The organism is Streptomyces chisholmiae, from assembly GCF_031845445.1.
GTDB lineage: Bacteria > Actinomycetota > Actinomycetes > Streptomycetales > Streptomycetaceae > Streptomyces > Streptomyces chisholmiae.
This window is the reverse complement of the sequence record NZ_JAVREO010000029.1, coordinates 1-51,306: the sequence shown is the minus strand read 5'-3', so window position 1 is coordinate 51,306 and position 51,306 is coordinate 1. Positions and strand designations below refer to the sequence as shown.

The 51,306-nt window shown below is 72.0% G+C and carries 83 protein-coding genes and 1 pseudogene (1 of these 84 only partly in view); 32 read left to right on the top strand and 52 right to left on the bottom strand.

Features of this window, described 5'->3' with window-relative positions:
* The 24 genes from RM844_RS30550 to RM844_RS30435 form a co-directional block, all read left to right on the top strand.
* Positions 1-50 carry the 3' portion of a hypothetical protein gene (locus tag RM844_RS30550; protein ID WP_311670687.1) on the top strand. Its footprint begins 121 nt before the window's first position, so 50 of the gene's 171 nt are visible here — the last part of the coding sequence; the start codon falls outside the window, past its left edge; the stop codon is at positions 48-50.
* Complete coding sequence (locus RM844_RS30545) at positions 47-415, top strand: hypothetical protein (RefSeq protein WP_311670686.1); 369 nt, start codon at positions 47-49, stop codon at positions 413-415. The genes RM844_RS30550 and RM844_RS30545 overlap by 4 nt, the downstream gene beginning before the upstream one ends.
* Positions 412-993, top strand: a complete 582-nt coding sequence (locus RM844_RS30540; RefSeq protein ID WP_311670685.1) for a hypothetical protein — start codon at positions 412-414, stop codon at positions 991-993. The genes RM844_RS30545 and RM844_RS30540 overlap by 4 nt, the downstream gene beginning before the upstream one ends.
* Before the next feature lie 106 nt (positions 994-1,099).
* A complete protein-coding gene (gene bet / locus RM844_RS30535; RefSeq protein ID WP_311670684.1) occupies positions 1,100-2,185 on the top strand; it encodes a phage recombination protein Bet in 1,086 nt (361 codons plus the stop codon).
* Between the two features lie 10 nt (positions 2,186-2,195).
* A complete protein-coding gene (locus RM844_RS30530; protein WP_311670683.1) occupies positions 2,196-2,729 on the top strand; it encodes a hypothetical protein in 534 nt (177 codons plus the stop codon).
* The gene (locus RM844_RS30525; protein WP_311670682.1) at positions 2,726-2,953 is read left to right on the top strand and encodes a hypothetical protein; all 228 of its coding nucleotides are present in this window, start codon (positions 2,726-2,728) and stop codon (positions 2,951-2,953) included. Before RM844_RS30530 ends, RM844_RS30525 begins: the two co-directional genes overlap by 4 nt.
* A gap of 70 nt (positions 2,954-3,023) precedes the next feature.
* The gene (locus RM844_RS30520; RefSeq protein WP_311670681.1) at positions 3,024-3,296 is read left to right on the top strand and encodes a hypothetical protein; all 273 of its coding nucleotides are present in this window, start codon (positions 3,024-3,026) and stop codon (positions 3,294-3,296) included.
* Between the two features lie 160 nt (positions 3,297-3,456).
* Positions 3,457-3,870, top strand: coding sequence for a hypothetical protein (locus RM844_RS30515; protein ID WP_311670680.1), 414 nt, complete (start codon positions 3,457-3,459; stop codon positions 3,868-3,870).
* Positions 3,867-4,238 (top strand): hypothetical protein, encoded by a 372-nt coding sequence (locus RM844_RS30510; RefSeq protein WP_311670679.1) that lies wholly within the window; start codon positions 3,867-3,869, stop codon positions 4,236-4,238. Before RM844_RS30515 ends, RM844_RS30510 begins: the two co-directional genes overlap by 4 nt.
* Entirely contained in the window at positions 4,235-5,032 is a 798-nt protein-coding gene (locus RM844_RS30505) for a helix-turn-helix domain-containing protein (RefSeq protein ID WP_311670678.1), read from the top strand. The genes RM844_RS30510 and RM844_RS30505 overlap by 4 nt, the downstream gene beginning before the upstream one ends.
* Positions 5,029-5,343 (top strand): WhiB family transcriptional regulator, encoded by a 315-nt coding sequence (locus tag RM844_RS30500; RefSeq protein WP_311670677.1) that lies wholly within the window; start codon positions 5,029-5,031, stop codon positions 5,341-5,343. The genes RM844_RS30505 and RM844_RS30500 overlap by 4 nt, the downstream gene beginning before the upstream one ends.
* Before the next feature lie 19 nt (positions 5,344-5,362).
* On the top strand, positions 5,363-6,274 hold the full coding sequence (locus RM844_RS30495) for a hypothetical protein (RefSeq protein ID WP_311670676.1): 912 nt from the start codon (positions 5,363-5,365) through the stop codon (positions 6,272-6,274).
* Positions 6,271-6,816, top strand: a complete 546-nt coding sequence (locus RM844_RS30490; protein ID WP_311670675.1) for a zinc finger domain-containing protein — start codon at positions 6,271-6,273, stop codon at positions 6,814-6,816. Before RM844_RS30495 ends, RM844_RS30490 begins: the two co-directional genes overlap by 4 nt.
* Entirely contained in the window at positions 6,813-7,040 is a 228-nt protein-coding gene (locus tag RM844_RS30485) for a hypothetical protein (protein WP_311670674.1), read from the top strand. Before RM844_RS30490 ends, RM844_RS30485 begins: the two co-directional genes overlap by 4 nt.
* 151 nt (positions 7,041-7,191) lie before the next feature.
* On the top strand, positions 7,192-8,223 hold the full coding sequence (locus tag RM844_RS30480; protein ID WP_311670673.1) for a hypothetical protein: 1,032 nt from the start codon (positions 7,192-7,194) through the stop codon (positions 8,221-8,223).
* Positions 8,224-8,338: 115 nt separating this feature from the next.
* Positions 8,339-8,734 (top strand): hypothetical protein, encoded by a 396-nt coding sequence (locus RM844_RS30475; RefSeq protein WP_311670694.1) that lies wholly within the window; start codon positions 8,339-8,341, stop codon positions 8,732-8,734.
* Entirely contained in the window at positions 8,731-8,934 is a 204-nt protein-coding gene (locus tag RM844_RS30470) for a hypothetical protein (protein WP_311670672.1), read from the top strand. The genes RM844_RS30475 and RM844_RS30470 overlap by 4 nt, the downstream gene beginning before the upstream one ends.
* Entirely contained in the window at positions 8,927-9,127 is a 201-nt protein-coding gene (locus RM844_RS30465) for a hypothetical protein (RefSeq protein WP_311670671.1), read from the top strand. Before RM844_RS30470 ends, RM844_RS30465 begins: the two co-directional genes overlap by 8 nt.
* Entirely contained in the window at positions 9,124-9,465 is a 342-nt protein-coding gene (locus RM844_RS30460; protein ID WP_311670670.1) for a hypothetical protein, read from the top strand. Before RM844_RS30465 ends, RM844_RS30460 begins: the two co-directional genes overlap by 4 nt.
* Positions 9,458-9,721 (top strand): hypothetical protein, encoded by a 264-nt coding sequence (locus tag RM844_RS30455; RefSeq protein ID WP_311670669.1) that lies wholly within the window; start codon positions 9,458-9,460, stop codon positions 9,719-9,721. The genes RM844_RS30460 and RM844_RS30455 overlap by 8 nt, the downstream gene beginning before the upstream one ends.
* Positions 9,722-9,904: 183 nt before the next feature.
* The gene (locus RM844_RS30450) at positions 9,905-10,507 is read left to right on the top strand and encodes a hypothetical protein (protein WP_311670668.1); all 603 of its coding nucleotides are present in this window, start codon (positions 9,905-9,907) and stop codon (positions 10,505-10,507) included.
* A gap of 40 nt (positions 10,508-10,547) precedes the next feature.
* Positions 10,548-10,754 (top strand): hypothetical protein, encoded by a 207-nt coding sequence (locus RM844_RS30445; RefSeq protein WP_311670667.1) that lies wholly within the window; start codon positions 10,548-10,550, stop codon positions 10,752-10,754.
* 28 nt (positions 10,755-10,782) lie between these two features.
* Complete coding sequence (locus RM844_RS30440) at positions 10,783-11,118, top strand: DUF6233 domain-containing protein (RefSeq protein WP_311670666.1); 336 nt, start codon at positions 10,783-10,785, stop codon at positions 11,116-11,118.
* A gap of 13 nt (positions 11,119-11,131) precedes the next feature.
* Positions 11,132-11,317 carry a hypothetical protein gene (locus RM844_RS30435; RefSeq protein ID WP_311670665.1) on the top strand — a complete coding sequence of 62 codons (186 nt, stop codon included), beginning with the start codon at positions 11,132-11,134 and terminating at the stop codon, positions 11,315-11,317.
* Positions 11,318-11,491: 174 nt separating this feature from the next.
* Here RM844_RS30435 and RM844_RS30430 read toward each other — a convergent pair whose 3' ends face one another.
* The 28 genes and pseudogenes from RM844_RS30430 to RM844_RS30295 all read right to left on the bottom strand — a co-directional run bounded on the left by RM844_RS30430 (position 11,492) and on the right by RM844_RS30295 (position 34,886).
* A complete protein-coding gene (locus RM844_RS30430) occupies positions 11,492-11,740 on the bottom strand; it encodes a hypothetical protein (protein WP_311670664.1) in 249 nt (82 codons plus the stop codon).
* Positions 11,741-11,843: 103 nt separating this feature from the next.
* The gene (locus RM844_RS30425; protein WP_311670663.1) at positions 11,844-12,149 is read right to left on the bottom strand and encodes a DUF2188 domain-containing protein; all 306 of its coding nucleotides are present in this window, start codon (positions 12,147-12,149) and stop codon (positions 11,844-11,846) included.
* A 65-nt stretch (positions 12,150-12,214) separates the two neighbouring features.
* Positions 12,215-12,691 carry an endonuclease domain-containing protein gene (locus RM844_RS30420; protein ID WP_311670662.1) on the bottom strand — a complete coding sequence of 159 codons (477 nt, stop codon included), beginning with the start codon at positions 12,689-12,691 and terminating at the stop codon, positions 12,215-12,217.
* Positions 12,688-13,296, bottom strand: a complete 609-nt coding sequence (locus RM844_RS30415) for a recombinase family protein (protein WP_311670661.1) — start codon at positions 13,294-13,296, stop codon at positions 12,688-12,690. The genes RM844_RS30420 and RM844_RS30415 overlap by 4 nt, the downstream gene beginning before the upstream one ends.
* A gap of 201 nt (positions 13,297-13,497) precedes the next feature.
* Positions 13,498-14,262 carry a hypothetical protein gene (locus RM844_RS30410; protein WP_311670660.1) on the bottom strand — a complete coding sequence of 255 codons (765 nt, stop codon included), beginning with the start codon at positions 14,260-14,262 and terminating at the stop codon, positions 13,498-13,500.
* Between the two features lie 195 nt (positions 14,263-14,457).
* The gene (locus tag RM844_RS30405; RefSeq protein WP_311670659.1) at positions 14,458-14,811 is read right to left on the bottom strand and encodes a hypothetical protein; all 354 of its coding nucleotides are present in this window, start codon (positions 14,809-14,811) and stop codon (positions 14,458-14,460) included.
* The gene (locus RM844_RS30400) at positions 14,808-15,065 is read right to left on the bottom strand and encodes a holin (protein ID WP_311670658.1); all 258 of its coding nucleotides are present in this window, start codon (positions 15,063-15,065) and stop codon (positions 14,808-14,810) included. The genes RM844_RS30405 and RM844_RS30400 overlap by 4 nt, the downstream gene beginning before the upstream one ends.
* Positions 15,066-15,615: 550 nt before the next feature.
* Positions 15,616-16,215, bottom strand: a pseudogene (locus tag RM844_RS30395) (N-acetylmuramoyl-L-alanine amidase); the annotation flags it as partial.
* Between the two features lie 56 nt (positions 16,216-16,271).
* Complete coding sequence (locus RM844_RS30390) at positions 16,272-16,742, bottom strand: hypothetical protein (protein ID WP_311670657.1); 471 nt, start codon at positions 16,740-16,742, stop codon at positions 16,272-16,274.
* Between the two features lie 32 nt (positions 16,743-16,774).
* The gene (locus tag RM844_RS30385; protein WP_311670656.1) at positions 16,775-20,221 is read right to left on the bottom strand and encodes a hypothetical protein; all 3,447 of its coding nucleotides are present in this window, start codon (positions 20,219-20,221) and stop codon (positions 16,775-16,777) included.
* Positions 20,218-20,889 (bottom strand): hypothetical protein, encoded by a 672-nt coding sequence (locus tag RM844_RS30380; protein ID WP_311670655.1) that lies wholly within the window; start codon positions 20,887-20,889, stop codon positions 20,218-20,220. The genes RM844_RS30385 and RM844_RS30380 overlap by 4 nt, the downstream gene beginning before the upstream one ends.
* On the bottom strand, positions 20,877-21,560 hold the full coding sequence (locus RM844_RS30375) for a glycosyltransferase family A protein (RefSeq protein ID WP_311670654.1): 684 nt from the start codon (positions 21,558-21,560) through the stop codon (positions 20,877-20,879). Before RM844_RS30375 ends, RM844_RS30380 begins: the two co-directional genes overlap by 13 nt.
* Positions 21,557-22,105 carry a class I SAM-dependent methyltransferase gene (locus tag RM844_RS30370; RefSeq protein ID WP_311670653.1) on the bottom strand — a complete coding sequence of 183 codons (549 nt, stop codon included), beginning with the start codon at positions 22,103-22,105 and terminating at the stop codon, positions 21,557-21,559. The genes RM844_RS30375 and RM844_RS30370 overlap by 4 nt, the downstream gene beginning before the upstream one ends.
* Complete coding sequence (locus tag RM844_RS30365; protein WP_311670652.1) at positions 22,083-22,571, bottom strand: BUD32 family EKC/KEOPS complex subunit; 489 nt, start codon at positions 22,569-22,571, stop codon at positions 22,083-22,085. Before RM844_RS30365 ends, RM844_RS30370 begins: the two co-directional genes overlap by 23 nt.
* Positions 22,568-24,736 carry a phage tail tape measure protein gene (locus RM844_RS30360; protein WP_311670651.1) on the bottom strand — a complete coding sequence of 723 codons (2,169 nt, stop codon included), beginning with the start codon at positions 24,734-24,736 and terminating at the stop codon, positions 22,568-22,570. The genes RM844_RS30365 and RM844_RS30360 overlap by 4 nt, the downstream gene beginning before the upstream one ends.
* Positions 24,737-24,758: 22 nt before the next feature.
* Positions 24,759-24,983, bottom strand: a complete 225-nt coding sequence (locus tag RM844_RS30355) for a hypothetical protein (RefSeq protein WP_311670650.1) — start codon at positions 24,981-24,983, stop codon at positions 24,759-24,761.
* A gap of 164 nt (positions 24,984-25,147) precedes the next feature.
* Positions 25,148-25,477 (bottom strand): hypothetical protein, encoded by a 330-nt coding sequence (locus RM844_RS30350; RefSeq protein WP_311670649.1) that lies wholly within the window; start codon positions 25,475-25,477, stop codon positions 25,148-25,150.
* An 88-nt stretch (positions 25,478-25,565) separates the two neighbouring features.
* Complete coding sequence (locus tag RM844_RS30345) at positions 25,566-26,189, bottom strand: hypothetical protein (protein ID WP_311670648.1); 624 nt, start codon at positions 26,187-26,189, stop codon at positions 25,566-25,568.
* Between the two features lie 14 nt (positions 26,190-26,203).
* Entirely contained in the window at positions 26,204-26,593 is a 390-nt protein-coding gene (locus RM844_RS30340; RefSeq protein WP_311670647.1) for a hypothetical protein, read from the bottom strand.
* Complete coding sequence (locus RM844_RS30335; RefSeq protein ID WP_311670646.1) at positions 26,593-26,871, bottom strand: hypothetical protein; 279 nt, start codon at positions 26,869-26,871, stop codon at positions 26,593-26,595. Before RM844_RS30335 ends, RM844_RS30340 begins: the two co-directional genes overlap by 1 nt.
* Positions 26,872-26,873: 2 nt before the next feature.
* The gene (locus RM844_RS30330) at positions 26,874-27,224 is read right to left on the bottom strand and encodes a hypothetical protein (protein ID WP_311670645.1); all 351 of its coding nucleotides are present in this window, start codon (positions 27,222-27,224) and stop codon (positions 26,874-26,876) included.
* A gap of 9 nt (positions 27,225-27,233) precedes the next feature.
* Complete coding sequence (locus tag RM844_RS30325) at positions 27,234-27,815, bottom strand: hypothetical protein (RefSeq protein WP_311670644.1); 582 nt, start codon at positions 27,813-27,815, stop codon at positions 27,234-27,236.
* A 328-nt stretch (positions 27,816-28,143) separates the two neighbouring features.
* Positions 28,144-29,484 carry a phage major capsid protein gene (locus tag RM844_RS30320; RefSeq protein ID WP_311670643.1) on the bottom strand — a complete coding sequence of 447 codons (1,341 nt, stop codon included), beginning with the start codon at positions 29,482-29,484 and terminating at the stop codon, positions 28,144-28,146.
* A 6-nt stretch (positions 29,485-29,490) separates the two neighbouring features.
* A complete protein-coding gene (locus tag RM844_RS30315) occupies positions 29,491-30,363 on the bottom strand; it encodes an HK97 family phage prohead protease (RefSeq protein WP_311670642.1) in 873 nt (290 codons plus the stop codon).
* Positions 30,364-30,433: 70 nt separating this feature from the next.
* Positions 30,434-32,431 carry a phage portal protein gene (locus RM844_RS30310; protein WP_311670641.1) on the bottom strand — a complete coding sequence of 666 codons (1,998 nt, stop codon included), beginning with the start codon at positions 32,429-32,431 and terminating at the stop codon, positions 30,434-30,436.
* A 4-nt stretch (positions 32,432-32,435) separates the two neighbouring features.
* Positions 32,436-32,714: a hypothetical protein gene (locus RM844_RS30305; protein ID WP_311670640.1), complete on the bottom strand. Its 279-nt coding sequence runs from the start codon at positions 32,712-32,714 to the stop codon at positions 32,436-32,438.
* On the bottom strand, positions 32,711-34,471 hold the full coding sequence (locus RM844_RS30300; RefSeq protein WP_311670639.1) for a terminase large subunit: 1,761 nt from the start codon (positions 34,469-34,471) through the stop codon (positions 32,711-32,713). The genes RM844_RS30305 and RM844_RS30300 overlap by 4 nt, the downstream gene beginning before the upstream one ends.
* On the bottom strand, positions 34,440-34,886 hold the full coding sequence (locus RM844_RS30295; protein ID WP_311670638.1) for a phage terminase small subunit P27 family: 447 nt from the start codon (positions 34,884-34,886) through the stop codon (positions 34,440-34,442). Before RM844_RS30295 ends, RM844_RS30300 begins: the two co-directional genes overlap by 32 nt.
* Positions 34,887-35,062: 176 nt before the next feature.
* On the opposite strand from RM844_RS30295, the gene RM844_RS30290 reads away from it, so the two are divergent.
* The gene (locus RM844_RS30290; RefSeq protein ID WP_311670637.1) at positions 35,063-35,212 is read left to right on the top strand and encodes a hypothetical protein; all 150 of its coding nucleotides are present in this window, start codon (positions 35,063-35,065) and stop codon (positions 35,210-35,212) included.
* A 228-nt stretch (positions 35,213-35,440) separates the two neighbouring features.
* Here the strand turns inward: RM844_RS30290 and RM844_RS30285 are convergent, their stop codons facing one another.
* From RM844_RS30285 to RM844_RS30180, 22 genes are all read right to left on the bottom strand, one after another.
* Entirely contained in the window at positions 35,441-35,788 is a 348-nt protein-coding gene (locus tag RM844_RS30285) for a hypothetical protein (RefSeq protein ID WP_311670636.1), read from the bottom strand.
* A 174-nt stretch (positions 35,789-35,962) separates the two neighbouring features.
* Positions 35,963-36,199: a hypothetical protein gene (locus RM844_RS30280; protein ID WP_311670635.1), complete on the bottom strand. Its 237-nt coding sequence runs from the start codon at positions 36,197-36,199 to the stop codon at positions 35,963-35,965.
* A 112-nt stretch (positions 36,200-36,311) separates the two neighbouring features.
* Positions 36,312-36,599, bottom strand: coding sequence for a hypothetical protein (locus tag RM844_RS30275; RefSeq protein ID WP_311670634.1), 288 nt, complete (start codon positions 36,597-36,599; stop codon positions 36,312-36,314).
* A gap of 27 nt (positions 36,600-36,626) precedes the next feature.
* Positions 36,627-37,049, bottom strand: a complete 423-nt coding sequence (locus RM844_RS30270) for a DUF3307 domain-containing protein (protein ID WP_311670633.1) — start codon at positions 37,047-37,049, stop codon at positions 36,627-36,629.
* The gene (locus RM844_RS30265) at positions 37,049-37,258 is read right to left on the bottom strand and encodes a hypothetical protein (RefSeq protein WP_311670632.1); all 210 of its coding nucleotides are present in this window, start codon (positions 37,256-37,258) and stop codon (positions 37,049-37,051) included. Before RM844_RS30265 ends, RM844_RS30270 begins: the two co-directional genes overlap by 1 nt.
* Positions 37,258-37,647, bottom strand: coding sequence for a hypothetical protein (locus tag RM844_RS30260; protein WP_311670631.1), 390 nt, complete (start codon positions 37,645-37,647; stop codon positions 37,258-37,260). The genes RM844_RS30265 and RM844_RS30260 overlap by 1 nt, the downstream gene beginning before the upstream one ends.
* A gap of 1 nt (position 37,648) precedes the next feature.
* On the bottom strand, positions 37,649-38,167 hold the full coding sequence (locus tag RM844_RS30255) for a DUF6197 family protein (protein ID WP_311670630.1): 519 nt from the start codon (positions 38,165-38,167) through the stop codon (positions 37,649-37,651).
* Between the two features lie 88 nt (positions 38,168-38,255).
* Positions 38,256-38,699 carry a hypothetical protein gene (locus RM844_RS30250; RefSeq protein ID WP_311670629.1) on the bottom strand — a complete coding sequence of 148 codons (444 nt, stop codon included), beginning with the start codon at positions 38,697-38,699 and terminating at the stop codon, positions 38,256-38,258.
* A gap of 31 nt (positions 38,700-38,730) precedes the next feature.
* Positions 38,731-39,096, bottom strand: a complete 366-nt coding sequence (locus tag RM844_RS30245; RefSeq protein WP_311670628.1) for a hypothetical protein — start codon at positions 39,094-39,096, stop codon at positions 38,731-38,733.
* Positions 39,097-39,111: 15 nt separating this feature from the next.
* Positions 39,112-39,432 carry a DUF7739 domain-containing protein gene (locus RM844_RS30240; protein WP_311670627.1) on the bottom strand — a complete coding sequence of 107 codons (321 nt, stop codon included), beginning with the start codon at positions 39,430-39,432 and terminating at the stop codon, positions 39,112-39,114.
* A 218-nt stretch (positions 39,433-39,650) separates the two neighbouring features.
* Positions 39,651-41,897: a hypothetical protein gene (locus RM844_RS30235; RefSeq protein WP_311670626.1), complete on the bottom strand. Its 2,247-nt coding sequence runs from the start codon at positions 41,895-41,897 to the stop codon at positions 39,651-39,653.
* Positions 41,894-43,114 carry an AAA family ATPase gene (locus tag RM844_RS30230; RefSeq protein WP_311670625.1) on the bottom strand — a complete coding sequence of 407 codons (1,221 nt, stop codon included), beginning with the start codon at positions 43,112-43,114 and terminating at the stop codon, positions 41,894-41,896. The genes RM844_RS30235 and RM844_RS30230 overlap by 4 nt, the downstream gene beginning before the upstream one ends.
* Complete coding sequence (locus RM844_RS30225; protein WP_311670624.1) at positions 43,111-43,335, bottom strand: hypothetical protein; 225 nt, start codon at positions 43,333-43,335, stop codon at positions 43,111-43,113. The genes RM844_RS30230 and RM844_RS30225 overlap by 4 nt, the downstream gene beginning before the upstream one ends.
* Positions 43,336-43,364: 29 nt before the next feature.
* A complete protein-coding gene (locus RM844_RS30220; RefSeq protein WP_311670623.1) occupies positions 43,365-43,565 on the bottom strand; it encodes a hypothetical protein in 201 nt (66 codons plus the stop codon).
* Positions 43,565-44,149, bottom strand: a complete 585-nt coding sequence (locus tag RM844_RS30215) for a DUF6919 domain-containing protein (RefSeq protein ID WP_311670622.1) — start codon at positions 44,147-44,149, stop codon at positions 43,565-43,567. The genes RM844_RS30220 and RM844_RS30215 overlap by 1 nt, the downstream gene beginning before the upstream one ends.
* Before the next feature lie 96 nt (positions 44,150-44,245).
* Complete coding sequence (locus tag RM844_RS30210; protein ID WP_311670621.1) at positions 44,246-44,380, bottom strand: hypothetical protein; 135 nt, start codon at positions 44,378-44,380, stop codon at positions 44,246-44,248.
* 21 nt (positions 44,381-44,401) lie between these two features.
* The gene (locus tag RM844_RS30205) at positions 44,402-44,533 is read right to left on the bottom strand and encodes a hypothetical protein (protein ID WP_311670620.1); all 132 of its coding nucleotides are present in this window, start codon (positions 44,531-44,533) and stop codon (positions 44,402-44,404) included.
* Positions 44,530-44,670: a hypothetical protein gene (locus RM844_RS30200; RefSeq protein ID WP_311670619.1), complete on the bottom strand. Its 141-nt coding sequence runs from the start codon at positions 44,668-44,670 to the stop codon at positions 44,530-44,532. The genes RM844_RS30205 and RM844_RS30200 overlap by 4 nt, the downstream gene beginning before the upstream one ends.
* Complete coding sequence (locus tag RM844_RS30195; protein ID WP_311670618.1) at positions 44,667-45,128, bottom strand: hypothetical protein; 462 nt, start codon at positions 45,126-45,128, stop codon at positions 44,667-44,669. The genes RM844_RS30200 and RM844_RS30195 overlap by 4 nt, the downstream gene beginning before the upstream one ends.
* Complete coding sequence (locus RM844_RS30190; RefSeq protein ID WP_311670617.1) at positions 45,125-45,400, bottom strand: hypothetical protein; 276 nt, start codon at positions 45,398-45,400, stop codon at positions 45,125-45,127. Before RM844_RS30190 ends, RM844_RS30195 begins: the two co-directional genes overlap by 4 nt.
* An 85-nt stretch (positions 45,401-45,485) precedes the next feature.
* On the bottom strand, positions 45,486-45,806 hold the full coding sequence (locus RM844_RS30185) for a hypothetical protein (protein ID WP_311670616.1): 321 nt from the start codon (positions 45,804-45,806) through the stop codon (positions 45,486-45,488).
* A gap of 10 nt (positions 45,807-45,816) precedes the next feature.
* Complete coding sequence (locus tag RM844_RS30180; RefSeq protein ID WP_311670615.1) at positions 45,817-46,026, bottom strand: helix-turn-helix domain-containing protein; 210 nt, start codon at positions 46,024-46,026, stop codon at positions 45,817-45,819.
* Between the two features lie 169 nt (positions 46,027-46,195).
* On the opposite strand from RM844_RS30180, the gene RM844_RS30175 reads away from it, so the two are divergent.
* The 4 genes from RM844_RS30175 to RM844_RS30160 all read left to right on the top strand — a co-directional run bounded on the left by RM844_RS30175 (position 46,196) and on the right by RM844_RS30160 (position 49,222).
* On the top strand, positions 46,196-46,720 hold the full coding sequence (locus RM844_RS30175; protein ID WP_311670614.1) for a UTRA domain-containing protein: 525 nt from the start codon (positions 46,196-46,198) through the stop codon (positions 46,718-46,720).
* Positions 46,717-47,487 (top strand): GntR family transcriptional regulator, encoded by a 771-nt coding sequence (locus tag RM844_RS30170; protein ID WP_311670613.1) that lies wholly within the window; start codon positions 46,717-46,719, stop codon positions 47,485-47,487. The genes RM844_RS30175 and RM844_RS30170 overlap by 4 nt, the downstream gene beginning before the upstream one ends.
* Positions 47,488-47,641: 154 nt before the next feature.
* A complete protein-coding gene (locus RM844_RS30165; protein WP_311670612.1) occupies positions 47,642-48,154 on the top strand; it encodes a GntR family transcriptional regulator in 513 nt (170 codons plus the stop codon).
* A 735-nt stretch (positions 48,155-48,889) separates the two neighbouring features.
* Positions 48,890-49,222 carry a DUF6907 domain-containing protein gene (locus RM844_RS30160; RefSeq protein ID WP_394814633.1) on the top strand — a complete coding sequence of 111 codons (333 nt, stop codon included), beginning with the start codon at positions 48,890-48,892 and terminating at the stop codon, positions 49,220-49,222.
* Positions 49,223-49,280: 58 nt separating this feature from the next.
* Here RM844_RS30160 and RM844_RS30155 read toward each other — a convergent pair whose 3' ends face one another.
* Entirely contained in the window at positions 49,281-49,520 is a 240-nt protein-coding gene (locus RM844_RS30155) for a hypothetical protein (protein ID WP_311670610.1), read from the bottom strand.
* 214 nt (positions 49,521-49,734) lie between these two features.
* Positions 49,735-50,133, bottom strand: a complete 399-nt coding sequence (locus RM844_RS30150; protein ID WP_311670609.1) for a hypothetical protein — start codon at positions 50,131-50,133, stop codon at positions 49,735-49,737.
* Between the two features lie 359 nt (positions 50,134-50,492).
* Here RM844_RS30150 and RM844_RS30145 point away from each other — a divergent pair, with 359 nt between their 5' ends.
* From RM844_RS30145 to RM844_RS30135, 3 genes are all read left to right on the top strand, one after another.
* Complete coding sequence (locus RM844_RS30145; RefSeq protein WP_311670608.1) at positions 50,493-50,828, top strand: hypothetical protein; 336 nt, start codon at positions 50,493-50,495, stop codon at positions 50,826-50,828.
* Between the two features lie 47 nt (positions 50,829-50,875).
* The gene (locus RM844_RS30140; RefSeq protein WP_311670693.1) at positions 50,876-51,067 is read left to right on the top strand and encodes a hypothetical protein; all 192 of its coding nucleotides are present in this window, start codon (positions 50,876-50,878) and stop codon (positions 51,065-51,067) included.
* 101 nt (positions 51,068-51,168) lie between these two features.
* Entirely contained in the window at positions 51,169-51,294 is a 126-nt protein-coding gene (locus RM844_RS30135; RefSeq protein ID WP_311670607.1) for an acyl-CoA dehydrogenase family protein, read from the top strand.
* The last annotated feature ends 12 nt before the right edge of the window (positions 51,295-51,306 follow it).

Here is a 51,306-nt window from a genome sequence, read left to right as displayed (position 1 = left end):
CGTTCGCCGCGCTGGCCACGGCCGGGCGCAGCTGGGCGGTGGCGGCATGAGCGAGCCGACGATCCGCCACCTTCACGCCGTGATGGGCGAGCTGCTGAACCTCCTGGCGACCGTGCCCGGCGTCGACGACCCGACGGTCGTCACGTGGGACGTGGGCCGGCAGCCGGGCGGCTACCCGGCGCTGCGCGTCACGTCCGTGGGCAGCCACGGGCCGGAGCTGCTGGAGGCCGTCTCCCGACTGCTGGGCGGGGAGCAGCGGCGCCAGCAGGACGGCGAGGCACTGGAGTCGGCCACCGGCGGCTGGACGCAGATGACGACGCTGCACGCCTCGTTCGGGAGCGTCTCCGTGCAGGTCACGGCGTGGCTGCCGACGGACGAGCCGACCGCCGATCAGGGCGAGGGCGGTGCCCGATGAGCGAGCACACCGAGTTGACGCCGAAGCGGCTGGATCAGATGGCTGAGCGGTTGAACGACGCCCGCCGCGTGTCCGCTCTGGCGAGCTGGCCGCTGGGGCTCTACCGGGACGTTGCACGCCAGCAGGCCGACAGTGCCGCGCTGCTTGCCGAGGTCGCCCGGCTGCGGGCCCAGGTCGCGGACCTGACGCAGCAGCGTGACGCGGCGCGCGCGGTGGTGGCTGAGCAGCAGGAGCAGTTGTCCGCCGCCCCGCCGCGGCCCGCCGGACCGGCGCCGGGCGAGGCGCTGCGGGACGCGGCCGACGAGATCGTGGCGGACTGCCCCGACCACGGCTCGGACGACCGCGACACCGGCTACATGGCCTGCCACTGCGACGCGGCCGACTACCTGCGGCGCCTCGCCGACGACGCGGACGCCGGCCCGACGCCGGGCGAGGCGCTGCGGGACTCCGCGCGACTGTTCCTCACCTTCGCGCTGGAACTCGCCGCAGACCAGATGTCCCTCCGGCCCGACGAGTTCGACGCGGACGACCAAGCCGACCTGGAACGGCTCATGCGGCTGGCCGGGGGTGGGTCGTGATCGTCGCCCTGATGCTGGCCGCTGCCGGCGCCGGACTGGCCGCGCTGAAGCTCGCCGCCGACGGCGACCACCACCCCATCACCACCCTGCGCCGCTGGAGGCATCGATGAGCACCGAAATCACGCAGCACGGCGGCGCCCTCGCCATCCGCTCCGACCAGACCGCATGGACTCCCGAGCAAGCCGCCGTGCTCCAGCAGTCGGGCATCGACAACGAGGTCACCGGCGCCGAGCTGTCCAGCTTCTTGCACCTCTGCCAGCGCACCCAGCTGGACCCGTTCTCCCGGCAGATCTACCTGATCGGCCGGTACGACCGGAGGGCCGGCCGGAAGGTCTTCACTCCGCAGACGAGCATCGACGGGTACCGGGTTACTGCGCACCGCGCCGCCGCGAAGGCCGGACACTCCCTCGGCTACGAGGACACGGTGTGGTGCGACGCGTCGGGCCGGTGGTTCGACGTGTGGTTGTCGAGTGAGCCGCCGGCCGCCGCGAAGGTGGTCGTCGTCCGCGACGGACAACGGTTCCCCGCAGTGGCGAAGTACAGCGAGTACGCGCAGACCAACCGGGACGGCGCGCCGATCGGGCTGTGGACGAAGATGCCCGCGACCATGACGGCGAAGTGCGCCGAGGCGCTCGCCCTCCGGATGGCGTTCCCGCATGACTTGGCCGGGGTGTACACGGCCGAGGAGATGGCGCAGGCCGAGCAGTCGGACGCCCCGGCGCCGGCTTCCGCTCCGGCCCGGCACCTTCGGCGGGTCCCGGCGGGTGAGCCGGACCCGTGGGCGACGCCGGCGCCGGAGCAGCCGCAGACCGCCGCGCAGGGCCGGGACTACCTGCACGAAGCTCACCAGGCGCCGGACGCGGACACGATCCGTCGGATCTACCGGGAGGCCGCTGCCGACGGCGCCCGCCCCGTGTACCTGGAGCAGATCGCCGAGGTTGGGAAGGCCCGCGCCGCCGGCGCCCCGCAGCCGGCCGAGGAGGCGGTGGACGCCGAGATCTTGCCCGACTCGGCCCCGGCCACGGTGAACGAGCACGCCGCCGCCGTCGCCGAACTGCGCGCGTTCGCCGCCGAGATGCAGCTGGACGACATCGAGTCCGACGCCTACTCGGCGCTCGGCGCCCCGCTGGCCGACGTGTCGGCCGCCGCGATCCGTGACCTGCTCGCGCAGCTGCGCGGCACCGCCGCCTGAGGAGGCCCTGATGAAGCTGAGCGACTTGGCCTTGGAAGAGGCCGCGTTGAAGACCCTCGCCGACACGGTCACGGAGCGGCTGAAGGACGTGCGGGCCGCGATGCAGTGCGAGTTGGACGACGTCGGCGTGGGGCAGGTGGAAGCGCGGCTGCCGGACGGCACGAAGGTGGCCACGATCTCCCGCACCTCGCCGAAGCCAGCCGCCGCGGTGACCGACGCGGAGAAGTTCCTCGCGTGGGTACGGGAGACCTACCCGCCCGAGGTCGTCAGCAGGGTCGTCACCGAGGTGCGGACTGCGTTCGCGACGCGGCTGCTGAAGGAGATGACGGCCGCCGGGGTCGCGCAGGTCTGCGACACGGAGACCGGTGAGGTGCACGACGTGCCGGGTGTGGAGATCCGGGCGACGCGCGCGGCGTCGCACTCGGTGCGGCCGGTGGACGGCGGCCGGGAGGCGATCGCCGAGGCGTGGAGGTCGGGGGCGCTGGCGCACCTCGCGATCCCGCAGATCACCGGCCAGCCGGCGGGCGAGGACGGTGCGCGGTGAGCGCCTACGTGCCGCTGATCGCGGTGGCGGCCGGCCTGATCGCCGTGGGTGTGGGGCTGGTGGTGCTGGCGCACCTGCCGGGCCTGACCCGGTCCACGGGCCCCGTGCCGGAGCCGACGCCCGGCGAGGCCGAGCTGGACGCGTGGCGGGCCGCCCTGGCCGCCGAGCTGGCCGCCGACCTCGACGGTGCCCTCCGGCGCCACGGCCTCGCCGACACCCCCTGACCGGTCCCGCCGGCCGGTGACACGGCCCGGCCGGCGGAACCCCCAACACACCTGACCTGAGGAGATCGAGATGACCCAGCAGACGCCGCGTACCGGCCGCTGCCAGCACTGCCAGCAGGTCCGGCCCCTGTTCCAGCACGAAGGCGAGTTGCAGTTCTGGGGCTACACCCCCGGCGACGCCGCGTGGCTGTGCGCCCGCGACTACAGCGCCCGCGAGACCGCCATCGAGAACGGCCTCCCGTTCCACATCGACACCGACCTCGTGGTGTTCCCCGAGGACCAGCTGCCGGCGGTGCGGTTCTACGGCCCCGACGGCGGCGAGCTGACGGCGAGCGCGTCGTGACCGCCGGCGCCTGCCCGAAGTGCAGCGGCGGCATGGAGACCTGCGTCTGCGGACGCCCCAAGACCCTCATCCGCCGCTGACCGGCACCGCCACGGCCGCCGCCCGGCCCGTCCGAACCGGGCCGGGGGCGGCCACCCAAGACGATACCCAGGAGCACACGATGACCGACCGCCCGTACACCGACGCCGACCTCCGCGCCGAAGCGGCCCGACAGCACCACGCGATCACCGAGGACCCCGACTTCGTCGGTATCGGCGAACAGATGGAGTCCACCCCGATCCCCAGCCGGCCCGACGACGACTGGGACGACCTCGACGACGACGCCTACGAGGCCGCTCAGCGCGCGATCGATGACCTGCTGGGCGGCGCCGCCGACGTGTCCCGCTGGGCGATCGACCTCGGCGCCGACGGACTCCAGCCCTCCACCGAGCACGCGTTGACCATGCAGGCCGACGAGCGGCCGATCGTCCGCATCCACTTCGCATTCGACCCCGACATGCCGACCGAGATGCGCAACGCCCTCGTGGAGGGCCTGGGCGACGCGATCGCCGACCACCTGGGCGGTGCGTCGTGACCGGCACCCAGCTCCAGCTCCCCGCCGTGGTCGCGGGCGTCGTGGACCCGGCGGCTGGCCGGGCGGCGCGAGACGCCGGCATGGCCCGCGCCGAGCAGCGCACCGCCCCGTCGTGGGCCGCCGCCTGCCAGGCCGCCATACGGGTCATGGCCGCGCGGGGCGTGCCGTTCCAGGCGGCGGACATGGTCGCCGAGGGCTTGGTGGACGAGCCAGCCGACCACCACCAGTGGGGCCCCCAACTCGCCATCGCCGCCCGCCGAGGCGTCATCCGCGCCCACGGCTACGCCCCCTCCCGCCGCGCCACCACCAAGGCCAGCGCGTGCCGCCAGTGGATCGGCACCAGCGCCGGGACGGAGGTGGCGGCATGACCACCACAACCAGGCCCGCGCCCCCGCACGGCACGCGCGCCTGCTATCTCCGCGGCTGCCGCCGCCCTCCGTGCAGGAACGCGAACTACCGCTACAACAAGTGGTACAGCGCCCGGACCATCTCCGGCCGTATCCGCACCAGCGCCGGACCCGCCAGCTCCCACGTCCAAGCTCTGTGCGCCGCTGGCTGGTCCCACGGCCAGATCGCCGCCGCCGCAGGCACGGCACGGTCCACCATCGGACGGCTCGCCGCCGATGCTGTCGCCGGCATCGCCCCGACCATCGCCAGCGCGATCCTGGCCGTGCCTCTCGGCCCCCCACCGCCCGCGCGCGACATCGAGGACAGCGGCACCCGCCGCCGGCTTCAGGCACTCGTCGCCATCGGCTACTCCCTCACCCGGATCGCCGACGCGGCCGGCCTCTCCCGCACGGCGCTCGGCCACATCGCGAACGGTGATGTCGCCGGGGTGCGGCCGACGACGGCCCGCGCGGTCGCCGAGGTCTACCGGCGCTGGTCCGGCGCTGACGGCGGCTCGGCTTGGTGCCGCACCTACGCCGCCAAGCAGGGCTGGCACGGCCCGGCCGCCTGGGATGACATCGATGACCCGGACGCGGTGCCGGAGGCCGACGACACGCCGCCCACCCGGCACCGGGATCGGCTCGCCGCCGAACGCCGCGCCGAGATTCAGCACTTGGCCCGGTTCGGCGTCCCGGAAGGCGAGATCGCGGCCCGCCTCGGGATGCGGCCCGCCTACGTCCACGACATCATCCGCGCACTCAAGGAGGCAGCGTGACCAGCCCCTACGCCCGGTCCACGGCCGCCCCGGCGGGCCGGTGGCAGGACCGCGCCGTGTGCCGCGCCCTGCCGCCCGCCGTGTTCGACCCGCCCGTCGGCGACTGGGACGCCGTCCGCGCCGCCAAGGGCCTGTGCCGGGTGTGCCCGGTCGCGGTGACCTGCCTCCGCGAAGCCATGGCCGAGGAAGGCGGGATGGGCGCCCAGCACCGGGCCACGATCCGCGGCGGATACACGCCTGAGGAGCGCGTCGCGATCCACCGCACCTACGCCGCCGCCCGCCGCGCGGCCACCCCAACCCCGACCAACTGACCAGCGAGAGAAGGCCGCAGTGGGAATCCGCCTGTTCGTCGAAGTCCTCGACCACGCGCCAGCCACGTTGACGTGGCGCGAGCGATGGGCGCTCGGCGTGCTGGCCGAGACCGCCAACGACGCCACCCGGGAGTGCTGGCCGGGCATCGAGGACGACCCGGTGATCGCTCACCGGATGCGGCTGCCGGGTCGGTCCAGCCGGTACGAGGTGATCAAGGCCCTGCGTCAGAAGGGCGCGTTGGAGGGGGTGTCGGCGGGCCGCCGGGGACGGCGGGCGGTGTACCGGATTCCCGTTCTGCGACCTCTCGAAGTCGCTGGAAAGGGTCCGGAAACCCCGGACGCTATCGACGAGAAAGGGTCCGGAGTTCCCGGACACAGCGTCCGGAGTTCCCGGACCCAATCGGAGACAAAGGGTCCGGAGAACCTGGACCCTAACTCGGAGATAGGGTCCGGGTTTCACCCCGATAGGGTCCGGGTTTCACCCCGAAAGGGTCCGGGTTCTCCGGACCCCTTCCCCTCATACCCCTCACACTCCTCAAGCCAGCCAGCTAGCCAGCAGGCCACCGACGAGCCGGGCGACTACGGCATCCCCGACGACGCTCGCCCCCTCGTTGACGGACTCACCGCCGCCGGCGTCGTCGTTCGCTGGCCCTTCCAAGGCACCGCCTGGTTCCCCGTGCTGGCGCTCATCAAGAAGTGCGGCGTGACCGCGATGGTCGAACACGCCACCCGGGCCGCCGCCCGCGCGGAGGTGTCCTCGGCCCGCTACTTCATGCGCGGCTGGGGCGAGTTGCCTCCGCTGCCGCCGCCCGGCACCGCCCGCCCCCAGTTGCGCGCCGTGAACGGCGACCGCCAACAGCAGACCACCGACGACCTTTTCGACCGCGCCATGGCCCGCGCCCGGGCCCGGATGCAGCAGGAGATCTCATGACCCCCGACGAGACCGTGGTGCTCGCCCGCTACGTGCGGGCCCTGTGCCCCCAGCAGAGATTCGACGAGTTCACCCCCGACGCCTGGCACGACGTTCTGTCGGCCTACGACCTGCCCGCCGCGCGCCGCGCCGCCGCCACGGTCGCCGGCCGGCAGCCGTTCGTCTCCCCCTCGGAGATCATCGCCGAGATCCGGCGGCAGCGGGCGAACGCCGCTGCGGACTACGTCGGCCCCGGGCTGACGGCCGAGGTGCCGGACGCTGACCCGGACGACGTGACCGCCTACCTCGCCGCCCTGCGCGGCCAGCGGACCCGTGCCGCGTCCGGGCTGGAGCGGCCCCGGCCCGTCGCCCAACTCCTCGGCGGCGTCGGCCGGGCGGTCCCCGCGCCCCGCCGCGCGCCCGGCCCCATGTCCATCCCTTGCCCCCGTTGCCAGGCGCCCCTCGGCACAGGCTGCCGGTTGCCGTCCGGCCGTCCGCGCGGCGCCGGACCCCACCGCGAGCGCGCCACCGCCGCGCAGCAGCGATGGGACGCCGCCTCGTGACCGGCCACCGCTGCCCGCGCACCTGCCACCGCTGCCCCGACCTCGACGGCGACGTGATGCCCGGCTGCATGGGAACCGCAGCCAACCAGGGCGGCCCCGACACGGCCCGCCTCCTCACCTGGTGCACCTGCTCGGTGGGCCTGACGCTGCCGCAGGAGGACAACCTCGCCCTGCGCGTGGCCCAGTTGGAGGCGCGCCTCGCCGAACTGGCGGACCAGCTGTGACCGCCCCGCCGGCGCTGCGCCGCCCGCGCCCGCCCGAACTCGCGGTCGCCTGCCCCTGGTGCCGCGCCCCGGCCGGCGCCCGCTGCACCACCCGACGCGGCCGGCCCCTCACCGCCAGCCACCCCAGCCGCACCACCGAGAGGACCGAGACATGACGACCGAACCGACCTTGCGCCTGCTGAGCCTGGGCGCTGGCGTGCAATCCACCACGCTGCTGCTGCTCGCCGCCGAGAGGCGCATAGGCCCCCTGGACGGCGCGATCTTCGCCGACACCGGCTGGGAGCCCGCCTCCGTCTACGCCCACCTTGACCGGCTGGAGCGCGAGGTTGCCCAGCCGGCCGGCATCCCCATCTACCGCGTCTCCGCAGGCCGCATCCAAGACGACGTCCTCGACCCCGACAAGCAGCGCTCCCTCCCCGCCCACACCATCGATCCGGCCACCGGGGACCGGGGAATGCTCAACCGCCGCTGCACCCAGACCTACAAGCTCACCCCGATTCTGCGGCAGGTGCGCCTGCTCCTCGGCGCGGCGACGTCCGACCCACGGCCGTGCCGGTACTGCGACGGCACCGGGACCCGCATCGCCCCGTGGCGGGCCAAGCGTGGCGACCACGTGCCCGGCCCGTGCTCGGTGTGCGGCGGCGTCGGCTCGCTGGCCCGTGTCGGCCAGCCCCCGCGCGACCGGTGGGCCGAGCAGTGGATCGGGTTCAGCGCCGACGAGATCGGCCGCGTCTCCACCCGAGCCGACACACGCTACTCCCGCTCCCGACACCCGCTGCTGGACCTGGGCATGTCCCGCGTGCAGTGCGAGGCGTACCTGCGGTCAAAGGGCTGGGGCAGCACCGCGAAGTCGGCCTGCATCGGCTGCCCGTTCCACGGCAACGCCGAGTGGCGCCGCATGCGGGACACCGACCCCGACTCGTGGGTCGAGGCCATCCGGTTCGACGCCGCGTACCGCACCGGGCCCGGCCTGCGACACCAGCGGTACCTCCACATCAGCCGCAAGCCCCTGGCCGAGGCGCCCATCGACCGCATCCGGCCGAGCGAGTACCAGCAGACCACCGTGTTTGACCAGGTGTACGAGACCGAACTGGAACGAGCCGAGATGGGCGACCCGGACGGATGCTCCCCATGGGCCTGCCGCAGCGGCGAGCCGGTCGCTCGCGAGCTGGGCGCCGGATGACCCGCCGCACCCTCACCACATGGGCCCCGTGACCCCGCAGCAGGACGCCCGGCCGGGGGATAGCCGGCCGGGCGCCCCACCACCCCACCACACCAACCACCAGGAGGACCACACCGTGAGCTACCCGCAGCTGTTGACCCCCGAAGAACTCCGCATCCGCACCCGCCAGGCGCTGTCCCTGCCCCCGATCGTCGTCATCTGCGGCAGCACCCGGTTCATGGAGCAGATGGCAGCGGCCGACCTGGAGCTGACTGCCGCTGGCCGCATCGTCGTGAAGCCCGGATGCGACATGAAGACCCCGCACTCCCTGTGGGCGGACCCGGCCAACGCCGAGCGCATCAAGGCCGGGCTGGACGACCTGCACCGCGCGAAGATCCGGCTGGCCGACGAGGTGCTGGTGGTCGGGGACTACATCGGCGACTCCACCCGCGCGGAGATCGCCTACGCCCGGGAGCTGGGCAAGCCCATCCGGTTCACCCACCCCGAGGTCGACCCGGCTGGTGCCCGGTGAGCGGCCCGTCGTCCGCCCCGCGCGGCGAGCACGCCGGCCGCCCGGGCGCCACGTGGGAGACCGAACTCGCCATCATCGGCGAGGTGTTCGTCCCCGACGGCCAGCCCGAGCCCCGCCCCAACCGGGCCGCGCGCAGGGCCGCCGCCCGCGCCGCGCGGCGCAACCGAACCACGACCACTGAGGAGACCGACCATGCCTGAGCCCGACTACCCGCTGACCGTCGCGTTCCTCGGTGACCCGTACCGGCACCGCGCCCGCTGGGAGCCCGACGGGAACACCGTGCGCACCGCCTGCGGCAAGGCGGGCCGGTACTCCAGCAACGGCTGGAACCGCCCCGCCTGCACGACCTGCACCACCCTGCCCAACCCCACCACCGAGAGGACCACCCGATGACCAACCAGATTCCGACCGTCCGCGCGGCCGCGTCCCGGCTACGCGCTCTGGCCGCCGACGCGGCCGAGGCGTCCGGCGCCGACACCTGGACCGCCGACCAGCGATCCCGCCGCGCCGCCGACCTCACCGCTGGGCCCGGCCAGCGGCTCCTCCACGGCGGTAGTGGCCGCGTCGCCGGCCGCTACCCGTTCGTTTTCCCTCCGGTCGCCGACCTGCTGGAGCGAGTCGCCAGCGAGGCGGACGAGGACGGCCACGAGCAGTGCGGCTGCGCGCCCGACGCGTGCTCCCTCGCCGCCGCCGTCGCGCTGGCCCGACACCTGGAGACCGACCATGTCTGACCGCTATTCGAGCATCGGCGAGGCGATCGCCGCCGCCATGGCCCACAACGCCCGCATGGCCGCCAAGGCTGCCACCGCCCCCACCGTGGCGCCCCACGGGGACCCTGACGGCCCGCCAGCCCTCCGGGTGGACGCGGATGCCACCGAGGGGGAGAACGACGCCCAGGTGGACGCACAGCGCCGCTGCACCGGCGAATGCGACCGAACCAGCGGCGCGTTCCACCACAGGGCCGACTGCGCCACCCCCGCGCCGTGACCCCGGTGGCCCGGCGAACTGTCGGGCCACCCACCGGGCCGCCGTAGCCCCACGGAGCCGCCCCAGGGCCTCTCTCGCGCCCGAACTCCCCTCCCCGGCCCCCGAGATAGAGCCGACCTCTGAGAGCCCCTCAGGGGCCCGTATAGCCCCCCGCGCCACCCGCACGAGCACCAGGAGCACGCCATGACCACCCTCGCCCCCTGCTGCACCGCCTGCTACCGCCCGCTGCCCGCCTGGGATCTGGACCGGCTGGCCTGCCCCGGATGCCAGGAGCGTGCCTCCGGCCGCCTGGCCGAGCTGCCGGGGCTGCTGGCCGCCCTGTCGCCGGTCCCGGTCCGCTCGGGCGGGCTGGTCGCCGTCCACGGCCCCGCCGGCAGCCGGCCGCCGATCGCCCTGCACGCCGTCGACCTGTCCGCAGAGGTGCCCGCGCTGTTGGACTCGTGGGCGCGGGACTGGGCGTCGGTCGGCGGCCACGACCTGCCGGAGCGCTGGCTGCCGAACGCGGCGGCCGGGCCGGCGCTGTGGCTCCGCTGGCGCCTCGACTGGGCGTGCCGCCAGCACCCGGCCGTGGAGGAGGCGCTGCGGGAGATCGGGCACGCCTGGTCGGCCGTGCGGTCGGCTGCCCTCGGCGAGCGGGCGGAGCGGCGCGTCGCCGTCGTCTGCCCGTGCGGCGAGCGGCTGCGCGTCGGCGTCTCGACGGACGCGGCCACGTGCGGCGGGTGCGGCACCAGGTGGTCGCGCGGGGACCTGCTCGGGATGCCGCTCGCCCAACGATCGGCGGCGTAGTCGAGTGGCGGCCGACGGCCGGGCCCGTGACCCTGGTGTCATGGCCCGGCCGCCGATCGTCGTGTACCCGCCCACGGAGGGCGGGGGCCGGCGTGTGCGCGTGGACGGGCAGGCGATCGGGCTGGCGCGGACACTGTCTGAGCTGCGGGAGTTCCTGCGGCGCGCGGGGATGCCGAACGCCGAGGACGTGGACCTGTCGGACCCGGCGCTGGTGGAGTGGCGCGGCGGCGGACCCACCCGGTGGTAGCGGGCAACCCGCCTCTACGATCGAACGCGTGTCCGAACTGCTGCCGCCCGATCTCCCGCGCCTGCGCGTGCTGGAGACCGCGCTACGGCTCGCCCTCGCCGAAGTGCAGCAGGCCATCCAGGCGGCAGAAGAACAGGAAGCGGCGCGGGCCCGCTGGTGGATCAGCTGGCAGCGGCGACGCCCCGGCGTCCGCCCGTCCGGCGTGCTGCACCGCGCGGACTGCTGGTGGCGCGGGAAGGCGGACCTCTCGGACGAGCGGGTGCGGGCGCTGCTGGACGAGCACGGCGAACGGATCGAGATGTGCCCCGCCTGCCAACCGCGACCGCCCGCGCCGGAATCACCCCCGCCTGTCAGTCCCGGCTGACACCATGGGGGGCATGACCACGGTGACCCTCCACGGCGGCCCCTGTGACGGCGAACAGCTCGACCTGTCCGCCGTACCCGAGGAGGAGCGGGCCGGCGGTGTCGCGCTCCCGTCACCCGGCTGCGTGTACCCCGGCGGCCGGGCCATCTACGAACCCGACGCCGCCGGCCGGTGGCAGTGGCTGAGGGACGTGCCGTGACCGAGCAGTCAGCGAGCGGTTGGTCGAAGGCCGCGCGCCGCCGGGCCGCCATTCGCCCGCGCCCCGCTTCGCCGGCGGCACCGCCGTGCGACAACTGCGGCGCGGCGGCCGGCATCTACGACCGCACCGACTCCTCCGGAGTGCCCGGCCGCGTTTGCGGCGAGTGCCAGTGGCTCACGGCCGAGGAGTTGGCGTTCGGGTAGCAGCCTGATCCGCCGCGGCGAGGAGCCGCATCCCCCACGCCTCCGTCGCGATGCCGGACGGGCCCTCGGCCAAGAGCGGCAGCACGGCGGCGACCTCAGCGGCGGTCCACGGCTCCCCGGGCCCTGCCGGGTCGGTCAACACCCGCACGGCGGCCGACATCTGCTCCAGCCGCACGCCGCGCGGCAGACCCGCCCCCATCACCGCCACATCCGGGCTCATGACGGCAGACTGCCACGCGGCGGCCACGGGCGGCTACCGCTATCGGGCCAGAGTCACCCCCGCAAGCGGGGACGCGGTAGCGCATAACGTTCCCTTAAGCGCCCTACTTCGGCTGCCCACCCATTGGCGTCGAGATGAAGCGGTGGCGCCCCTCGACACGGGCGACGTAGCGGCGGTGCTCCAGTAGTTCCTCGTACAGCGGCCTCGCTGCTTCCACCGCTTCGGCGGCGGTCGGAAGGAGTGCGGTCGCCCGTGAGTTGCCGAGCCGGTACCCGTTCAGTTCGACAACCCAGCCCGAGGTCAAATCCTCCTCGTCCGGCTCCACGTGGTACAGGATGCCGATCCTGCCTGTCTCGTCGTAAATCTCAGCCTCTTGATCGTCACCGGTCATGCGGAACGTCATGGCCATCGGAGGCTCCTCGGGCAGCGCGGCTCGGCATCAAGTTGGACCAACGGCGAACCCGAAGGTTGCCTTCACAGGCCGATGTCCTCGCTCGCCGCATCGACCCAGCGGTCTGCCCGGCCTACTTCTCGGGTCAGTTGCGGTTTGGCGTAGTCGCCGGTGACGGGGTTCAGGTAGCGGATCGTGACGCCTAGGATCGCGGCCGGGTGTCGCTCGCGATACCGCGCGAAGATCGTGTCCGGGTTCTGGTTGGTGCCCTCGGTCGTGTTGCAGGACCGGCAGAGCCAGCCGCGCACGAGGCCCGTGGCGTGGTCGTGATCGCAGACGAGGTCGCGAACGTGCCCACAAACCGCGCACCTCCCGGCCTGCCAGTTGATCAGGACGCTCTCACCGTCGAGCGCTCCAGCGGCACGCTCAAGGCTCCAGAGGATCTCCGCCTGTTCGGGGGTGCATCCAATCCGGTCGGCATGAGCGAGAAGCTTGTGCCGCGCGGTGTCCTCCGTGGGGACTTCAGTGCCCCATGCCCAACATGCAGGGTTTGCTGTCACCTCGCGCTCGCCATCGCCTCGTCGCGCTCTCGGAGCGCTTGGGAGATGGCGCCGATGCTGGGGTTCTTGCCCTTGTGCTTACCTTCGGCGATCCGTAGGTGGGGTTGGATCTGTCGCAGGGTGAAGCCCTTCTCCCGCAGGGCGACGGCCTGGATGGTCAGCGCCTCCGTCATGACGGGGCGCCGGCCGCCGACTCGTCCGCGGGAGCGGGCTGCGTCGAGGCCGTCCTTCGTTTTCTTGACGATGTCGCGGCGGCGCTCGGAGGCGAGGACGAGGGCGAGTTCGAGGAGGAGGTTCATCTCCTTGTGCTCGCCGGCCCCAACGCCTTCGAGGACCTTGACGGCGATGTCGCGCTTGAACAGCTCGGCGAGGGTCATGAGGCCGGTGAGGGTGTCGCGGCCGAGGCGGTCGACCTCCTGGACGCAGAGCATGTCGCCGCTGCGGAGGTAGTCGACGGCGGCGCTGAGGCCTGGGCGGTCGGCGAGGGCGAGCTTGCCGCTGACCTTCTCCTCGAAGACCTTGATGCAGATGGGGTCGAGCGCGTCGTGTTGTCGGTCGACGTTCTGCTTGTCGGTGGATACGCGGACGAGTCCAACTAGCGCCACGGGGCTCCTCGTTCATCAATCGGTTCGATGTGGGTACTTGAACGATACCTGTTGATGAACCGTTTGATGAACAACTTTCGGTGCGGATTCCCCTCGCGGGCGCACTGTGCACCGATTCCATGTAACGACCGTTAGATGAACAGGTCGTTGGTGCTGGTCAGCGCGCGGTGATGCCCCCTCTGCTGCGCCTGCATCGGGGCATCAACTCCGGTCAGACTTGCCGAGCTTACGAGCGAGCCGACCCGGATGGGTCACGCTCCACAGACTCACGGCGTCCGCGAGACGGTCACGGTCTTTGCCAAGAGCTTCTGCAGCCTCATCGCGCCCTCGCTCCCTGTCTTCGCGCTCCTCGTAGAGAGCGTGTCGCTGCTTCTTAGGGATCAGGAGCAGCTCAACCTCCGTTGGGGAGTACAGGTCATGGAAGTACGCGTTCACGTCCTCGAACTTGCGTCGAACCTCTCCAGGGTCGGGGTCTTCGCCATTGTCCTGACGGGCGTAGTGGTTGGTCAGCGCGCGACGTGCCGCGCTGAACGCTTCGTTCTGGGGATACCACTCCTCGTTGCGCTCGTCCGCTTCGCGCTGCCCCTCTTCCTCTCGCACTTGGCGATCCAGGGCATCGAGAGCGCGGAAGTAGGGTGCTTCCCTGTTGCGCTTCAGGGCCTTGGTGGCGGAGCGGAAGGCGTCGGCGTTGGTGATGACGGCTTCGACTCGGTCATAGAACGGAAGGCCTCTGGCGGTGATGCGGACTCGGGTGACGGCGGTGGAGTAGCGGGCGCCGAGGGTCCTCGGCTGCATGCCGAGGTCGGTAGCTTCGAGAAGATCGGCGAGGGCCTCGAAAGTACGGTTGGCGTGGGCGGCCCGCCAGGTTGTTCCGGAGGTGCGTAGCGCAGCCCACGAGGCGACGGAGGCAGTGACCGTAGCGGTCACGAAGGCCGTACCGACCGAAGCGATGATGGAAACGTCCATACCCGCACCCTGGCTAGCGGAGCCGAGTCCGGCCATCGGTTCGCCAGATCGTTGAGGAAGAACTGAGCCTGCGTCTATGCGGAGTGCGGCGCCTGGCACAAGGGGCAGCCGACGGATGGCGGTCGGCGTCGACACGAACTCCCTCCCGCGACATGACGAAGCGCCCCACCCCGCACACGGCGGGGTGGGGCGCGTTCAGTTGTCGGGGGCGATGCGGGCGGTTCTGGCGTCGACCCTGTTGACAGCGTCGCGCAACGAGCCGCCCCCGTTGGGGTGCAGCTCGTGCTCGACCCGGACGAGGCGCCGCTCCAGGTCGCCGAGCCCCGCGGCGATCTCCGTCGTCCGCTGCTCGATCCGCCCGACGCGCTCCAGCACTCCGGGCCGGGCGGGGACGCCGGGCCGCGCTGGCTCCCCGCGCCAGTCGTCGGCGAGGTCGTCCAGGCGGGCGGCCGCACGGATCGCCGCGCGGCCGGCGCGCCAGAGGCCGGCGAGGAGCGCACACACCGCGGTTGCGGCGCCGGCCCAGACGGCTATCTGCTCGGGCGTCACGGGCGGCTCGCTCTCCTCGCCGCCAGGGGGTCGGCGCGGCTCGGCGTGGGCGTCTCGGTCGCACCGGGCCCGCCCGGGGTAGCGACGGCGGTGAGCACCGCCAGAAGCGCGGCGCCAGCGGCGGTCGCCAAGGCGGCGGGCCAGTCCACCGTCAGGATGTCGACGGCGTCGGCACCGAGCACGGCGGCCAGCACCTGCGCGAAGGTGCGCACGGCCCGCTCCAAGGTGGCGCGCCAGAAGGTCCAGGTGGTCATGGTCAGTCCGTTTCTGCTGGTAGGAATCGTTTTGCGGGTGTCCGCAAAGTGATCAGGCTGGCCACGCCAGCAGGCTGGCGGTCAGCTCGTCTATCTGGATGGGCTCGTCCCCGACGGCCAGCACCTCGGCGACGAGACGGTTGTCGTCGCTCGCGGGGAGGTGGCTCTGCCAGTGGTGGACCGCGTGGAGCCGGCCGCCGTCGTGCACGGGGCTGCTGATCGGCCAGCTCTTCGCGCGGGCCCACTCGGCGCCGGGCTTGCGGTGGTTTCGCGCGGCCCGGAGCTGGATCTCCTGCCCGCGCCGCAGCCCGCTCGCCCTGACGGCGAAGTCCAGGCTGAACAGGTGCGCGCCGCGCAAGATCGTCTGGGCGAGGTCGCGGTCGGACCAGCCGGCGCCCGGCGCCCAGACGCGGTCCCAGGTGATCGTGTACCAGTCGCCCGGTGTCAGCGTGACGCCGCGGCTGCGTTCGAAGTACAGGTGCATCGGGGCCTCCTTGGGACGCTCGTTGGGCGGGTTGGAGCCCCCGGGACTCCAGTCGGCCGGATGCTTGAGTCGTTCGGCGACGCGTCGGCGGACGTCGCCCATGGAGATCCCGGGCCCCCGCGGGTCGACCTTGCCCGGCTGCCACTCGGAGTGGCCGATCACGGAGGTGTCGCCGGTCTTCCCCCAGCCGTGCGCGCGCAGGATCGCCGCCGAGGCGCGCACGATCGCCTCGACTTGCGCAGCCGGCCAGGGGTCCTTGTTGTCGCCGAGGTTGACGCACTCGAAGCCGTAGAACCGCGCGTTCCCGTCGGTGTCCGCCGCGTTGTCGGCCGGCAAGACGCGCTCCGCGATGACCGCGGCCAGCACGTCGCCGTCGCCCAACCCGGCATGGTTGGCGCGGCCGTTGCCGACGAGGTGGACCGTGCCGTCCTTCGCGATCACGCCGTGGCACAGCGGTCCGGGCAGCGCCGAGTGGCCGTCGTAGCAGAGCCGGACGGAGGCGTCGGTGCCACTGGTGACGGTGTGGTGGATCATCACCCCGTGGACCGGCCCCCAGGGGCCCTTCGTGTTGCGGTTGTGGGTGCGCCAGGACCGGTGCTCAACCACGCGCACGCCCTCCGCACGGAGGGCGGCCAACAGCCGGTCAGCGGACAGCGGGGCGGCCATGGCCACCACCTCCAGACATGGGACGGTCCCGCTCCAGGGGCGGCAGCGGGGCGGGGTCAGCGGATGCGGAGGTACTCGATGAAGCTCTGGTTGCGGAAGATCGTCGCGGTGGCGTTGCTGGTGGCCTGCGCGAAACGGAGGGTGCACACCCCGCCGACGGAGCCGACGTTGACCTGGCAGTCCTCGTGGTAGCCGGCGAAGGTGATGCCCCCACCCACCGTCTGCTCTGTCCCGGCGTCCCGGGCCCGCATCGTGATGTCGCCGCCGGCTCCGCTGCTGCCATCGGCCGGCGCCTCGACGCGGCGGACCATGGTCGTCCCCGTCGGGACTGTCCAAGCGAACCGGGCGCCCCCGGCCGACGAGGCGCCGTATGCGGTGCGCACACGGAAGATGTAGTACGCGCCGGCCACCACGGGCACCGCGAGGTCGGTGCTGACGAGGGTGGTTGAGCTGGTGACGGAGATGTCCGCCGGCTGCTCGACGATCGCCGGCTTGTCCTCTTCGAGCCGGCCGGCGGTCACGCGCATCCCGGGTCTCCATGGCCAGGGCATGGCACCTCCTACAGGGCGACGATCATGGGGTGGGCGAGGCGCACGTCGGCCCCGGCCGGGTGGGCGCGCGCGATGCCGTTGATGGAGCGTTGCACCGCGGCGTACTGGGGGTTGACGATCTGCCAGTCCGAGAACGCCAGCTGAGGCGAGGCGTTGGTGTTGCCCGGTTCGGCGCCGGCGACGACGCCGATGAACCCCACCGGCACCGGGTCGGTGGTGACGGTGCGGTCCAGCCACCACACATCCGGCTCCAGCACCTGCGCCGGCCAGACCCTGGCGCGGATACGGTCACCGTCCAGCCGGGCCCGCAGCCGCAGCGCAGACCCACCCGCGTAGGTGTACGGAGTTGGGGCCGTCGCGCCGATGATGTTGGAGGCGCGGGCCGCGTCCATGCTGATCGCGCCGGACGTGCCGAGGAGGACGCGCACCCGGTAGTAGGCGCTGCCGGACACGCGCATGATGACCCCGGCGGCCAGCGCGGCGCCAGTTGCCACCGTGCTGGGGGTGATGGTGACGAGCACTTGGCAGTCCGAGATCCCGAAGGGGAGCAGTTGGAAGCGCGGGGTGGTCGTCGGCGACGAGAGGGTGATGATGCCTTCCCCGGCGGCCACGGACCGGTCCCCGGCCGGGCCGGAGTTGGACGTCCAGGCCAGGCCCGTGGTCGTGGAGCCCCACCCGCCGGTGACCGTGCGGTCGTAGATATCCCAGGCCAGCGGCTCGATCCTCGTGGCCCGCACAATCTCACCGGCGACGGACAGGTCGACCGGAAGGTCTCCGGGCTCGGCCTGGCCGCCGGTCGGCCCGTTGGTGGTGACCCACTCGGGGCCGGCGGTGGTGCGCAGGTACAGCACGGTCGCCGTCTCCGTCGCGGCGACGGCCAGCACGGTGCCGTCCGTGTCCACATGCACGGGGGCGTCGTCCTCGTCGGGGTCGTCCTCGCCGACCTCGCCGACGGTCCACGGCCCGCCTGGCGAAGCGGCGGCCTCGATGCTCCACCGGGTGGGCGTCAGGGTCTCGATCAGCCCCTCGGTCAGCAGATCCACCACTTCGTCGGGGTGCTGGGGTGGCAGGTCGCGCACCTGAACACGGTCGCCCTCCAGCCGATCCAGCCACGGAGCGATCACTTCGGGTGCGACGTCCAGCGCGCTGGTGGCGGCCGGGTACCTCATGCCGGGCCAGGTGCCGCGATGGAGCCGCCAGGCGGCAATGTCGCCCAGTTGGCCATCGGCCTCCACGTTGACCGTGACGGACTCGTCGTACAGCCCGAGCGCCGTCACCGACGCGTCATCCACTGCGCGGGCCGACGACCCGCCATCGCGTGACACCGTGATGTCGTTCCTCAACCTCTGGTCGTCGAGGACCGGCGAGAACGGGTTGTCGATCTCATTGCTCCGTGCCGACAGCACGACGCCGGGCGTCTGGTTGTAGAGCACCTGTCGGGGTCGGTACATGAGCCCCGCCCCCTCCCGCCGCTCGGCGAGCAGCCCGCCGTCGGCGTCCGCGCATTCCTGAAGCAGCGTCAGCAGGGTCGCCGGCCGCTGCGGGCCCATCGTCGGGGACTCGCCGGCCGCGCCGAGCACGGACATCGGCAGGCGCTCCTCCTCGGCGAGGCGCCGCATCCGGGCCACCGCCGTCTCGCCGGTGAAGCCGTGGTCCGCGCTGTCGAACGCCGCAGTCGCCGCGGTGGGGAACACAGTGATGTGCCCGATCGGCATCCCCTGAAGGGCTGCCCCGAATGCGGCGCCGACCTGGGTGACGCGGCCGACGGTGCCCGTGTACGACTCGGAGATGGTCAGGCCCGTGTCGCCGATCGGTAGCCAGCGCAGCGTGGCGGTGACCGTGCCGCCGGATGCCGTGGCGGACAGCGAGAGCCGACACCAGGCGCCCGTGAAGCGCACGGCGCTCACGTTGATCAGCAGAGCGCTGGAGGACGACTCGGAGTTGGTGTCGTAGCCGATGACCTGCACGGTCGTGGTGGTGACCCGGATCTCGAATCGCCCCCAAGGGCCGCCGGTGGTGCGGACGTCGAGCATCTGCGCCGCCTCAGACGGCATCTGCTCCAGCCGGTAGACCAGCTCCACGCGCCACTGCCCGGCGGGGGCTGCCGGAACAACGCCGCGGATGCTGGCCGGGCTGGCCAGGGTTGGCAGCGGCCCGCTGCCGGGCAGGGAGTCGACCGCGGCGAACTGGAGCCCGGAGGTAACCATCGGGCTCACGCCTTCGATCGGCGAGTACGCCTGCGTCGCGCCCCGGTCCTCCTCCATCGGCCAGTAGGCGACGGGGTCGTAGCTCGGGATGCGGCGGCGCAGGGTGGACTGGAGTCCCTTGGCGCCTTGCCCGAGCCTGCGCAGGGGGCCGGCGATGGTGATGTCGCAGCGGGCCTCGCCCGGCCGAGGGCCGGGGCGGGACGGGTCGGACAGGTCGCCCCACGGCCATGTCGGCGCCCAGTCGGCCACCTCCCCAGTCATGCGGACGCGCCAATCGGTGACCTCGGCGCCGCCGGCCAAGGTCCAGACGTTGCCCTGCGGATCCGTCACCGCGGTGTCGCCCGGGGCCGCGGCGGTGAAGTCTGGCGCGGCGACGGGCGGTCCGTCGATGCTGCTGCGCAGCTCGGCCCGGTAGTAGCGGCCGGCACCCACGGTCCAGGCCAGCGTGGCCACGTCACCGAGGTCCAGCGGGGCCGAACCGGCCTGGTAGATGCTCGTGACGCCGGGCCGCACGACGGGGGCGCCGAGGCGCCGCCACGGGCCGGCCAACGTCGGGGCGCTCCAGAAGGCCACCAGGTGCTGGCCGGCGCCGTCGTCCACGTCCAGCGTGGCCCGCAGCGCGATCTGCTGCCCGGACACGGAGGCGATTGCGACGTCGCCGTCCACGTTGATGACGTCGGCACCTGTGGTGGACCAGGTCAGCCGCGGCCGGCCGTCCAGCCCGAGCTGGAGCACCCACATCCGGGCCGTGGGGACGGCGTACCGGCCGATGATTTCCTGGATCGCCGGCGCCCACGGCCGTTGGCCGCCCGGGGCGGTCGCGCCCCACGTGGCCGGCACCCGATCCGGGGCCCACTCGACCCGCACGTCCAGGTCTGTCACGTCCAGCGCGGGCGACGACTCCACCCGGGCCCGGCCGCCGGCGGCGCCCGGCACCCGCAGGTGCGGGCCGCCGGCCTGCACGCTGACCCGGGCCGGCACGCCCTGCCGGACGTGCGGGTAGTGCGGGCTGGCCGGGTGGCCGGGGGTGTAGGCCGAGTTGTTGTTGACGAGGCGTGCGGAGACGCCCGCCGGCCGGGTCTGGCCGGACTCGTCTGGCCGGCCGCGGCTGATGGTGAGCGACTGGGCGCGGTCGAGGTCGGCGCTGACGTCCGTCCACTGCCAGGCGGCCGGGTCGCTCGCCGGGTCGGCGCCGAACGCCAGCTCCAGTCGGACCGGGGTCCACCAGGGGCGGGTCGGGTACGTCACGGCACCTCCATCTCATCCAACAGGGCGCGCATCTGGTCGGGCCGGCCGGCGGCCCGGCGGTAGCGGTGGTACAGGGCGCGGGAGTTGGTGGAGCCCCAGCGGCGGGAGTCCCGCTGCTGGGGCGGGTGCCAGAGGTGCCACAGCGGGGCGGTGCCGCGCCACGGCCGGCCGGCGAGCGTCCGGAGGGCGAGCGCCCAGCACTCGTCTTCCTGGCCCCAGCCGGCGAAGCGCCGGTCGAGCGGCGCCTGTTCGTAGACCTCGCGCCGGAGCACGACGATGCCGCCGCCCTCGAACCCGCGGTACGGCGGCTGCTCCAACTCGCCGCCGGGCGGGCCGCCGGCGAGCACAGTGTCGGCCGCCGTGCGGGTGAGGCGGTGCACGGGTCCGTGGGGAATCGCCCACGGCATGCCGCCGGCCACCGCGTCGATCGCCTCGTCGACGCCGTCCGTCCAGACGTCGGCGTCCGCCACCACCAACACGCCGCCGGCCGCCCGCCGCAGCCCGCCACTGACGGCCGCGGCCTTGCGCCAGGGGCCGGCCGGAGGCTGGCCGAGCACCGGCTCGTAGCCGGCAGCCCGCCAGCGGGCCAGCACCCAACCAAGTGCCGCCTCCCGGTGCGGGCAGCCGGGGCGCCAGGGGATCACCACGGTGACGGTCACGGCGACCACGCCGGGTCGCGGACCATCCGATCGAGCTGGGCGCGGGCCGCCGCGCGGTCCCGGTGCGTCAAGCGGCGGCTGAAGCTCCCGGCGTGCTGCCGGTAGACGGCGCCCGGCCGGGAGGTGCCGGCGAACCTGGCTCCCGCGCGGGCTGCGCGAACCCAGAGAGCGGAGTCGACCCAGTCGTTCGCCGTGTGCCAGCGGACGCCCCGCCGCTCCCAGAGGTCGCGCCGGAACGCAGCGCACGAGAACGCGGCCTGGCGGCCTGCCAGCGCCTGGCGAGCGGAGACGTGCGGGAACACGATGTCCCGTCGACCGCGTCGCATCCCCACGGACACGACGTCGGCCCATGGGGCGAGCGCCCGCACGTCGGCCAGGCAGTGCGGCAGGAGCAAGTCGTCGGCGTCCAGATGCATCACCCACTCGGTGGCCGTAGCCTCCACCGCCCGGTTCCTCGCCGCGCCCATGCCCCGGTAGGTGTCGCGCACGATCTGCCACGGCAGCCCGGACTCGTCCAGCGCCTCTCGGGCCGGCCCGATGTCGTCCACGCCGGCGTCCAGCACGGTGACTAACTCGGGTCGCACGGTCTGAGCGGCGACGCTCTCTACCCACTTGGGCAGGTAGCGGCCGTAGGTGCCCCACGCGGAGGTGACGACCCCGATCGGCCAGCTCGCGGTCAACCGAGGTCCCCGATCGCGTACATGGGCCGCAGCTTCCGGGAGCGGTAGCCGGGGGTGCGGGCGATGATCCGGCCGCCGAGGGCCTTCACCGCGTCGGGGATCTCCGGGCAGTGCGCCACCGCGCGGGGCAACACCTCGTGCGCGACGGCGACCTCGCAGATCAGCAGCCGAGACTGGGCCCGCACTTGGGCGAGCATCTGCTCCCACCACGGCACGTGGTGCAGCACCGACAGGCACAAGATGACGTCCCACTCGCCCAGATCCGCCAGCATCTCCGGGGTGAGCCGCTCGTAGATGCCGGTGACGCGCCGTTCGCCAGCCTCCTCCAGCGCCGGCCGCAGCCCGCGCCAGTCGTCCACCGCGGTGACGCGCGCGCCGAACTCCTCGGCCAACCGCAGCGAGAAGTAGCCCTCGTGGGCGCCGATGTCGAGCACCCGCAGGCCGCTCTTCCCGTCCAGTTCGCGAGCGATCGCCTCGTACCGGGGTGCAGCCGGCCGGGCCGGCGTCCCAATGTCGCGGCCGTCACGGCGTCTGGGCTGGTACATCGCACCCCCACTGGGATCGGATCGACATGCGCTGCGGCGAGCCCCACCACTGCGGGGTGTGGCCGGCGTGGATCTCCGGCACGGGCACCCCGGACGCGTCGGGTCCGTGCAGGTCGTAGGACAGGTCGGCCGGCTGGTGGATGGCGGTCTCCCAGTCGATGAGTAGAGGCTGGCCGTCGTGCCCGCGCACGAGGTTGCGGACGTGGACGTCACGGTGGTGGATGCCCTCGGCGTGCAGCCGGAGCAGCAGTTCGTACAGCTCGGCGGCGGGCCGCCAGCCAGGCCCGCAGCGGACCTGCGGCGTGCACGTCTCCAGCAGCAACAGCGGTCCGTCCACGGCGAGCAGGCGTGGCGCGGCCCAGGGGACGCGCTCGTACCAGGCCGCCTCGGCCGCCGCCGCAGCGGCCGACCGGTGGCGCTTCGTCGTCCGAGTCAGGCCGACCCGGACGGTGGCTCGGCGGCTCACCGCGCCGCTCCGACGCGGGTGATGTCGCCGCCGTACTGGGTGCGGATCGTGGACTCCAGCCAGGCCATGAGGTGCCGGTCGCCGGCGACGATCTCGATCGTCGGGGCGGCGGTGGCCGCGGTTCCGGTGGCGACGGTCGCGCGCACCGTTGGCGGGTCCGGCACCTGGACCATGTGGTCGATGGCCTGCGTCAACTCGGGTGTGCCGGCTTCGACTCCGACTTGGACGCCGGCGGGGATCCACTGGCCGACCTCGTCGGCGAACATGCGTGACGGCGACCCGATGCGCAGGAACGACTTGACGCCGTTGAGGGCGCTCTGCGCGACGCCGATGACGGAGTCGCGCAGCCAGCGGGCCGCAGCCAACACCCCGGACGCGATGCCATTGACGATCGCTCGGCCGATGTCGGTGAACCACGAGCCGACGCCGGACACCGCGCGCCAGGCCCTCAGGAGCCCACCGACGATCGCGCCGGTGACGGCGCCCCACGCGCTGGACGTGGTCTGCCGGACGGCAGACCAGGCGCCGGAGATCAGGTCACGCAAACCACGGAGGGCCGCCGATGTACCGTCCCGGACAGCAGTCCAGGCGCCGGAGATGATGTCCTGGACCCACTGCCAGGCGGCGGCCGCGGTGCTGGTGATGGTGTCCCAGTGGCTGATGATGATGCCGGGTACGGACCAGTTCATCCAAAGGTCGACGATCCACTGCACGATGCTGCTGATCTTGTCCCAGACCCAGTCCCAGGCGGCTCGGGTGGCGGCGACGATCTCGTCCCAGTAGACGATGACGGCCGCAACGCCTGCGGCCAGCAGCGCAATCGCGGCGATGATGCCGAGAACGATCCACGTCACGGGGTTGGCCAGCAGTGCCGTATTCACTGCCCAGAGGCCGATCGACAGCGCGGTGAAGGCGCCGGCCGCCACGAGGACGGCGACCGCGATCGCCTGGAACAGGCCGGGGTGGGCGCTGGCGAACGAGGCCACGCCGGACAGCACCGGCATCAGCGCGTCGCCCAGCGTCCCGGCCAACGTCCGCATCTGGGACTCGAACTGCTGCCCTGGGTCGCCCTCCAGCGCGTCGGTGACGCCCTGCGCGGCGCCCGACACGTCGTCCAGCCCGTCAACAGTAGAAGCGGTCGCCGGGTCCATCGCCAGCAGCGCATCGCTGCTCTCTCCGGCCATGTCGCCGAACAGCTCGATCGCCAAGGCGCCGCGCTCGGCGGGGTCCTCCACGCCGCGGAGGGCCTCCAGCGTGTCCCCCATGGCCGCAGCGGCCTCGGGGCCGCCCGAGTGGATCGCGGCCAGCATGTCCTCCGCGTTGAGTCCGAGCCCCTCGAACGCCTCGGCCGCCCGGTCGGTCTCCTCGATGGAGATCCGCGCGAACTCGTGGATGACGTCGGCCGCTTGGTCGATGTCGCGCCCGCCGGCCTGCACGAACTGACTCATCATGCCGAACGCCTGCGCGCCGTCGAGCCCGAGCCGCTGGAACTGCTCGGAGTACTCCTGGATGACGAGCGGCACGTCACCGCGCATCGAGGCGGGGAGTGCCGCTGCCGCTGCGGCGAGCAGGTCGAACGCCTCAACTCCGTCGGCGGCCAGGCCGTTCTCGATGGCCTGGCCGGCGGCCGTGGCGGCGTCCGCGACGTCCCACTGGTAGATGTCCGCCAGCGCCACGGCCGAGGCGGTCATCTGCTCCATCTCGGAGTCTGTGGTGTCCGCGAGGCTGGACACGCTGGAGGAGACGGCGCCGACCGCCTCGGCCACCTCGCCCATGCTGCCGCCGAAGCCGCGGGCGTAGACGTCGCCGGCGATCTCGCCAGCCCGCTGCGCCTCGTCCGCCGTCAAGTCGAGCTGGGCGGCGAGGCGGCTGGTAGCCGCGCTCGTGTCCATCGCGGCGGCCATGCCGACTCCGAGGCCGACGGCGAGGGTGGCGCCTGCGAGCGCGCCGACGCCGGAGAGGGAGTCCGCGAACCCCGACATGCGGTCGGCGAACGAGCCGTTGAGGGCGTCGCCTGCTGCGTCGCCCGCGTCGTCCCCGGCGCGGCGGGCGGCCCGGGTCAGCTCATCCGTCATACCCCGCTGGAGGTTGCTACCGAACCCCCTGAACGACGGTGTGATGGCGATCCAGGCGGTGCCGACCTGCGGTCCGGTGGCGGTGGCCATGGCGGTCACCCCCAACCAGTAGTCAGTGGCCGGGCGGCCGTGGTCGGGGGCGCTGCCGGCGCAGGAGCGCGCGGCCCCGTTCGATCAGTTGGTCGCGGGCGTGGCCGCGCTTCGCTTCGATCTTGCTGGGGCGCGGGACGGGCTTCGGGGCCGAGCCGGCGTTCGACGCCTTCTTGCTGCGCTGCCAGTTCGCCACCGACAACGCGTCGAACGTGCCAGCGGCCAGCTCGATGTCGAGCGGGTACACGCCGGACTCGCGCGCCTTCGCCCATGCCAGCGCGCTCGCCGAGGTGGCGGGTTGAGCGTGGATGATGCGCCACAGCCGGCCCCACGTCAGCCGCTCGGACCCGATGTAGTCCAGGTCCAGGCCGATCCGCAGGAGGTCGTACTCGATCTCCCCGCCGTACTCGCTCAGGAGGTCGGCGAGGGCCCAGATTCCCCCAGGCTCTCGACGCCCTGGTCCGCCCGGTACTCCTCGATGATCAGCAGCAAGTCGTCGGCCCGGCCACCGGCCGCTGTGAACTTCTCGTACTGCGCCTCGCCCATCAACTGGCGGGCAAACGGCACATCGCCCGTCTGCCGCGTCTGCTGGGCTGCCTCCTTCAAGGAGTCGTCCCAGAAGCCCGGGGCCGGGATGGTGAAGGGCTTGCCGCCGGCGGTGATGGTCAGCGCGTCGCCGCCTCGCCGGTCGGCGGCACGGCGGCGCAGCTCCTCCAGCGAGTACGTCGTCCTCTTGCTCATGCGCGGTCTCCTCGGTGGATGCGCGGCCAGGAACGAGAGGGGCGTCCCCGGACCGCGCATGGCGGGGACGCCCCAGATCCGGGGGTTGTTACGAGCCGGCCATGATCATGCCGGGGTTGTTCGTGACCTCGACGAGGGAGACACCGCGCATCACGCCGTCGATCTCCATCTCGTGCACCAGGGCCAGCAGCGTCATCTCGTACAGCGTCAGCTCGCCGGCCGTGTGCGGGGTGTCACCCATCTCGTCGACCACGAGCCGGGGGATGAAGATCCTCTTCCAGATCCCACCGTCGACCAGATCCAGCACGCCGGAGCGGACGTCCTCGCCGGACTGTTGCTGGACGACGGTCTGGGTGAGGTCGCCCGTCGTCGTCATGATCGAGTCCGGGTAGCGCAGCTGCTGCACCACCCAGTTGTCCTCCAGGGCCTGGATCTGGAACGTGTGGTCGTCCTCGGTGACTGCCGTCCTGATCACCGAGTTCCCCTGCCAGGCGCGGAACCGCTCGACGGTCCTCTCGCGTCCCTGCGTCGGGCCGTCCTCCGACAGCCAGCCGACCTCGAAGAACTCAGGCCCGGGCGGCTGGAAAACCCGGTCGTCGCCTTCGTAGATCGGGGGTAGTGGCCACTCCGGCACCGGCTCTCCGGGCAGCGTCACCCACAGCCCGGAGTCGTAGCCGTACCAGGCCCTCGCGTTGTCCGTCACCTTCGCCACGGTGCGCTCCTCTCTTAGGTCGGCACCGCTCCACGGACCGACAGCACAACGGTCATCAGCACCCGCGGCACATCCGAGGGCGCGTCGGGAATCATCTGGGGCCCGGACTCCTCGGCGAACTGCCGCACCCGCGGCTCGCGTTCGCAGATCCGGGCCAGCTCGTAGCGGGCGTGGCGGGCGATCTCCATCGCCCGCTCGTCGGATGCGGCCCACACCTGCACGTCGATCCGCGCGTCTTCGATCAGCGCGTTCCGCCGCGGGCCGCCGACGCGCCGCAGCAGCACCATCTCCGGCAGGCGCGGTCGCGGCACCCGCGTGCCGACGTGCACCGGGTCCAGCAGGGGCCGCAGGTAGGCAGTGGCCAGCAGGGTGGCGTCGTCGAACGCCGTCGCCGGCGCGGCCATCAGTTGCCTGCCGCGTCGATCGCACCGCCGAGGAACCGGTGCCGCGCCTCCGCGTGCAAGACGCCGGGGTGGCGGGCGGTGACGATGCCGCGGACCCGGTCGCGGCCAACGCGCGTGGTGGCGTCGACCTCGATCTGTCCGGTCGTCATCTCCGGGGCCGCGGCCTGGGCTGCGGCGCGCACGCGCTCGGCCCGACGCTGAAGGTCGGCACGCAGCTCGTCACCCTTGGCGAGCCGGCCCACGCCGGCGTAGTCGATCTGGATGCGGACGGTGGCCATGGTCAGCCCTCCATCCGGGTCAGCATGATCTCGGTGTGGGCGAGCCGGCCCGTGGGCCCGTGCCAGCGGTCGACGTCGCCGTCGATCACCCAGGTGGCGCCGGCCCACTCGATGCGGTCGGTCTGCTCGATGTCGGTGCCGATCGGGCCGAACGCGCGGCGGTTGCGCTCCAGTCCGTCACGCGGGATGGTCTCGGCGGTGGTCTGGCGGGAGCCCTGCACGGGCTGCACTCGCCAGCCGGTCAGCGGCGTGCGCTCTGCCGCCGCCCAGTCGCGCTCCGGGTCGCCGTAGGCGTTGTCCACCAGCGGGGCGCGGACACGGGTGATGCTGTCGGTGAACCAGGGGAACGGCATCGCCACCCCCTACGGCCTGTTGGCCAGCCGGTAGCGGTCCAGCACCCGCCGCTCCGCGCCGGTCAGCATCCCGCCCGCGCCCGAATCCTCCGAGCCGCCGGATGTGGAGTAGGAGACGGACTCGCCGCCCGCCTGCTCCGACGAGACCCCGACCGGGGCGGTCGCCGTCCGCGCTGCCACCGCGATCAGCACCGAGCCGATCGCGCCCGGCGGCTCCTCGTGCCCGGAGTCCATCTCGACGCGCAGCCGGCGCGGGCCGTCCGGCCAACAGCCGCACCGCCACAGCCAGCCGCCGGCCGACCAGTCCCACCCGCCGGCCACAGCCGCCCAGGCATCCGGGGCGAGGTCGTGCTGCGGCCGAGTCTCCACCGCCAGCACCTGGTGCAGCATCAGCGACGGCAGGCCGGCGACCGGCCCGCCGACCGTGTCCACCGTCACCGTCTCGGTCAACCGCGGCCACACCCGCCAGCCGCAGTAGTCCCGCACCACGTCGGCCGCCTCAGCCAGCAGGTCATCCGCCTGCTCATCCGTCAGGTCGGCCATCCCCGGCCGGCGCCGCAGACGCTCCCGCAGCTCCTCCAGGGACGTCACCTCAGCCCCCGGCGGCGGTCGACTTGGCGGCCGGCCGCCGCGACTTGTTCGCAGGGGTGCGTCGCTTGCGCTTCGGTGCCGCCGGGGATCGTGTTTCGGGCGGATTCAGTGGCACTCCACCGAGCCTCTTGGCGTCGCCGGCGTTGAGCCGCATCCGCGTCGTGTAGCCATCTACCTGCACCTCATAGAGCTGTAGCGGGCCCATCGCGGCCTCCCTCAAGACGAATCCCATGTCAGGGCCGGGCGCCCCGCACGCGTACCCGGAGGCACCACACGCGGGGCACACGGCCCCCTTCCCGCTCACCTCGCCCCGCTGCGGCGGGGCACGTCAGCTCCCGGTGGTGCCGAGGTCGATCTCGACGAACGCGCTGGGCTGGAGCACGCCGAAGGCGGCCCGCATCTCGGCGAGGATCGCGACCATGTTGCGGATGAAGAAGTCCGCGTGCGAGTCGCTGACCGTGATGGAAGCCTGCTCGCGGTCCCAGAGGACCGCCTTGCGCCAGTCGCCGATGTAGCCGGTGCCCGGCTCCACCCCCTCGGACTGGATGACCGGCAGGCTCCACAGGGGGGCGGTCCCCCCGAAGCCCATGCCGGACTGGGAGGGGCCGCCGAAGTAGTAGCGGCCCTCGTTGTCCTGCAGTAGGTCCAGGGCTTCCACGTCCAGCGGGTGCAGGACGTACCCGGTCGGAACGCTGCGACCAACGGTGTAGACCAGGGTCTTGGCCTTGCGGGTGGTGGTGAGCAGGTCGGTATCGAACGCCTGCTGCTGCACGCCGCTCACGTTGGCGAGGCCCTCGAAGTTTTCGCCGGTGCCGTCGCCAGAGATCATCTGGTCTTCGAGTTCCTCCTCCAGCCCGTACTGGAGGAAGGCGTCGATCAGGGTACGGATCTGGGCGGCGTCGGACAGGGCCCGCTTCGTCACCGGAATCCAGTGCGCGATGGTTCGGACCGGGGTCGTCACGCGCGCCGCTGTCAGGCCGCTCTCCGGCTTCGTGCCGGACGTGCCGGTCGTCGCGGTGGCCTCCGGCACCGGGGCGGCATTGTTCGTCACGCCGGTCATCCGCACGTACTCGACGGTGTCCGACGAAGTCGTGCCGTTGGTGACGAGGTCCCGCAGCATCAGGGGCCGCTGGAAAAGGTCCAGGCCGACCTGGAGGCCGCGGTAGTCGGGCTGGACGAAGGCGCCCGCGCTTGTGTCGGAGCCGCCGGTGACCAGATCCTTCTGGCCGCCGGCGCGGCCGACGAGTCGCTCGAACCCGACGGGCCGGGACTGCACGCGGTGGTCCTTGCCGAACACTCCGTTCGGGGCGCTGGCCAGCAGCTCCCGGTACTCCTTGGAGTCAGTGAAGTGCTTGCCGAGAGACTTTCCGTCGGGGACGATCAGGCCGGACGGAGTGCGCCGCGCGGCCTTCTCCTCCTTCTCGATGAGGCCGACACCGCCGCCGAGGTCGGCGATCGCGGACCGCATCTTCTCGTCGGCCTTGGCCTGGTCGAGCTTCTTCTTCAGCTCGGAGGCGTCGTTCATCTTGGCCTGGATCTCGGCCCGCTCGGCGTCGGTGAAGTCCCGGTCGCCGTCCCGCTCGGCGCGGTCCGCGATGTCGCGTGCGGCGCCGAGCGCGGCCTTGACCTGCGCGATGAGTTCGTCGGTCTTGCTGGTGGTGGTCGTCATGTCTCCTCATTCCGTGAGCATGGAGACCTCGGCCGCGAGTAGCGCGAGGTCGGCGCGCAGACGGGGCGAGGCGGGTTCCGACCGGGCGCCGCGGCCCTCCTTGGCCCCGTGGGGCTCCTCGGAGGCGGCGGGCGGGTTGGCGTTGGCCTTCTCGTCGTCGCTCGTGTCGTCGGATTCGCCGTTGTCGGCGACCGCTGACAGCACCTCTTCGATGTCGTCGGCGGCTTTCCGCAGCGCGTCGCGCGCGGACTTCAAGGTCGTCTCGTTCTTCGCGCTGAGGGCGCGGCCGGCCTTGGCAGCGGTGGCACCCTGCGCGGTGGTGCGGATCTGCTCGGCGCGGTCAGGGGTGGCGCCTTCGATCGTCAGACGCATGGCCCGGTCGCCGGACTTGACATCCAGCAGGTCGGTGGCCTGGTTGGCGCCGATCAGGGTGGGGCCGACCTCGTAGAGCTTCAGGCGTCGCAGCTCGTAGTACGGCTCGCCGTCTTTCTGGTCGACCCACGAGCCCTCAGTGATGTCGTAGGCGAACGAGAACTGGGTAACCCGGCGCCCCTTCAGCAGCCGGTACACCTTCGCGGCCTTCGAGCCCTCGTCGAGGTCAAGGCGTGCCTTCACCCACAGCCCTTCCGGCCGCTCCTCCGCCTCCAGCACCTCGCCGATGTGGTAGTCCGGGTCGGCCGACATGTGGGACCACAGGACGGGGATCGGGTCGCCGCGCCCCTTCCACTCGGCGAGGGTCTCGGCGAACGCGCCGGGCACGATCCGGTCCCCGACGCTGTCGGTGTTGTAGGCGGCGACGATCGCCTCGAAGACCCCGTCCTCGGTGCCCTCGTTCTCCCCTGCGGCCTTGATCCGCACGGGGCAGCTCTTGAGCCGCATGGTCACTCTCCTTCGCCCGCTCCCGGGCAGCACAGACAGGCCCGTGGCCGGGCAGGAAGTGGAGGTCGTCTCAGATGTCGAAGGACACTTCGACGTCGCACTGGCAGCCGGCGCGCTGGAGCGGATCGAGCCTTGAGTCGGCCGGCCAGCGGGCGCCGTTGCTGAAGGTGTCGTCCAACCCGACGGTCTCGCCGTCCATCCGGCGGTGAGCCGGGCGGGGGTTGCTGCTGCGGACCCGCCACGTCTTCGTCGCTTCGCCGCCAGTCTGGGCGGCCAGGCCGCGCGCGGCCTCCGTCGTGCCGAACCCGCTCATGGCCGTGGCCTCCGACTGGGCGAGGGACAGCACCCGCTGCCCGAGGGCCACCGCGAACACCGACGACAGCGCGTCCGGCTGCTCGTCGTCCGACTGCTCCAGCGCGGCGGCCACCTGCTCCTCGGTCGCCGCGTTCACCGACGCCGCCACGGCCGCGGCGTGGGCGGCGAGCCACTCCAGCGTCGCGTCCTCGTTGTATGTCTCCGGGTCCGCGTCCAGGGCATCGAGCGCTGCCGTTGCCGCGGCGACCGAGGTGGCGAGCCCCAGCGCGTACAGATCGGCGGACAGTTCAGAGACCCACCGGTCGCGGTCGAACACCTCGCTGACGGACGCCTTGGCCAGTACCCCCGCACGCCGCTTGGCGGCGCCGGCTCGCGACATCACCGATCGCTGCTGCCGCTCGAAGAACCTCGTCAACGTCTCTTCGTAGCGCCGCTCGTACTCGACGGGCGCCCGCGCCTTGACCCGGAGTCGACGATGCTTCGAGCGTCCAGCCCGGGACGCCTGGCCCTCCGGCGCCGCAGAAGGGGGCGGTGCCGAGTCGCGTGGGGACGCCTGCCCGCCCTCCGTCACGTTCAGCGGGGTGATCAGCTCGTCTCCGCCCTCGATCTGCGGCAGGTTGAACCGGGCGCGTTGCTCGTTCCGCGTCATCCACGGGCCGCCCGTCGCGGTGCTCGCCGCAGCGGCCTGCTCCTCGAAGGAGCCAGACATCTTGCTGGCGATGTTGAACTCGACGTACACGTTGTCGGAGTCCGGCAGGTCCGGCAGCAGCTGAAGTTCTATCTCCTCGGCCAGCCACGTCAGCCAGGGGCCCAGCGTGTCCTGGTAGAGCTGGCGGTGCTGCTCGCGGATGTTGCTGTAGGTGGCGTGGTCCAGGATGCCGACCATCGGCAGCGGGATGTGGTAGGCGCTCGCGACTTCTTCCCGGGTGAGCTTCCGGGTCTCCAGGTACTGGGCCTGCTCCGGCGTCATGCCCCCGGCGTGCCACTGCATCCCGTCCTCCAGGATCGGCGTCCCGCCGGCCATCTGCCCGTCGCCCGTGTAGAGGCCCCGCCAGTCGGCCCGGAACCGCTCGCGGCCCTTGTCCGACCAGGCGGGCGCCTCGGACGGGCGGGAGATCCAGCCCGACATGCGGGCCCCGTTGCGCCACAGCTGCTCGCGATACGTCTGGCTGCTGAACCCCTCGGCGAGGATTCCGCGCAGCGTCTCCATCGGCGACAGGCCAAGGGCCGAGGTGCTGGGGTTGTAGCCGCGGAAGTACACCACCCGGTCCCGCGGAATCGTGACGACTCCGGCCGAACCCTTCAGTTCGAACGCCGCCGGCTCCATCCAGTCCCCACCGACGGGCTTCGTGCGGTCCATCGGCAGACGAACCAGACCACCCACGTCGTTGCCCGCGTCCGCAGGCCGGACCCGCGCCCAGACCGCCATGTCGTACACCGCGATGTCCTGCACCAGCGCGTTGATCAGCCGATACCGCGTGGTGTACAGGTTCGGCCGGGACAGCAGCCGAGCCAGCGGGTGATCCGTCAGCCGCTCCCGGTCCGTGTCCGACACCCGGCGGAAAACATGGAGACCGAGCTGGGCGATGTTGCGGCCGAGGAAGTCCACCACCGTGCGGACGTGCGGCTGCGACCGGTAGATGTCGACGTAGTCCATCGTCACGTCGTCCGACAGACGCACCTGCTGCGGGGCCAGCGGAGGCGGGTCCCGATCCACGCGCGCGAGCTGGCCCGCGCTCACCGTCCACGCCACGAGATCACCTCACAGCCTGGACGAACAGCACCCGGGACCGCTCCACCAGCACCTCGCCGTCCATCCGCGACGGCTCGGACGACGGCAGCAGCAGCGTCGCGTCACCCAGCACCAAAAGCGTGCGGTGCCGACGCAGCAGCACCCCGTCGATCGCACTGCCGTCCGACAGGTTGACAACCACCCGCCGGCGGACCGCGATCCGCGCCTCCGCCAGCCACACGCCGGCGAACGCCGCCACCACGGCGGCCAACAGGACGAGCGCCAGGCTCTGGACGACGATCACACGACCTCCAGTCCCCGCTCCTCGTACACCGACGGACCCTGCGCCGGCGCTGCGTTCCGCGCCCGATCGAGCGCCATGATGAGCGCGACCGGTCCGTCAATCTTGTCGCCGGACCGCCTCTTGTCGGGCTTCACGTTCCCCGCCGCGTCCTCCGCGACCGCCAGGTTGTCGATCATCCAACGCATCACCGGGTTCCCGCCGTGCCGCAGCAGCGGCCTGCGGGCGGTCCCCTGCTTGAGGATGCGCGACAACTCCTTCGTCGGCGGCGACATGCTGACGAAGCCCTGCCGCATCGTCACCATCGGCGCCCCGTCCTCCAGCAGATCCGTCACGAGCTGCGTGGAGTTCCACGGGTCGTAGGCGATCTCACCGACCTGGAAGTGCTCCCGGTCCTCGTTGACCGCGGCCCTGATGTGGTCGTAGTCCATGACCTCGCCGGGCGTCACCGTCAGCCAGCCCCGTCGCACCCACTCGGTCGCGGCGTTCGCCGTCCGCTCGTTCAGCCGGCCGACGTTGGCCTCCGGCGTCCAGATCCTCCAGGCGGCGTCGTACCCGCCGGCGTCGTCCGGGACCAGCCAGCACAGCGCGCTGAGGTCGGACGTCGCCGCGAGGTCCAACCCGCCGTAGGCCGGGCGGCCGCCCAGCTGCGCCCGGTCGACCATGCCAGCGTTGCGGTCCCACACCGGCAGCTCAATGTACTTCGTCTGCTGCTTCGTCCGCAGCCCCAGATGCAGGCGCAGGAAGCGGGCCCGCTCAACGGGGTTCTGCCGCGCCTTCGCCGCGGCGGCCCGCATGAACTCCCGGGTGGGGCTGATCCCGTAGCCGGGGTTCGCCCGCTTCCAGGTGGCCTCGCGAAAGGGGGCGTCGCCCTCGCCGTCCTCCTTGTCAGCGGCGAAGATCACCGCGTACTGGCTCGCGTTCTTCAGTGTGCCGCGGGCCAGCTTCTCCACGAACTCCCGGCGGTGCGCGTACACCGACTCCGGGCTGCCGTCGTCGGCCGTCGTGATCGTGATGATCAGCGGCTGGTCCCGGGCACCGGTACCGGACTCCACCGCATCGATGACGTCGGGCGACTTGTGGACGTGTAGCTCGTCGACGATCCCGCCGTGAAGGTTCGCGCCGTGCAGCAGGTCGCCGACCGAGGCGGCGACCTCGAAGTAGCTGTCGGTCGCCGGCTGGATGATCCGGCTGCGCAGCGGCTTCACGCCGGCGGCCTTCAGCTCCGGCGAGGCACCGGCCAGCTTCTTCGCCGGGTCGAAGCAGAACCTCGCCTGCTTCTCCGACCCGGCTACCGCCACGACTTGGGCGCCCGGCTCGCCATCGGCGAACGCCAGCACCAGCGCCAGGCCGGACGCCAAGGTGGTCTTGCCGTTCTTCCTGCTGACCTCGACGTACAGGTCACGCACGATCCGCACGCACCGGCCGGGGTCGTCCTCGGACGGCTTCACCCACCCGAAGGTCGGGGCGATGATGTACGCCACCTGCCACGGGTCCGGATCCAGCGGCTTGCCCGCCCATTTGCCCTGCGTGTGCCGCAGGCACCGGAGGGCGGCGATGACCTTGTCCACCCTCGCCGGATCGAACACAGCACCCGGCACATCTCGCGGCTCCGGAGTCCGGATCGCGGGCACACAGGTCGGCACCTCGTAGCCGCGCTGCTCCAGGAACCACAGCACCTCGGGGCTGATGCCGTGCTGGCGGGCCTTTCGCTTCGGCGCCCGCCGGCTACCCGAGCGCGGCGAACGGGTTGTCGGCACCGCCCGCCCCCTCGTCCGGCTTCGGCGCCCGCGCGCGAGACACGAACGTCAGCCCCAACTGCTTGGCGTACTCCAGGAACGCGGTGCTGTGATCCCGGAACACTTGGCTGGAGGGGTTCTTCATCGGGCGACCGTTCTTCTCATCCCACAGGCGCGGCTCGGCAACGACGTCATCCGAGGCGGCCACCGCAGTTACGTAGTGACGCAGCGCCAACTCCAGCGCCGGACCGTCGCAGCGGGCCAGCACCCCAACCTCGTCCAGCGCTGGGACGATCACGTCCCACGCCTCCGAGACAGCGGCCGGCAGGCTGGCGGGCTTCTCGGGCGCGGCCGGCTTCGCCGCGTCGGCTAGCGTCGGGCCCGCAGTTGACTGCCCGCCGTCCACCGACTTGAGGTGAGGCGGCAGCTTCAGCACGCCACGTTGACCCACTGTCACCACCCCCACTCAGAGTGAGATAAACGCGGGAGAAACGCCCTTGGGTGAGCGTTTCACCACCTGGGCGGTCTCCGTAATGTCCCTTTTGGGTGATGCGAACGCCCCTACCCTCTGTCAGCCCAGCCACCTGGAGAGGATCGAGCAGTCCAACGGTCGTGGCAGCCCTTGCAGAGCCCGCGTCCGTACTGCGGATCGTGATCATCCAGCCCGGCCGCCCGGAGGGCTCGCTTCCCCCGGGGGTGATGGTCGGCCACGGTGCTGAGCTGGTCGCAGTCGCCTGGCTCGTGCAGCAGCACGCCGCGTGAGCGGCACTCCTGGTCGCAGGTGCACGTCTCGTCGCGCGCGAGGACGGCGGCCCGGAACCGTCCTCGGTGCCGCCTGCCGTAGCCGCGTTGGTGGGCTGAGCCGCGGGCCCGGTCGACCCCCCGGGCCTCCCGGGGGGTGCAGTCGGGGCAGGGCCCGGGGGGTACTGTCGCGCGGCACCCGGGGCACACGCGGGGTGGGCGAGACGGCACGCTCACCCCCGAGCTGGGTCAGTTCCCGCCCGGGTCCGGGCAGTTCATGCTGCCCTCGACCTCGGGCCAGTCGGCTCGGCAGACGATGACGGCCGCGTCCTCGCTTCGCACGACCTGCACGGTGACGGCGGTCGGGCCGTCGATGCTGGAAGCGTAGTCGCGGATCGCGGCTTCGGCGGTCTCGATGGTGGCGTCCGGCATGAGGAGTTCCACCTCGCCGATCCCGCCATCGGGCAACTCCTCGTTCAGGACGGAGTACTCGGCGGCGGGCTGGTCGTCGGCCTCGGAGTCGTCGCTGCTGGAGCAGGCGGCGAGGGCGAGGGTGGCGATCGTGGCTGCCAGCAGGGCAGCTGCGCGGGTTCTCATGCTGGGCAGCTTCTCGCGGCGGCCCGGCCGCCGTCCGGCGAGTGATCGTCCTGTGATGGTGCGCCGCCCGGTGCCCGCCGGGCGGCGCGTCCCCACTCCACCCGCCTCGGGTGGTCTTCGGCCCTGCACGGCCGCCATGGTGCCGCCTAGGTCGGCCGGTCCGTGCAGGGCTGTCTATGCGGCGCGGACGCGGGGCCGGTAGGTGGCCGCGGCGGCCCGCACGTCGGGCAGGGCGTACATGGTGCGGTATCCGTGCCCCTGGCCAGACGGCCGGCCGTCGCCGGGGTATCGCCGGACGCGCCCGCGGCTGGCCCAGGATCGGATGACCTGCTCGGGCACCCCGGTCTCGGCGGCGGCCTCGTGGCCGTACACCAACTCGGTGGGGTAGGGCGGCTCCTGGGACACGGTCACCCCCTGTATAACGAAACCCCCGCGCGGTGGCGGGGGTTCGGTGGCTCACAGACACACGGGTGGCGTCTGCGGGCAGTGTGACATGCCGGCGATCACCGGTCAAGTCGTGGCATCAGAGCATGTCGCGGTATTCGTCGACCGCGTCGCGCGTGAGCTTGAGGTAGTCGGCAGCCATGTCCAACAGCACCTGCCGCTTCTCCGGCTCGGCGTCCCGCGCGTCGTAGAGGTAGGTGGCGGCCTGGTCCATCTCCTCGGCGAGGGTGATGCCCGCATCGACCATGCGCTCAGCAGCGATGGTGACGTGGTAGGCCAGGGCGTGGAGGTCGGTGGCGGGCGGCTCCTCGGCGACGAACGCGACGTGGGCGGCGTGGGCCTTGATGAGGGATTCGGCGGTGATCATGGGTCTCTCCTGTTGGTTGTGAGGTGGTTATGCGGTGAGTGCGGTGGCGGCGGCGAGGAGCACCAGCAGGTGCGCCGCCTGGTCGACGTGGGCCGCACCGCCGTGCCGCAGGAACTCGCGCTGGCCGGTGTGCTCCAGCCACCAGGTGATTGGCAACCGGCGGTCGATCAGGCTGTGCGTCCCCCCGATCCAGGCGAGGGCGAGCGCGGCGCCGGCCGGGCTGATGTCGGCGCCGAGGGCGACGACACCGACGAGCAGGGCGATCCCGCACACCAGGACGTGCGTCCCCGCGTGGATCAGGTTGGCGCCCCATCCGTGGTGGTGCCGGCCGGGGTGCGGGTCCTCGGGCCCTTCCGTCCAGCCGGCTTTGCGCCCCGCCAGGCGGTCGGTCTGCAGCGGGTAGTCCGCCAGCAGGTGGGCCATGTACAAGAGCACGAACACGTCGGCCATCACGACCCCGCCTTGGGCACGGTCTGCTCGGCCGGGTCGTGGTCGGCGTGGTAGCTGGCGGCGAGGATGGCCCCCGCCCGGGAGCGGTACCGCGTGTCGGCCAGCTTGGGGCAGGCGGAGCAGACGACGCGGAACTGGCCACCGCTGACGGCCTCGGCGAACACGAAGGACCCGTCGACGGCCTCCAGGATCTTGCTGACGCGCGCCATCAGCGGACCGCCTGCCGGACGAGGTCGTCGATGTCGCGCGGCCGGAGGCCCTTGGCGAGCTTCTCGGCGCGCCGCTCGGCGTCGCGCAGGGTGCGGTAGACGTGCCGGCGGCGGTCGGAGTCGTCGGCGCCGCCGGCCGACGAGGTCTCGGTGTCTCCCGGGCGGGCCGGGTCGGTGCAGGTCGTGTACTCGATGTCGAGACCCACCCAGTACTCGCCGGGCCGGGCGCCGCGCGTGTGCGGGTCGTCCGTGGCGGCGTAGTAGTGGATGTCCGCCACGGCGTACCCGCCGACGGTCGGCCGGGCGAAACGGCGGCTGAAGGCCTGGCCGGCCTGGGTGTCGCCGACGTCGTTGCGGGTGTCGAGCGTGCCGATCTCGTACCAGCTCATCTCAGATGCCCTCCCTCTGGGCGGTGTTGGCGGCGGCGCGCAGCAGGTCCTGGACCTGGTCGAAGGTGCGCCAGCGGTTGTTCTGCCACTGCACGTAGGTCGCGGCGCCGTTGAGGTGCCGGTTGAGGAGGTCCCCGGCGTGGCCGGCGGTCTGGCGGTCGCCGTAGCCGAGGTGGACGGCGAGGGTCTGGGCGCCGACGATGCAGCAGCGGCGGCGGGCGTCCCAGGTGGTGTTCTGCGCCCAGCCGTAGATCTGCATGATCCGGAGCGTGACCTCCAGGTGCTCAGCGACGCTGACCTGCCGGGCGGTGGCCCGGTGGCGGCGGATGGCGCGGGCGATACGCCCGGCCGGCCGGGGCGCCGGGCCGGTGACGATGCCGGCCTGCCTGATGAGGTCGTCCACGCGGCTACCGGACGGCGGCGCGACCGGGGCATGGGCGCTGAGGTACTGCTCGATCTCAGCGTGCAGCTGGTCGAGGTCGCGCTGGCTGATTCGGATATCGAGGAGTTGTGCGGGCATGATGGGGTCGCCTCCGTGCTCGTTGGTGGGTGCGGTGGTGCGGGGGCGCCCCGAGTGCTGCCAGGCGAAGGGGGCGCCCCAGGCTCGACTACCAGGTGTTGCGGAACGTCGTGCCGACGGTGGTGGTGTGCAGGGCCTCTCGCCAGCCGGGCCCGCCCAGCGTCTGGGCTTCGAGCTTCTCCAGCTCTTCCTGCTGCTCGGTCACGGTCATCAGGCCACGGATGTCGGAGTGGCCGCGGTCGGCGTAGAGCGGGCCCTCCTCCATCCAGCAGTCCTCGGCGGTCTTCGGCCCGTACCAGCGGGGCGCGTTGGGCACCATGCTGAGGAGCCGGCTGGACCTGCTGGGCGGCTCGAACACCACCTCGGAGAGGAGCGTCACCTCGCTGCCCGCGCCCGAGTAGGTGTGGGCCTGGTAGTAGGGGACGCCGGGGCGGGCGGTGGCGGCGAAGCGGCGGGCCCGGTCCTTCGTGGTGAGCTTCTTCTGGCGGCGCGGGATGGCGCGCGTCAAGTTCTTCAAGTTGATCTTCTTCACGCTGATGACTCCTTGTCAGGGGCTTGGGTGTTCAGGCGTGGTCGGCCGGCGCGAGTCCGGCTTCACTCCAGCCGGGCGTGGCGGCCATGCGGTTCCAGCTGGCGCTGCCTGCCGAGGCCATCTCGGACGTGGTTTTCAGGCCGGCGAGGTCGGGGTGCTGGCGGTCCTCGTAGACCCGCCCGCCGTGCATGAGGTAGAGCTGCTCGGGGCTCCAGCTCCCGTGCATCAGGCCAACCAGGGCCCTCCGCTTGAACTCGATCTCGTTGACGGCCAGCCCGCTGTAGAGCGGCCCCGCAATCTCGGTGACGACGTAGTAGGTGCGGCCGGCCCGGGCGGTGCGGGCCCACCGAGCGGCCTGCTTACGCAGGCTTGGAGGCGACTCGGTCTTGCGGAACATGGCGATCCTCCTTGGTCAGTTCCAGTGCCAGGGCTGGCCGGTGCGGTGGGCGGTGTGGGCGGCGGCGGCGAGGCTGCGGGCGAACTCGCCCCAGCCGCGCGCCTCGCGGTTCCAGCGGCGGCTGGACAGTCGGTCGGCGAGCGTGAGCAGCACGGCGGCGGCGTCGCCGGCTTGGGCAGGGGTGAGGGCGAACGGGTTGTGGCCGTCGCGCGCCGCGATCGGCGCGAGGGCGGCGAGGTCGCGCTCGGTGAGGTGTTCGGCCGCGCGGTCCATCAGGTTGGCGATCTGGGTGCCGGATCGGCTGCCGCCGGGAAGGTGGTCGATCATCCAGCCCATGTCGGGCTCCTCTCGGATGGTGGTTGGTTTGTGCGGGTTCGTTCTGCTGCTCAGCGCTGCTCAGGCGGGCGTTTCCGCAGGTCACAGCCGCTCAGGGTGCTGCTCAGCCGCTGCTCAGGCGCCCGGGTTGAGCACCCGCTGAGCAGGGCCTGAGCAGTCGCCGACCTGCGACGGAGCACCGCCGAGCAGTGCCTGAGCAGCGGGCATATCGGGGCGAATCACAGCGCGCCCCGAAGAGCGGCGAGCTTGTACCCGCGGGGGTTGGCCAGCCCGTCGAGCGGCCCGAGCGTGACCGGCACCCCGCCGCCCCCCTCCTTGAGGAGGTCCCGCAGGATCTCGACGGTCAGCCCCTGGTAGACCTCCGGGGCGCGGGCGGCGAGCACCTCCACGAGACGCTCGGTCCGCATCCGGTCCACCCCCTGCTCCTCCATGGCGGCGATCGCGTCCCGGACGGCCGCCCGCGGCGGCGTGTCCGGCGTGACTTCGGCCGCCGGCGGGTCGGCCTCGCACAGACGCAGCAGCCGTTCCCAGGTGAGCAGTTCGACCGGGGCCGCCTTCTTCTCGTTGCCCTCGGCGTCGTACTCGGGGAGCACGTAGTCCGGCAGGTCCACGCCAGCCATGGCGCGCAGCGAGTCGGCGTCGGGGTCCAGCAGGCCAGCATCCCGCCGCTCCTCCGCGAGCCGCGCGAGCTGCCCTCGGGGGTGCTCGTGGATCTTGTACTCCACCGGTGCGTCGGCCGTCCCCGGGACGCCCTGGGCGTAGACGTGGCCAGCGTCCCGTGGGTCCGTGTCGGTGGCCGGGGACAGGCGGTGCGGCAGCCAACCCTCGGCGGCGGCGCCGGTGCCAAACACCGCATCGGTATCGACACGCTTGCAGGGGCCAACGACCTTCATCGCGAGCATCTGCGCGATGTTCTCGCCCAGGTAGACGGAGGTACCTCCCTGGGATGCGAACACGACCGGGACAGCCTCCTTGCGGCCGACGAGCAGCAGATCCCAGGCCAACTTCTTGCCCAGCTTGGACAGCTTCGGGTACTCGTCGATGAACACGACAATCGACGGATGCTCTGGCGAGGCGAGCCACTTACGGCCCATACCGAGCGTTTTCCGCAACCGGGCGCGGGCCTTGGACAGCATCAGCAGCCAGAGCAGGACGTGCTCGATCTGCTCGTGGGTGCGACCCTGGAGGCGGGCGGCCGGGCCCAGGTCTTCAAGCCCATCCCCGGCCGGGTCCAGGTCGATCGTGATGGCATCCCGGCAGGCGGTGGTGATCTCGGCCAGGGCCTGAAGGATGCCCGTTTTCCCGCCGCCCGAGGCCGCGATGACCTCGGCCATCACCCCGGCGAGCGTGGCCAGCAGCTCCTCGCCGTCGATGCTGGAGCCGATCCGACGACGATCCCTGATCGAGATGGACTTGGGCGCCAGGTACTCCGGTGCGGGCGCGCTGGCGAACGGGTCGGACTCGATGATGCGCAGCTTCGCGCAGGCCCGGCGCTTGATCATCGGCTGAGGGCGCACGCTTCCGTGGGACGTGTCGAACAGCGTCTCCAGGTTGTCCGTCGCCTTGATGATGGCGGCGGGGGTGCCCTCGGTGACGCGCACGATGCACTGCCAGCCCCAGGGCTTGCGCTCGACCTCGGACACGTCGCCGACGGGAATGCTCTCCTTGAGCAGAGCCCGCAGGATGCACTCGGCTGCCTGGTCCACGGTGGTAGCGCGCGCGATCGGGAACGGCGCGCCCTCTCCGAGAGCCGCGGGGGTGTAGACGCCGTCGACCGAAGCCGGCCGCTCGTCGTCAGAACCGTCGCCCCCGTCCCCGCCGGTGGGCAGTTGGGGCCTGCGCGGCCCGCCGCCGGAGCCATCCCCGCCGGCCGCGCCGCCGAGCTGCACCGTGCTGTCGCGGCGCTTCTGCTCCCGGCGGCCGGCGAGGTAGGCAGCGCCGCCGGTGATACCTGCGGACACAGCCGGGACGACCAGCCCGACCATGACGGTGGCGACGATCAGGGCGAGCACCGCCGCCCCGCCGAGGCCGGCCCCGGCCAGGGTGGCGTGCTCCCGGTGCCGGGCGTAGGCCACCTGGTGCCGCCGCTCCCGCAGCTTCACGATCTCCTCGTCCAGCTCCCGGCGGCGCTCCGGGTCGGCAGTGCGGCGCTCGGCGCGCAGGCTGCGGATCTGGTCCGTCACCTCACCCGCGGTCTCGTACTCCCAGACGCGGCTGACGGTGGTACCGACGCCAAGGGCGGTGAGGCGCGCGGCCGACGTGGTGTGACCCCACGCCCGACCGCCGACTTCCAGGGTCCGGGCCCACCCCGACGGCCGGCCGTCGGCGTCCGGCGCCTGCTCGACCGGCGGCGCGTCCGGCAGCCGGATGGTGCCGACGCTCGTGTCCGCCGGCATCGCCGGACGGCGGTCGTTGAGGCGCACGACGTTCGTGGGCTCGACAGTCTCGATCGTCTGGGTGGTCACTTGACTCCCCTCTCCTTCTTCACCGCGTCACGGACGCGGACCGCGTACTCGTTCCGGCCGCCACCGATCACCTCTCGCACGTTGCGGAGGGAGAGCTTGCGTGCGTCGCCGAGGGCATCGGCGAGGCGCCGCACCTTCTCCAGGTCCGCCTTCGTGGGCGCCTTAGCGGAGCCCGATTCTGAAGCGGCCCGAGAGGCCCGCTTCCCTTTCCCCCCAAGGGGTGTAGCCCCCTCAGGGCTCCCTTTCGGTGGCCCCCCAGAGGGGGCGCGGAGGGGGGTACCTCCCTCGCCCGGATCGCCCTTCCCTTGGGGGGAGAACAGCTCGGAGAGGAATCGGTCGACCGCCACCGACTCGGGCGTCCGCTCGGCCTCCGCGAGCACCTGCTCGACTGCCGTCACCGCATCGAGGCGTCGGGAGATCGTCTCCTCGGTCTGGGACAGCTCGGCGCCGTGGGCGTCGAACCACGCCTCGGCCCACACCTTCTCGGGGTCGACGGCGCCATGCGGGCGGGCGGCGAGGATGTCCTCGTACCGGCTCCACACCTCGGGGAAGCGGCGGCGACGCTCGCCCTCCTGCCGGGCGCGCTCCTTCCGCTCCTGCCGCTGCTCCTTCGTCAGCCCGTGCGAGCCGTGGGTCTTGAGGTCCCACAGGTACAGGGCGAACAGCGACGAGAGGCCGAATGTCACGGCGACCCACAGCGGGGCGATGGCGATCCAGTGCCACACCTGGATGCCGGCCGCGACTGCGGCGGCGCCCCAGGCGGCGATCCGGTAGCGGGCGGTCGGGCGTCCAGCGTCCTCGGCCTGCTTGCCCATGAAGGTGAGCGCCCAGGCACCGCCTTCGAGCATGGACGCCAGCAGCACCGCGAGGAGCACCCAGACGCCGGCATGGGAGAGGGCGGACACCTGGGAGAAGATGGCCGGCACCACGGAGGCGACCATGACGTAGCCGACGAACAGAGTGACCGGGTTGGCGTTCAGCCAGCGCGCGATCCGGCCCCAGCGGGCGCGGCGGGCGGCCCGCTTCTGTCCCTTGCGGGTGCGGCGGGCGGCTTCCTTTTTGCGCTTCTGCTCGTCCTTGGCTTCCTGCTTCTGGCGCTCTCGTTCTTCGGCGCGGTCGATGGCGTCCTGCTCGCGCTGGGCACGAGCGGCGGCGTCGAGGCGCTTCTGTTCGGCTTCGGCCGCGCGGTCGGCGCGGCGCTCTTCGGCCCAGCTCACGACGCACCTCCCGCCCGACGGCCCCGGCGGGGCTGCCAGTTGGAGGCGCCGCGCACGCCGCGCCGGAGCACGATCAGGGCGCCGCCGCTCGCGACGACGGGGACGGCGACCACGGCCATGGCCGTCGCCAGCAGCACCACCAGCGGCAGCATCACCGCGTGCACGGCGTCCAGCCGGGTCGCCACCGCACCAGCCAGCCGGGCCAGATCGGTAGTGGACATGAGGGAGTTCCTTCCGTGAGTGGGGGCCGTCAGGCGGCGCTGAAGCGGAGGTTGTGGATGTAGATCTCGTCGGGGTCGCTGATGCCGTTCTCGGCCGCGAGGTACTGGGCGATGGTGACGGTCAGGTCGGACCTGCCGAGGCCGGCGGGCGCGTCCAGCACTCCCCGCGCGGGGCCGAGAGCATGGCCGGGGCACTCCAGGTCGGCGGTCCAGAAGTAGGTGAGCAGCATCACCGCACTGCCTTGTCGAGCACGTGCCACAGCCGGTCGGCCCGGCCCCACGCGGGGTCGACCACGGTCAGGTACACGGCCCGGTCCAGAGCCCGGTATGCCTCGCGGTGCAGACCCCGCAGCGACCTCCGCAGGTCGCCATCGGTGAGCCGGCGGGCGAACCAAGTGCGGTCGCGCCCCGCACGGCGCGTGACCGGCACCCCTCGGAGCGGGGACGGGCCGCGCCGCAGGCGACCGGTGGAGTGGGACTGCTGGATAACCAGCAGTCCGGCCGCCGACGCGGCGGACACGATCCGGTCCAACTGCTCGCCAGGCTCGACCCAGCCGTCCACGGCGGACCGCTGCTCCCAGTGGGCACCGTCGTAGCCGGGACCGGACTCGCCGGGCTGCGAGCAGTCGGTGGCGTACCCGGCCCGGTTGAGCCGCACCAGGTCCGGGACCAGGTCGGCGGTCTCCTCGTCGGGTCGGTCGTAGCCACCGGGGTGGCCGCCAGGCAGGCGACCCTCCAGCCAGTCGGCCGTCAGCCCGGCCAGGTCCGCGACGGTGCGGGCCCGCGCCCACCGCCCATCCAATGTCATGCGCATGATCAGTCCTCAGGTAGTCGTGGTCCGTGATCCAGCTCTGGCGGATCTCCACCCACCCCGGCACTGGTCCGGGGCGGACGGGCTACCGCCAGGCGGTCAGCTGTCGGTGGTGATGGAGCCGGTCCCCGTGTGGATCGGGCCGTGGTGCTCGGTGATCGCGACGCCGTAGTTGTTGCCACCGATGCTCGGGCCCCCCTTGACGCCCCCCTTGACCTCGCCGGCCTGCACCACGGTCTCCGCCGTGGAGCCTCCTCAGATGTGGGTTGCGGCGGTCTGCCGCAGGTGGGTGTGGGCCTCACGGGCCCGGTCGCCGGCCGCAGCCAGCCCATCCGTCCGGTGCTGCTCCGACTCCGCCAGATGCTCCGACGGCAACTGCGCGGTCACGTGGTCTTCTTCAGCGGCGAGGTGGTGGCTGCCATCTCGGCGGCGTGCTCCCGCAACCCGGCCTCGATCCGACGCCGCTGCTCCTCCGCGAGCCGCGCGGCCTCCGCCGCCGCCTCGGCGGACTCCTCCGGCGTCACCGCACACCACCCTGCGGGCCGTGCTCCCGAGCGAACTGCGCGCCCAGAGTGAGCAGCTCCTCGACCTGCGCCCAGGTGCGACCCGTCCGGCGCTCCCACGCGTCCAGATCCACACCCCGCACAGCCCCCGCGGCACGAGCCGCCAACACCAGCTCCAGCAGCCGCTCGGCCCCCGACCACAACGCCAAGTCGCCGCCCGACACGTCCATCAGCGCGCCCACGATGCCCTCGAACGGCACCGGCTCCCAGCCCTCACGGGTCAGGTGCTCGCGGGTCCTGGTCACCAGGTCGGCCAACTCCCGGCCCGACAGCACGCCGCCGTCGAGGCCAGTCCACAGCCGGGCCGCGTCCGCCTCCTCAGCCGCACGCTGCCGCCAACCATCCGGCGCCGCCACCGCCGCATACCGGGTGACCACGCCCTCCGGCCACGCCTCGGCCCACGCCTGCCGCGCGCTCATGCGGCCCGCACCCACTCGTCACCCTCGACGGCGGCGGCCAGCTCGTCGACCAGCGACGGCTCGCCGGGGTAGGTGTTGTCGTACCGCTGCGCCGCAGCCAGGATCGCGACCTCCCCATCCAGGTCACCCTGCACGGCCAGCCAGTCCGTCAACAGCCGGACACGGAACGCGTCGTTCGCGTCCCCCACCGAAGTCCGGGCCCGGCGGTGCCGAACCAGCTCACTGCTGGCCGCCGCGTCACCGTCGAACAGCGCGCTTCCACTACGCTTCATCTCGATCTCCTTCAACTCTCTGCGAGAAACGTGGGTCGATCACCAGGCCCTCGCGGAGTAGCCGCTCCGCGAGGGCCGCCTTGCTTCAGAAGCCCAGCCGGCTCCGCAGCCGCCGGGACTTCGGGACGGGCCGGCCGTCCAGGTAGGTGAAGTCGGGCTTGTTCATCGGGCAGTCCGTGAAGTCGGCCGGCCGCAGTCGGCGGCTGAGTCGCTTCTCCAGGCAGCCGATGCACAGGAACCCGCCGAGGTCCTTCATGCGGGCCTTGGCCCACACCGAGTCGTGCACCATGAAGAACTCGTCGTCGACGCTGGTACGGCAGTCGACACACCAGCCCTTCTCGCGTGACTCCCGACCAACCGGATCCGAGTACGGATCCCGCGCCGAGCGCCTCAACCTCCCGAACATGCGACTCCTCTCAAGCCGCCAACACCGGGGCGGCGTCAGGGGCAGCGAACTCGGCCAGCGCCTCCTCGGGCACGCGGATCGCTCCTCCGCCGCGCCGGGCGGCTCCGGCCACCACGGGCCGGCCGTAACGCACGGCCGGGAGGTGGCCGTCGTTGATCCACCGGTAGACGGTGGCGGGGTGGACTCTCAGGCGGTCGGCGACCTCCTTCACACGCAGCATCAGGACTCCAATCGCAGGCTTCGCGTTCGTGGAGAACTGTAAGCGCATAAGTATCTAGGTATCAAGCACGTCGAGCCGTGCCAGTGCTCAGCGTGGCCGGTTTCTTGGCGCATCAAGGTCTTAAGGTTGAGGTCAGGACGCAGACCGCCGTAGATGAACGGGAGACACAATGGCCGAGAAGTGGACCACGTCATCAACGACGTACCTGCACCCCCGTGCGCCCGGAGAGAGCGACCCGTGGACCAGCGCGGCCCCGGGGCGGAGCACGCAACGGCTACTCGGCGTTGACGAGGTCGTCGGCCCCTCGAAGGTCGCGGCGCTGCTGTGCCTGACCAGCAGCGAAAGCATGGTGGTCCGCCGCCGACTGATCCTCCTCGACGACGAGCCGATCGAACTCGCCAGCTCGCACTACCCTGCCCGCATCGCCGCCGGCACCGCGCTGGCCAGCCCGAAGAAGATTCGAGGCGGGGCGCCGACCGCCCTCGCCGAACTCGGCTACCGAGCCACCCGCGTTACCGAGGACATCGAGATGCGCGCCGCCACGGACCAGGAGAGGGAGCTGCTCGGGCTGACCGCCGGCTCGCCCGTCCTCACGCTCACCCGCACCACCTACTCCGACCACACACCCGTTGAGGCATCGCTCATGGTCATGAAGGCCCCGCGCCGCCTCCGCTACGAACTGGAGGTTCAGTGACCACCCCCGAGGAGCGGGCCGACCCGCGCCCGATCGCAGACACCATCGCTCACGAGATCCGCCGCCTCGTCATGTCGGGTGAGTGGGAGCCCGGCCGACGGCTCCCCACGACGGAGCAGTTGTGCCGGCAGTTCAGCACGTCGAACGTGACCGTCCAGCGGGCCCTGAAGAAGCTCAAGACGGAGGGATTCCTGGTTGGCCACCCCGGCCAGGGAGTGTTCGTCCGAGACAAGGCGCCGCTGGAGATCGCCCCGGCGTCCTTGATGGCGCCGTCGGGCCCCGGGGAGCCGTACTCGTGGATCAGCGAAGCTGAGAAGCGCTCCCAGAAGGGCAGCAACCGCATCCTGGAGGTCGCTGAGGTTGTCCCGCCGCGGCGAGTCCGCGAGGTGTTCGGCCTGGAAGAGGACGGGCGCGCACAGCTGAGGAAGCGCATCGGGCTGCTGGACAACTCGCCAGCCGAGGTCGTGTGGTCGTACTACCCGCTGGAGTTGGCACACGGAACTCGTCTGGCCGACCGGCGCAGGATTCCCGGCGGGTCCCCGGCGCTGCTGGAGCAGATGGGGTACCCCACGCGCGGCCAGGATGACATCTGGGGAACGCGCTTCGCCACAACGGAGGAGTACCTGCTCCTCGAACTTCCCGGGGAGATCCCTGTCCTGGATCTCTTCCGTGTCGTCTTCAGCGACAACCGGCGCCCGATCGAGGTCACCCTCCTGGTGAAGCCGGGGCACATCTACAAGGCGAGCTACAGCATCACAGCGGACTGACCAGCGCCATCACCGGCCCTCCGCCCATGGGTGGAGGGCTGAGTTCTGCCCGGATTCACACAACTGCTTGATACGAATGCGATTAAGCCGTTACTGTCTTGGTGTCACCCGCTCCACACGGAGCGTGGCGCGGCTCCCTGCCCGAAAGGACGCCATGCCAAGAACCCCCGAGCGCACCGCGCTCTACCGCTTCTACGGCGAGTGCGACCGACTGCTCTACGTCGGCATCAGCAAGAACCCCGACCAGCGCTGGAAGGAGCACAAGCAGCTCAGTCCCTGGAGTCGGCAGGTCTCCCGTCGGGAGGTCGAGTGGTTCGCCTCCCGCTCGGCTGCCTCCGTGGCCGAAGTCGCCGCCATCAAGTCCGAGCGGCCGGCCCACAACGGTCGCGACAACTTCGAGACCGCCCAGCTGGGCGACAACTGGCCCAGTCTCGCCGCGATCAAGCGCGGGAAGGCCGACGCCCTCGCCGAGCTGATCCGGCAGGAGATCCGTTCCGCACGATGGAGACCCGGCCAGAAGACGCCCAGCCGTGAGGTGATGGCGGCGGCGGTCGGCGTCAGCTTGAGCACGGCCGAACTGGCGACGGTCACCCTGGTCCGGGAAGGGGTGCTCGTCCACCGGGACGGGGCCGGCCTCTTCGTGTCGCAACGTGCCTCGTCACCCTGACCCAGGCCCTGGTGGGGCTACTCGGCCAGGGCCCTGCGCATCTGGCTCGTCTGCGGTTCGAGGCGGGCGGGTGATGGGGCGGGGTTTCGGCCAGAGTTCATCGGACAGCCTCTTCGCCTCGCCTCGGTTCAGTCGGCGTCGCGCAACCCCACGCAGGGTCACTGGGTGCAACCTGGGGCTGGGCCTCACCTGGATGGAGAATCCGCTTTCCTCTGGGAAAGTGCAGGTCAGGGTCCTTTTCTGGTCCAATCTTGGTCCAATCGAGATTCAGCCTGTTTGGCCGAGCGGGGCGACTGATGCGCCCTATCGGCCCGCATCCTTCGGGTAGCGTTCTGGCCGTCAACAGACATCGCGGGGTGGCCGGTTGAAGCCGTCATCCCCTCTCCGAGCGGGGGGACCTACGAGGGAAGAATGTGGCGTCCGTCACTGGCGTCCCGGCTGCTGGTGGTACGAGGGGACACGCCTGCGAGGACTTCCTGACTGTCTGATCGCAGGTCAGGAAGTTAGGGCGATAGAAGAGGTGTGGCGGATCCGGGGACGAGGTGCACCACTTCGCACATCTTCGCACGTCAGAGGCGGTGCCGATGATCGACTAACGTCTTCAGGTAGCACGAACGCCCGAGGCGGTTGGGATGCCTCGGGCGCCGTAAGACCGGTGGATTGCCGTCCACCGGATGACCGAGCGGGTGTGTGGCCCGCTGATCAATGTGACCTCAAGAGAGAGGTGTCTCAACGATGACTGTAGCTGACCTTCGCACCCCTTCGCACGGTGCGCCCCCAGTCGCTCCGACGCCGCACTACTCGTGGTGTGGTGAGCATGGCGATCGGTTCCCGACGGTGCACGAGTCGGAGCGGGTGACCCTGGCGATGCCGGTTGGCTGGTTGGACGGCACGGTGTCGGCCCGGATCGCGGTCGACGACGACTTCGTGGAACGGCCGGAGGTCCAGCTGTCGGTGGACGGCAGCGGGATGTCGCTGAGCCGCGACGAGGCGGTCGCGCAGTTGGCGGCGCTGCGGGTGTTCGCTGATCGGTTCGAGCGGCTGATCGCCGTGCTGCCGCAGTCGTAGCCTGACCGAGAGCCAGCGCCCCCGACCCAACTGGCCTGGGTCGGGGGCGCTCTCGTGCCTACGCGGCTTCGGTCGGAGGCCGCCAGCCGGGCGGGAGCCGCCGGTCGCAGGCCACACACCAGCGGGACGCCTCCCATTCGGCGCGGGCGGCCCTGGCTTCATCTACCTGGCTCTTCAGTCCGACGGCGACGAAACCTCCGGCAGCAATCAGCAGGATGCCGAGCACGATCAGAGCGCCGCCCTGGGCTGCGGCCAACACTCCAGCGGCGACGAGGCCGAGGGTGAAGACGTAGCTCACTTCCGGCACCTCTGGTGGCTCCAAGTCGGCGCGACTGGGAGTTCCCGCCGCCATCGATGCTCTCAGTTTGTCGAGCGCCCATATGTTGCACCGCCGCTGGGCGCACAGGTCTGACATGACCACCCCTCCTTGGTTGACGGGCGGTGAACCTATGGGGCGCACGGCCGGGCGGCCGAATGCGCCGGGCGAAGACCAGACAGGGGTGGGCGCCGGGTCAGCCGTCGTCGCCCGCCAGCAGGGCGGGGACTTCGACTTCGGCTCTGCTGCGGATGCTGTCGTACTCGGCTTCGCGGGCGTGCTTGGTGCGGTGGAGGGCGTAGCGCAGGCCGTCGAGGAGCTGGTCGAGGGTGATCTCGCCGTCGTCGGCGAGGTGTTGGTTCGCGCCGCTCAGCAGGTCGGCTAGGAGGCGCATGGCGATGCTGGGGCGCTCTTCCCATGCCCAGGCGAAGAGTTCGGCGAAGTCTGCTTCGGGGACGGCCAGGCTGCCCTTCTGGTAGCTGTCGGCCAGGTCGATGGCGTCCTCTTGGCTGAACCTGTGGAGCAGGCGCTCGAAGAGGTGGGCGGGCATGGCGATCTCGTCGGGTAGGTCGTCCAGTTCGTCGATGTCGTTCAACGCGTCTCCCGTTGGTGGGCTGCCAGTGCGGGCCTGAGGCTGGCGTAGCGGGGGCCGGGGCGGCAACGGGGCGATTTCGAGCGGTGGTCGAACCTCGGTCCACTGGGTATCGGCCAGCGCCTGCGGTTGTTGGGCTACGAAGGCGGCGCGCTCGGGGGTGGGTGCGCTGGCCTGCTCTGATCACTGAAGCTCACTCTGCCGGTGCCCGCGGCGCAATCTCGCGCCGAGGAGGTGTCTCCGCTTCGATCCGGATCACGGTGAACCACCCCGACCGCATGTCTCGATACTGCCCCTGCGTGTTCAGTCTCTCGCCATGCGTGGTCTACTGCTGCTCCCGTCGTCTCCCTGAGGAGCCCGCCGTGTCCGAGCCTGTGGCCCGCGTCGTCCCGATCTGGGTGCATCGCCGCTACCGTGGCCCCATGCACCCGATGCTGAAGACCCACGTGAACGGCGAGCTGGTCGAGCTGCCCGGGACGATCGCGGCCGTGCGCGAGACGCTGCCGGCCGAGGAGCGCGACGAGTTCACGCGCGAGGCCGAGACGACGCCGGCCCCCGAGCTGGTGGGCGTGCTGGCCCGCTGGGCGCTCCGCGGCACGGCGGCGGACGCGGAGGACGAGGACGTGTTCCGGCGGCTGGAGCGCGGCGACCACGGCGGCTGCGTGCCGGCGGACGACGAGGCCGCGGGCGCCGCGTGAGCTACCGGATCGAGTACGCCCCCGCGGCGGCGGCGTCGCGGAAGGCCATGTCGCCCGAGCTACGCGCCCGCTTCGACGGCGCGATGCGCGACCTGGCGGCCGACCCCTACGGCTGCGGCTCGGCACCGATCGGGGGCGAGCGTGACCGGCGGGACGCGACGGTGGCCGGGGTCGCGGTGCGGTACTACGTCAGCCGCGGCGTGCTGACCGTGACCGTGGCGCGGATCGTCTTCTACTGAGGTCAGACGGGGGTTCGGTGGGAGATTTTTGGGAGACACGCTCCCCCGCGTAACACGGAGGAGCACGGGGTAACGCAGCAGAACACCGCTTCGCCACCGCCTTGACCTGCGGTGCAGTGAATCCCGGCCCGCCGGCCAGCAGTCCCCACCGCGACGCCAAGATCACCCAGATCTACGAGGGCACCAACCAGATCCAGCGGATCGTGATGGCGAGGAACCTGCCCTGACCCGCGCCACGG

Bases quoted from the DNA above. Each gene is read 5' to 3' on its own strand.
- RM844_RS30545 (WP_311670686.1), top strand. From the start codon at position 47: ATGAGCGAGCCGACGATCCGCCACCTTCACGCCGTGATGGGCGAGCTG.
- RM844_RS30540 (WP_311670685.1), top strand. From the start codon at position 412: ATGAGCGAGCACACCGAGTTGACGCCGAAGCGGCTGGATCAGATGGCT.
- bet (WP_311670684.1), top strand. From the start codon at position 1,100: ATGAGCACCGAAATCACGCAGCACGGCGGCGCCCTCGCCATCCGCTCC.
- RM844_RS30530 (WP_311670683.1), top strand. From the start codon at position 2,196: ATGAAGCTGAGCGACTTGGCCTTGGAAGAGGCCGCGTTGAAGACCCTC.
- RM844_RS30520 (WP_311670681.1), top strand. From the start codon at position 3,024: ATGACCCAGCAGACGCCGCGTACCGGCCGCTGCCAGCACTGCCAGCAG.
- RM844_RS30515 (WP_311670680.1), top strand. From the start codon at position 3,457: ATGACCGACCGCCCGTACACCGACGCCGACCTCCGCGCCGAAGCGGCC.
- RM844_RS30505 (WP_311670678.1), top strand. From the start codon at position 4,235: ATGACCACCACAACCAGGCCCGCGCCCCCGCACGGCACGCGCGCCTGC.
- RM844_RS30490 (WP_311670675.1), top strand. From the start codon at position 6,271: ATGACCCCCGACGAGACCGTGGTGCTCGCCCGCTACGTGCGGGCCCTG.
- RM844_RS30480 (WP_311670673.1), top strand. From the start codon at position 7,192: ATGACGACCGAACCGACCTTGCGCCTGCTGAGCCTGGGCGCTGGCGTG.
- RM844_RS30465 (WP_311670671.1), top strand. From the start codon at position 8,927: ATGCCTGAGCCCGACTACCCGCTGACCGTCGCGTTCCTCGGTGACCCG.
- RM844_RS30460 (WP_311670670.1), top strand. From the start codon at position 9,124: ATGACCAACCAGATTCCGACCGTCCGCGCGGCCGCGTCCCGGCTACGC.
- RM844_RS30455 (WP_311670669.1), top strand. From the start codon at position 9,458: ATGTCTGACCGCTATTCGAGCATCGGCGAGGCGATCGCCGCCGCCATG.
- RM844_RS30450 (WP_311670668.1), top strand. From the start codon at position 9,905: ATGACCACCCTCGCCCCCTGCTGCACCGCCTGCTACCGCCCGCTGCCC.
- RM844_RS30445 (WP_311670667.1), top strand. From the start codon at position 10,548: ATGGCCCGGCCGCCGATCGTCGTGTACCCGCCCACGGAGGGCGGGGGC.
- RM844_RS30435 (WP_311670665.1), top strand. From the start codon at position 11,132: ATGACCACGGTGACCCTCCACGGCGGCCCCTGTGACGGCGAACAGCTC.
- RM844_RS30430 (WP_311670664.1), bottom strand. From the start codon at position 11,740: ATGAGCCCGGATGTGGCGGTGATGGGGGCGGGTCTGCCGCGCGGCGTG.
- RM844_RS30425 (WP_311670663.1), bottom strand. From the start codon at position 12,149: ATGGCCATGACGTTCCGCATGACCGGTGACGATCAAGAGGCTGAGATT.
- RM844_RS30410 (WP_311670660.1), bottom strand. From the start codon at position 14,262: ATGGACGTTTCCATCATCGCTTCGGTCGGTACGGCCTTCGTGACCGCT.
- RM844_RS30400 (WP_311670658.1), bottom strand. From the start codon at position 15,065: ATGACCACCTGGACCTTCTGGCGCGCCACCTTGGAGCGGGCCGTGCGC.
- RM844_RS30390 (WP_311670657.1), bottom strand. From the start codon at position 16,742: ATGCGCGTGACCGCCGGCCGGCTCGAAGAGGACAAGCCGGCGATCGTC.
- RM844_RS30370 (WP_311670653.1), bottom strand. From the start codon at position 22,105: ATGTACCAGCCCAGACGCCGTGACGGCCGCGACATTGGGACGCCGGCC.
- RM844_RS30360 (WP_311670651.1), bottom strand. From the start codon at position 24,736: ATGGCCACCGCCACCGGACCGCAGGTCGGCACCGCCTGGATCGCCATC.
- RM844_RS30350 (WP_311670649.1), bottom strand. From the start codon at position 25,477: ATGAGCAAGAGGACGACGTACTCGCTGGAGGAGCTGCGCCGCCGTGCC.
- RM844_RS30340 (WP_311670647.1), bottom strand. From the start codon at position 26,593: ATGGCCGCGCCGGCGACGGCGTTCGACGACGCCACCCTGCTGGCCACT.
- RM844_RS30335 (WP_311670646.1), bottom strand. From the start codon at position 26,871: ATGGCCACCGTCCGCATCCAGATCGACTACGCCGGCGTGGGCCGGCTC.
- RM844_RS30330 (WP_311670645.1), bottom strand. From the start codon at position 27,224: ATGCCGTTCCCCTGGTTCACCGACAGCATCACCCGTGTCCGCGCCCCG.
- RM844_RS30320 (WP_311670643.1), bottom strand. From the start codon at position 29,484: ATGACGACCACCACCAGCAAGACCGACGAACTCATCGCGCAGGTCAAG.
- RM844_RS30315 (WP_311670642.1), bottom strand. From the start codon at position 30,363: ATGCGGCTCAAGAGCTGCCCCGTGCGGATCAAGGCCGCAGGGGAGAAC.
- RM844_RS30285 (WP_311670636.1), bottom strand. From the start codon at position 35,788: ATGAGAACCCGCGCAGCTGCCCTGCTGGCAGCCACGATCGCCACCCTC.
- RM844_RS30275 (WP_311670634.1), bottom strand. From the start codon at position 36,599: ATGATCACCGCCGAATCCCTCATCAAGGCCCACGCCGCCCACGTCGCG.
- RM844_RS30270 (WP_311670633.1), bottom strand. From the start codon at position 37,049: ATGGCCGACGTGTTCGTGCTCTTGTACATGGCCCACCTGCTGGCGGAC.
- RM844_RS30265 (WP_311670632.1), bottom strand. From the start codon at position 37,258: ATGGCGCGCGTCAGCAAGATCCTGGAGGCCGTCGACGGGTCCTTCGTG.
- RM844_RS30260 (WP_311670631.1), bottom strand. From the start codon at position 37,647: ATGAGCTGGTACGAGATCGGCACGCTCGACACCCGCAACGACGTCGGC.
- RM844_RS30255 (WP_311670630.1), bottom strand. From the start codon at position 38,167: ATGCCCGCACAACTCCTCGATATCCGAATCAGCCAGCGCGACCTCGAC.
- RM844_RS30245 (WP_311670628.1), bottom strand. From the start codon at position 39,096: ATGTTCCGCAAGACCGAGTCGCCTCCAAGCCTGCGTAAGCAGGCCGCT.
- RM844_RS30240 (WP_311670627.1), bottom strand. From the start codon at position 39,432: ATGGGCTGGATGATCGACCACCTTCCCGGCGGCAGCCGATCCGGCACC.
- RM844_RS30225 (WP_311670624.1), bottom strand. From the start codon at position 43,335: ATGTCCACTACCGATCTGGCCCGGCTGGCTGGTGCGGTGGCGACCCGG.
- RM844_RS30220 (WP_311670623.1), bottom strand. From the start codon at position 43,565: ATGCTGCTCACCTACTTCTGGACCGCCGACCTGGAGTGCCCCGGCCAT.
- RM844_RS30215 (WP_311670622.1), bottom strand. From the start codon at position 44,149: ATGCGCATGACATTGGATGGGCGGTGGGCGCGGGCCCGCACCGTCGCG.
- RM844_RS30195 (WP_311670618.1), bottom strand. From the start codon at position 45,128: ATGAGCGCGCGGCAGGCGTGGGCCGAGGCGTGGCCGGAGGGCGTGGTC.
- RM844_RS30190 (WP_311670617.1), bottom strand. From the start codon at position 45,400: ATGAAGCGTAGTGGAAGCGCGCTGTTCGACGGTGACGCGGCGGCCAGC.
- RM844_RS30185 (WP_311670616.1), bottom strand. From the start codon at position 45,806: ATGTTCGGGAGGTTGAGGCGCTCGGCGCGGGATCCGTACTCGGATCCG.
- RM844_RS30180 (WP_311670615.1), bottom strand. From the start codon at position 46,026: ATGCTGCGTGTGAAGGAGGTCGCCGACCGCCTGAGAGTCCACCCCGCC.
- RM844_RS30175 (WP_311670614.1), top strand. From the start codon at position 46,196: ATGGCCGAGAAGTGGACCACGTCATCAACGACGTACCTGCACCCCCGT.
- RM844_RS30165 (WP_311670612.1), top strand. From the start codon at position 47,642: ATGCCAAGAACCCCCGAGCGCACCGCGCTCTACCGCTTCTACGGCGAG.
- RM844_RS30160 (WP_394814633.1), top strand. From the start codon at position 48,890: ATGACTGTAGCTGACCTTCGCACCCCTTCGCACGGTGCGCCCCCAGTC.
- RM844_RS30140 (WP_311670693.1), top strand. From the start codon at position 50,876: ATGTCGCCCGAGCTACGCGCCCGCTTCGACGGCGCGATGCGCGACCTG.